58 protein-coding genes (2 of these 58 running past the window's edge) are annotated in these 55,097 nt (G+C 64.1%); 39 read left to right on the top strand and 19 right to left on the bottom strand.

Translation table 11 applies throughout. The annotated features are described in order from the left end of the window. Positions 1–126 carry the final stretch of a TRAP transporter small permease gene (locus C8N34_RS12120; RefSeq protein WP_054302933.1) on the top strand. 369 nt of this gene lie to the left of the window's left edge, so the window shows 126 of its 495 coding nt (coding positions 370–495); the start codon falls outside the window, past its left edge; it ends in the stop codon at positions 124–126. Positions 127–128: 2 nt separating this feature from the next. Then, positions 129–1,412, top strand: a complete 1,284-nt coding sequence (locus tag C8N34_RS12125; RefSeq protein ID WP_108129066.1) for a TRAP transporter large permease — start codon at positions 129–131, stop codon at positions 1,410–1,412. A gap of 259 nt (positions 1,413–1,671) precedes the next feature. Here the strand turns inward: C8N34_RS12125 and C8N34_RS12130 are convergent, their stop codons facing one another. Next, the gene (locus C8N34_RS12130) at positions 1,672–2,568 is read right to left on the bottom strand and encodes a LysR family transcriptional regulator (RefSeq protein ID WP_108129067.1); all 897 of its coding nucleotides are present in this window, start codon (positions 2,566–2,568) and stop codon (positions 1,672–1,674) included. A gap of 126 nt (positions 2,569–2,694) precedes the next feature. On the opposite strand from C8N34_RS12130, the gene C8N34_RS12135 reads away from it, so the two are divergent. Genes C8N34_RS12135 through C8N34_RS12150 form a run of 4 tightly spaced genes read left to right on the top strand, consistent with a single transcriptional unit; the run spans position 2,695 to position 5,569 of the window. After that, entirely contained in the window at positions 2,695–3,270 is a 576-nt protein-coding gene (locus C8N34_RS12135) for an NADPH-dependent F420 reductase (protein ID WP_108129068.1), read from the top strand. 6 nt (positions 3,271–3,276) lie between these two features. Next, complete coding sequence (locus C8N34_RS12140; protein ID WP_108129069.1) at positions 3,277–3,699, top strand: DoxX family protein; 423 nt, start codon at positions 3,277–3,279, stop codon at positions 3,697–3,699. 59 nt (positions 3,700–3,758) lie between these two features. After that, entirely contained in the window at positions 3,759–4,589 is an 831-nt protein-coding gene (ygiD, locus tag C8N34_RS12145) for a 4,5-DOPA-extradiol-dioxygenase (RefSeq protein ID WP_108129070.1), read from the top strand. A gap of 11 nt (positions 4,590–4,600) precedes the next feature. Next, complete coding sequence (locus C8N34_RS12150; RefSeq protein WP_108129071.1) at positions 4,601–5,569, top strand: glutathione S-transferase family protein; 969 nt, start codon at positions 4,601–4,603, stop codon at positions 5,567–5,569. Positions 5,570–5,642: 73 nt separating this feature from the next. Here the strand turns inward: C8N34_RS12150 and C8N34_RS12155 are convergent, their stop codons facing one another. The 3 genes from C8N34_RS12155 to C8N34_RS12165 are packed head-to-tail and all read right to left on the bottom strand — an operon-like array spanning position 5,643 to position 7,250. Next, positions 5,643–6,383 (bottom strand): SDR family oxidoreductase, encoded by a 741-nt coding sequence (locus C8N34_RS12155; RefSeq protein ID WP_108129072.1) that lies wholly within the window; start codon positions 6,381–6,383, stop codon positions 5,643–5,645. A gap of 26 nt (positions 6,384–6,409) precedes the next feature. Beyond that, entirely contained in the window at positions 6,410–6,874 is a 465-nt protein-coding gene (locus C8N34_RS12160) for a cyclophilin-like fold protein (protein WP_242013795.1), read from the bottom strand. After that, on the bottom strand, positions 6,855–7,250 hold the full coding sequence (locus C8N34_RS12165) for a (R)-mandelonitrile lyase (RefSeq protein WP_108129073.1): 396 nt from the start codon (positions 7,248–7,250) through the stop codon (positions 6,855–6,857). The genes C8N34_RS12160 and C8N34_RS12165 overlap by 20 nt, the downstream gene beginning before the upstream one ends. Before the next feature lie 110 nt (positions 7,251–7,360). Between C8N34_RS12165 and C8N34_RS12170 the strand changes: the two genes are divergently transcribed. Beyond that, positions 7,361–8,248 carry a LysR family transcriptional regulator gene (locus C8N34_RS12170; protein WP_108129074.1) on the top strand — a complete coding sequence of 296 codons (888 nt, stop codon included), beginning with the start codon at positions 7,361–7,363 and terminating at the stop codon, positions 8,246–8,248. Between the two features lie 103 nt (positions 8,249–8,351). Here C8N34_RS12170 and C8N34_RS12175 read toward each other — a convergent pair whose 3' ends face one another. Then, on the bottom strand, positions 8,352–8,549 hold the full coding sequence (locus C8N34_RS12175; protein WP_108129075.1) for an ATP-binding cassette domain-containing protein: 198 nt from the start codon (positions 8,547–8,549) through the stop codon (positions 8,352–8,354). A gap of 32 nt (positions 8,550–8,581) precedes the next feature. On the opposite strand from C8N34_RS12175, the gene C8N34_RS12180 reads away from it, so the two are divergent. Then, positions 8,582–8,986, top strand: a complete 405-nt coding sequence (locus tag C8N34_RS12180) for a helix-turn-helix domain-containing protein (protein WP_158640688.1) — start codon at positions 8,582–8,584, stop codon at positions 8,984–8,986. Between the two features lie 4 nt (positions 8,987–8,990). On the opposite strand, the gene hpaR is transcribed toward C8N34_RS12180, so the two are convergent. Then, entirely contained in the window at positions 8,991–9,392 is a 402-nt protein-coding gene (hpaR, locus tag C8N34_RS12185) for a homoprotocatechuate degradation operon regulator HpaR (protein ID WP_242013794.1), read from the bottom strand. Positions 9,393–9,551: 159 nt separating this feature from the next. Here hpaR and C8N34_RS12190 point away from each other — a divergent pair, with 159 nt between their 5' ends. The 8 genes from C8N34_RS12190 to hpaD (C8N34_RS12225) are packed head-to-tail and all read left to right on the top strand — an operon-like array spanning position 9,552 to position 17,298. Then, a complete protein-coding gene (locus C8N34_RS12190) occupies positions 9,552–9,941 on the top strand; it encodes a 5-carboxymethyl-2-hydroxymuconate Delta-isomerase (RefSeq protein WP_108129078.1) in 390 nt (129 codons plus the stop codon). A 9-nt stretch (positions 9,942–9,950) separates the two neighbouring features. Then, positions 9,951–11,462, top strand: coding sequence for a 5-carboxymethyl-2-hydroxymuconate semialdehyde dehydrogenase (gene hpaE, locus C8N34_RS12195; protein WP_108129079.1), 1,512 nt, complete (start codon positions 9,951–9,953; stop codon positions 11,460–11,462). A 55-nt stretch (positions 11,463–11,517) separates the two neighbouring features. Next, positions 11,518–12,498 carry a 3,4-dihydroxyphenylacetate 2,3-dioxygenase gene (gene hpaD / locus C8N34_RS12200; protein WP_108129080.1) on the top strand — a complete coding sequence of 327 codons (981 nt, stop codon included), beginning with the start codon at positions 11,518–11,520 and terminating at the stop codon, positions 12,496–12,498. A gap of 7 nt (positions 12,499–12,505) precedes the next feature. Next, positions 12,506–13,954, top strand: coding sequence for an NAD-dependent succinate-semialdehyde dehydrogenase (locus C8N34_RS12205; RefSeq protein ID WP_108129081.1), 1,449 nt, complete (start codon positions 12,506–12,508; stop codon positions 13,952–13,954). A 9-nt stretch (positions 13,955–13,963) separates the two neighbouring features. Next, positions 13,964–14,845: a fumarylacetoacetate hydrolase family protein gene (locus tag C8N34_RS12210; protein WP_108129082.1), complete on the top strand. Its 882-nt coding sequence runs from the start codon at positions 13,964–13,966 to the stop codon at positions 14,843–14,845. Beyond that, complete coding sequence (hpaH, locus tag C8N34_RS12215; protein WP_108129083.1) at positions 14,839–15,639, top strand: 2-oxo-hept-4-ene-1,7-dioate hydratase; 801 nt, start codon at positions 14,839–14,841, stop codon at positions 15,637–15,639. Before C8N34_RS12210 ends, hpaH begins: the two co-directional genes overlap by 7 nt. 10 nt (positions 15,640–15,649) lie before the next feature. After that, positions 15,650–16,408, top strand: a complete 759-nt coding sequence (locus C8N34_RS12220) for an aldolase/citrate lyase family protein (RefSeq protein WP_108129084.1) — start codon at positions 15,650–15,652, stop codon at positions 16,406–16,408. Positions 16,409–16,443: 35 nt separating this feature from the next. Further along, complete coding sequence (gene hpaD, locus C8N34_RS12225) at positions 16,444–17,298, top strand: 3,4-dihydroxyphenylacetate 2,3-dioxygenase (protein ID WP_108129085.1); 855 nt, start codon at positions 16,444–16,446, stop codon at positions 17,296–17,298. A gap of 469 nt (positions 17,299–17,767) precedes the next feature. Here hpaD (C8N34_RS12225) and C8N34_RS12230 read toward each other — a convergent pair whose 3' ends face one another. Continuing rightward, positions 17,768–19,276 carry an aldehyde dehydrogenase (NADP(+)) gene (locus C8N34_RS12230; protein ID WP_108129086.1) on the bottom strand — a complete coding sequence of 503 codons (1,509 nt, stop codon included), beginning with the start codon at positions 19,274–19,276 and terminating at the stop codon, positions 17,768–17,770. Between the two features lie 248 nt (positions 19,277–19,524). Between C8N34_RS12230 and C8N34_RS12235 the strand changes: the two genes are divergently transcribed. The 4 genes from C8N34_RS12235 to C8N34_RS12250 all read left to right on the top strand — a co-directional run bounded on the left by C8N34_RS12235 (position 19,525) and on the right by C8N34_RS12250 (position 22,447). Further along, positions 19,525–20,331 (top strand): ABC transporter substrate-binding protein, encoded by an 807-nt coding sequence (locus C8N34_RS12235; RefSeq protein ID WP_054302954.1) that lies wholly within the window; start codon positions 19,525–19,527, stop codon positions 20,329–20,331. Positions 20,332–20,401: 70 nt separating this feature from the next. After that, complete coding sequence (locus tag C8N34_RS12240; RefSeq protein WP_054302955.1) at positions 20,402–21,067, top strand: amino acid ABC transporter permease; 666 nt, start codon at positions 20,402–20,404, stop codon at positions 21,065–21,067. An 11-nt stretch (positions 21,068–21,078) separates the two neighbouring features. Further along, entirely contained in the window at positions 21,079–21,732 is a 654-nt protein-coding gene (locus C8N34_RS12245; RefSeq protein ID WP_054302956.1) for an amino acid ABC transporter permease, read from the top strand. Continuing rightward, the gene (locus C8N34_RS12250; protein WP_108129087.1) at positions 21,725–22,447 is read left to right on the top strand and encodes an amino acid ABC transporter ATP-binding protein; all 723 of its coding nucleotides are present in this window, start codon (positions 21,725–21,727) and stop codon (positions 22,445–22,447) included. Before C8N34_RS12245 ends, C8N34_RS12250 begins: the two co-directional genes overlap by 8 nt. A gap of 70 nt (positions 22,448–22,517) precedes the next feature. Here C8N34_RS12250 and C8N34_RS12255 read toward each other — a convergent pair whose 3' ends face one another. Both C8N34_RS12255 and C8N34_RS12260 read right to left on the bottom strand, forming a co-directional pair. After that, a complete protein-coding gene (locus C8N34_RS12255) occupies positions 22,518–23,555 on the bottom strand; it encodes an Ldh family oxidoreductase (protein WP_108129088.1) in 1,038 nt (345 codons plus the stop codon). Positions 23,556–23,610: 55 nt separating this feature from the next. Continuing rightward, on the bottom strand, positions 23,611–24,261 hold the full coding sequence (locus tag C8N34_RS12260) for a helix-turn-helix domain-containing protein (protein ID WP_054302959.1): 651 nt from the start codon (positions 24,259–24,261) through the stop codon (positions 23,611–23,613). Between the two features lie 164 nt (positions 24,262–24,425). Here C8N34_RS12260 and lhpI point away from each other — a divergent pair, with 164 nt between their 5' ends. Genes lhpI through C8N34_RS12280 form a run of 4 tightly spaced genes read left to right on the top strand, consistent with a single transcriptional unit; the run spans position 24,426 to position 29,348 of the window. Beyond that, positions 24,426–26,114: a cis-3-hydroxy-L-proline dehydratase gene (gene lhpI / locus C8N34_RS12265; protein WP_108129089.1), complete on the top strand. Its 1,689-nt coding sequence runs from the start codon at positions 24,426–24,428 to the stop codon at positions 26,112–26,114. 45 nt (positions 26,115–26,159) lie between these two features. Next, positions 26,160–27,119 carry a dihydrodipicolinate synthase family protein gene (locus C8N34_RS12270; RefSeq protein ID WP_108129090.1) on the top strand — a complete coding sequence of 320 codons (960 nt, stop codon included), beginning with the start codon at positions 26,160–26,162 and terminating at the stop codon, positions 27,117–27,119. Beyond that, positions 27,110–28,042: a 4-hydroxyproline epimerase gene (locus C8N34_RS12275; RefSeq protein WP_108129091.1), complete on the top strand. Its 933-nt coding sequence runs from the start codon at positions 27,110–27,112 to the stop codon at positions 28,040–28,042. Before C8N34_RS12270 ends, C8N34_RS12275 begins: the two co-directional genes overlap by 10 nt. 55 nt (positions 28,043–28,097) lie before the next feature. Continuing rightward, positions 28,098–29,348 carry an NAD(P)/FAD-dependent oxidoreductase gene (locus C8N34_RS12280; RefSeq protein ID WP_108129092.1) on the top strand — a complete coding sequence of 417 codons (1,251 nt, stop codon included), beginning with the start codon at positions 28,098–28,100 and terminating at the stop codon, positions 29,346–29,348. Positions 29,349–29,362: 14 nt separating this feature from the next. Here C8N34_RS12280 and C8N34_RS12285 read toward each other — a convergent pair whose 3' ends face one another. Continuing rightward, a complete protein-coding gene (locus C8N34_RS12285) occupies positions 29,363–30,397 on the bottom strand; it encodes a trans-3-hydroxy-L-proline dehydratase (protein ID WP_108129093.1) in 1,035 nt (344 codons plus the stop codon). Between the two features lie 113 nt (positions 30,398–30,510). Here C8N34_RS12285 and C8N34_RS12290 point away from each other — a divergent pair, with 113 nt between their 5' ends. From C8N34_RS12290 to C8N34_RS12300, 3 genes are all read left to right on the top strand, one after another. Beyond that, positions 30,511–31,167: a GntR family transcriptional regulator gene (locus C8N34_RS12290; RefSeq protein WP_108129094.1), complete on the top strand. Its 657-nt coding sequence runs from the start codon at positions 30,511–30,513 to the stop codon at positions 31,165–31,167. Between the two features lie 140 nt (positions 31,168–31,307). After that, entirely contained in the window at positions 31,308–32,234 is a 927-nt protein-coding gene (locus C8N34_RS12295) for a LysR family transcriptional regulator (RefSeq protein WP_108129095.1), read from the top strand. A gap of 265 nt (positions 32,235–32,499) precedes the next feature. Continuing rightward, positions 32,500–33,510 (top strand): zinc-binding alcohol dehydrogenase family protein, encoded by a 1,011-nt coding sequence (locus C8N34_RS12300; RefSeq protein WP_108129096.1) that lies wholly within the window; start codon positions 32,500–32,502, stop codon positions 33,508–33,510. Positions 33,511–33,621: 111 nt separating this feature from the next. On the opposite strand, the gene C8N34_RS12305 is transcribed toward C8N34_RS12300, so the two are convergent. The 6 genes from C8N34_RS12305 to C8N34_RS12330 are packed head-to-tail and all read right to left on the bottom strand — an operon-like array spanning position 33,622 to position 40,811. Beyond that, the gene (locus C8N34_RS12305) at positions 33,622–35,301 is read right to left on the bottom strand and encodes a Na/Pi cotransporter family protein (protein ID WP_108129097.1); all 1,680 of its coding nucleotides are present in this window, start codon (positions 35,299–35,301) and stop codon (positions 33,622–33,624) included. A 12-nt stretch (positions 35,302–35,313) separates the two neighbouring features. Next, the gene (locus C8N34_RS12310) at positions 35,314–35,922 is read right to left on the bottom strand and encodes a histidine phosphatase family protein (protein WP_199750674.1); all 609 of its coding nucleotides are present in this window, start codon (positions 35,920–35,922) and stop codon (positions 35,314–35,316) included. After that, on the bottom strand, positions 35,919–37,016 hold the full coding sequence (locus C8N34_RS12315) for an ABC transporter ATP-binding protein (RefSeq protein WP_108129099.1): 1,098 nt from the start codon (positions 37,014–37,016) through the stop codon (positions 35,919–35,921). Before C8N34_RS12315 ends, C8N34_RS12310 begins: the two co-directional genes overlap by 4 nt. Before the next feature lie 5 nt (positions 37,017–37,021). After that, positions 37,022–38,764, bottom strand: a complete 1,743-nt coding sequence (locus tag C8N34_RS12320) for an ABC transporter permease (RefSeq protein ID WP_199750673.1) — start codon at positions 38,762–38,764, stop codon at positions 37,022–37,024. Positions 38,765–38,821: 57 nt separating this feature from the next. Next, a complete protein-coding gene (locus tag C8N34_RS12325; protein WP_108129101.1) occupies positions 38,822–39,940 on the bottom strand; it encodes an ABC transporter substrate-binding protein in 1,119 nt (372 codons plus the stop codon). A gap of 34 nt (positions 39,941–39,974) precedes the next feature. Next, complete coding sequence (locus tag C8N34_RS12330) at positions 39,975–40,811, bottom strand: MurR/RpiR family transcriptional regulator (protein WP_108129212.1); 837 nt, start codon at positions 40,809–40,811, stop codon at positions 39,975–39,977. 319 nt (positions 40,812–41,130) lie between these two features. Between C8N34_RS12330 and C8N34_RS12335 the strand changes: the two genes are divergently transcribed. The 8 genes from C8N34_RS12335 to C8N34_RS12370 are packed head-to-tail and all read left to right on the top strand — an operon-like array spanning position 41,131 to position 49,353. Further along, positions 41,131–41,820: a GntR family transcriptional regulator gene (locus C8N34_RS12335; RefSeq protein ID WP_054302972.1), complete on the top strand. Its 690-nt coding sequence runs from the start codon at positions 41,131–41,133 to the stop codon at positions 41,818–41,820. A gap of 43 nt (positions 41,821–41,863) precedes the next feature. Further along, on the top strand, positions 41,864–42,838 hold the full coding sequence (locus C8N34_RS12340; protein WP_054303046.1) for a TRAP transporter substrate-binding protein: 975 nt from the start codon (positions 41,864–41,866) through the stop codon (positions 42,836–42,838). A 52-nt stretch (positions 42,839–42,890) separates the two neighbouring features. Next, complete coding sequence (locus C8N34_RS12345; RefSeq protein WP_054302973.1) at positions 42,891–43,391, top strand: TRAP transporter small permease; 501 nt, start codon at positions 42,891–42,893, stop codon at positions 43,389–43,391. Further along, a complete protein-coding gene (locus C8N34_RS12350) occupies positions 43,391–44,668 on the top strand; it encodes a TRAP transporter large permease (protein ID WP_054302974.1) in 1,278 nt (425 codons plus the stop codon). Before C8N34_RS12345 ends, C8N34_RS12350 begins: the two co-directional genes overlap by 1 nt. An 8-nt stretch (positions 44,669–44,676) precedes the next feature. Continuing rightward, positions 44,677–45,744, top strand: coding sequence for an L-idonate 5-dehydrogenase (locus C8N34_RS12355; RefSeq protein ID WP_108129102.1), 1,068 nt, complete (start codon positions 44,677–44,679; stop codon positions 45,742–45,744). Positions 45,745–45,776: 32 nt separating this feature from the next. After that, positions 45,777–47,009, top strand: a complete 1,233-nt coding sequence (gene uxuA / locus C8N34_RS12360) for a mannonate dehydratase (protein WP_108129103.1) — start codon at positions 45,777–45,779, stop codon at positions 47,007–47,009. After that, a complete protein-coding gene (locus C8N34_RS12365; RefSeq protein ID WP_108129104.1) occupies positions 47,006–48,472 on the top strand; it encodes a mannitol dehydrogenase family protein in 1,467 nt (488 codons plus the stop codon). The genes uxuA and C8N34_RS12365 overlap by 4 nt, the downstream gene beginning before the upstream one ends. A 2-nt stretch (positions 48,473–48,474) precedes the next feature. Then, entirely contained in the window at positions 48,475–49,353 is an 879-nt protein-coding gene (locus C8N34_RS12370; protein WP_229825385.1) for a sugar kinase, read from the top strand. A 119-nt stretch (positions 49,354–49,472) separates the two neighbouring features. On the opposite strand, the gene C8N34_RS12375 is transcribed toward C8N34_RS12370, so the two are convergent. Further along, positions 49,473–50,294, bottom strand: coding sequence for a LysE family translocator (locus C8N34_RS12375; protein WP_425320669.1), 822 nt, complete (start codon positions 50,292–50,294; stop codon positions 49,473–49,475). On the opposite strand from C8N34_RS12375, the gene C8N34_RS12380 reads away from it, so the two are divergent. Then, positions 50,193–51,089 carry a LysR family transcriptional regulator gene (locus tag C8N34_RS12380; RefSeq protein WP_108129107.1) on the top strand — a complete coding sequence of 299 codons (897 nt, stop codon included), beginning with the start codon at positions 50,193–50,195 and terminating at the stop codon, positions 51,087–51,089. The two genes, C8N34_RS12375 and C8N34_RS12380, sit on opposite strands and share 102 nt — an antisense overlap. Positions 51,090–51,195: 106 nt before the next feature. On the opposite strand, the gene C8N34_RS12385 is transcribed toward C8N34_RS12380, so the two are convergent. Together C8N34_RS12385 and C8N34_RS12390 are read right to left on the bottom strand one after the other, a co-directional pair. Continuing rightward, the gene (locus tag C8N34_RS12385; RefSeq protein WP_108129108.1) at positions 51,196–51,906 is read right to left on the bottom strand and encodes an aspartate/glutamate racemase family protein; all 711 of its coding nucleotides are present in this window, start codon (positions 51,904–51,906) and stop codon (positions 51,196–51,198) included. Positions 51,907–52,038: 132 nt separating this feature from the next. Beyond that, on the bottom strand, positions 52,039–52,980 hold the full coding sequence (locus C8N34_RS12390; RefSeq protein WP_054302981.1) for a LysR family transcriptional regulator: 942 nt from the start codon (positions 52,978–52,980) through the stop codon (positions 52,039–52,041). A 304-nt stretch (positions 52,981–53,284) separates the two neighbouring features. On the opposite strand from C8N34_RS12390, the gene C8N34_RS12395 reads away from it, so the two are divergent. From C8N34_RS12395 to C8N34_RS12405, 3 genes are all read left to right on the top strand, one after another. Further along, positions 53,285–53,680: a RidA family protein gene (locus tag C8N34_RS12395; RefSeq protein ID WP_108129213.1), complete on the top strand. Its 396-nt coding sequence runs from the start codon at positions 53,285–53,287 to the stop codon at positions 53,678–53,680. 10 nt (positions 53,681–53,690) lie between these two features. Next, complete coding sequence (locus C8N34_RS12400) at positions 53,691–54,167, top strand: VOC family protein (protein WP_108129110.1); 477 nt, start codon at positions 53,691–53,693, stop codon at positions 54,165–54,167. A gap of 108 nt (positions 54,168–54,275) precedes the next feature. After that, positions 54,276–55,097 carry the 5' portion of a Na+/H+ antiporter NhaC family protein gene (locus tag C8N34_RS12405; protein ID WP_054302983.1) on the top strand. The gene runs 636 nt beyond the window's last position, so 822 of the gene's 1,458 nt are visible here — the first part of the coding sequence; the start codon lies at positions 54,276–54,278; its stop codon lies off the right edge, out of view.

Genomic DNA, 55,097 nt, shown 5'->3' on the forward strand with positions numbered 1-55,097 from the left:
TCGTTCGGCATCCCGATGTGGGTGCCACAGATGTCGCTCGTCGTCGGCTCGGTCGGCTGTCTGATCTACGCGCTGCGCGATGTGATCCACAGCCTGAAGGCCCTTCGCCGCGCAAAAGGAGTTTGACGATGACCGGCCTGCTTGCCGTGCCGTTGCTTGTGGTCCTGCTGGCCGTCGGCGTGCCGGTCGCCTTCAGCTTTGCGCTGGTGACAGGCTTTCTGGCATGGATCTATGACGCCAATCTGAACACGCTGATGTTGCAGGGCTACAGGTCGCTCGACTCGGTCGTGCTGCTCGCACTGCCGCTGTTCATCTTCACCGGCTATCTGATGGACCGGGGCGGCATCGCCCGCCGGATCATCGAATTTGTCGGCCGCATCGCCACAGGCCGGTCCGGCATGGGCAGTGTGATCGTGCTGTCCTCGGCGATCTTCGGCGCTATTGCCGGAACGGCCTCTGCGGCGGTGGCCTCGATGGGCACCATCATGTCCAGACCGATGGAAGAGCGTGGCTATCCCCGCGGCTATACGGCTGCGCTTCTGGGGGTCTCGTCGCTGCTGGGCATCCTCATCCCGCCCTCGATCACCATGATCCTGTTTGCCGTGGTCACCCGGCAATCGGTTGCCGCCTGCTTTGCCGCCTCGATCCTGCCCGCGATCCTGCTGATTGCCGGGCTGCTGGTTTTCAACCGCGTCACCGTTGCCCGGAACCCTGATATTCTTCCGCCCCCGCGCGACAACGCCCAAAGCTTTGGGCAGGTGGCGCTGTCGGCGCTGCCCGCCTTGTCGCTTCCGGTGATCATCCTCGGGGGGATCTACGGCGGGTTCGTCACCCCGACCGAAGCTGCCGCTGTCGCCGCTGTCGCATCCATCCTGATCGGGGTTTTCATCTATCGCGAGTTGAAGCTGCGCAACCTGGCAGAGGCGCTGGTCCGCACGGCAGAGACGACCGGCTCCATCATCCTGATCCTGCTGTTTTCCTTCCTGATCTCGCGGATCATGGCATCCGAACGCATCCCGCAAGACCTGTCGGACGCGGTTCAGGGCATCGCAACTTCGCCCATCGGCGCCATCCTTCTGGTCAATCTGGTACTGGTGGTCGCAGGCGCATTGATGGATGACGTGTCCTGCACCGTCGTGGTCGCGCCGCTGTTCCTGCCGCTGATGGAAGCATCGGGGGTCAGCCCGGTGCAATTCGCCTCCATCGTGGCCTGTTCGGTGGTCATCGGCGCCAACAGCCCGCCGATGGCGCCGATCCTCTACATGTCCTGCCGGGTCTGCCGGGCGTCGGTGCTGGATGCGGTGCGGCCTGCCTTGCTGATCCTGCTGTTCGTGGCCTTGCCGGTGATGCTGGTCACAAGCTTCTGGCCCGACCTTTCGCTGGCCCTGCCACGCTGGCTTGACTTGTTGTGACCCTGGCGCCGCCGCCTGCCATCTGGCGAGCGGCGGCACCGGGCTGATATTATAAATACATAACCCTGATTATCCGATTCAAGAACCGTTCACGGGCACATTCTATTTTTGGTTGCGACAAACGAGTAACGTCAGAGCGTTACATAGAGATTTCCATGCCCCGCTCATACGTCGAGCCGACCATCGAAGAGCACCGGAAAAATGACCCGACCACATCAGTCAGGTGGGCCTTGGCTGAACACTCGGCATGAAGGGCAGCTCAAAGGATTCCGGCGGTACGGATGTCGTCATGGGCAAAGTCGATCAGCGCCCGCACCTTGCGCGGCAGGGCGCGGCCCTCCAGATAGACCGCGCTCAGCGTCGTGGCGGTGCCCTCAAAGCCCGTCATCACCGGGATCAGCACGCCATTATGCAGCGCCTCGGCGATGGCAAAGCGCGGCACATAGGCCAGTCCCAGCCCGGCGGCGGCCAGTGCCCCCGCCGCGCGCCCCGAATTGACCTGAAACCGCCCCTCGACATGCACGACATGTTCGGCCCCGCCTCGCAGAAAGACCCAACGGCGCGGCGACTGGCGATTGCTGTCGAGGATGCAGACGTGCCGCGCCAGCGCCTCGGGGCTTTCGGGGGCGCCCGCGGTGGCGACATGGGCGGGGCTGGCCACCAGCACCGACCGCACCACCCCCAGCTTGCGCACCCGCAGCGACTGCATCTGCGTCGCGCCGATGCGGAAGGCCAGATCGACGCCGGTCGCCGCGAGATCGGTATAGCCGTCATCCAGCCGCAGATCGAACGTCAGCCCCGGATGCAGCGCCGCGAACCGCCCCAGCATCGGCCCGACATAGACCTCGCCAAAGGTCACGGGCGCCGCGATGCGGATGGTGCCGGTCAACCCGCGCGAACCCTCGGCAATGCTGGCCAGCAGGGTCTCCATCTCTTCCAGCAACGCGGGCGCACGGGCCAGCAGATCCTCGCCCGCTGGCGTCAGCCCGACCTTGCGCGTGGTGCGCTGGAACAGCCGCACGCCCAGCCGGGCCTCCAGCTCGGCCACATATTTCGAACTCAGCCGGTTCGACACGCCGATCTGACCGGCACCGGCGGTAAAGGAACCGGCCTGCGCCACGGCGACAAAGGCGCGGAGTTGGTCAAGTGTATCCATCGGTCAATTCAGAATATAATGGTTATAGTCAATCCATAACATCGCCATTTTGTTCGTTATTGCCAAGCCGTAAATATCTGTCATCGAAACACGGCGCCCGGACGGGGCGGCAGAAAGGAAAAGCAGATGAATATCGCGGTCATCGGGAATGGAAATATCGGCTCCGGGCTTGCCGGGGCGCTGGCGAAGGCCGGGCATGCGGCCGTGGCCCATGGCCGCGACGCTGATCTGAAGGCGGCCGTGGCCGGGGCGGATGTGGTGATCCTCGCCACGCCCTATGGCGCGGCGGCGGATGTGGCCAAGGCCGCCGATTTCAGCGGCAAGCTGGTCATCGACCTGTCGAACCCGGTCAATGCCGAATTCTCTGGCCTCGTCGTCGGGCATGACAGTTCCGCCGCCGAGGAAATCGCGCGGCTTCTGCCCGGCGCCACCGTGGTGAAGGCGTTCAACACCATCTTCGCGCAGCATTACGCCACGGGCCTTTCGATCAAGGACCAGCCACTTCAGACCTTCGTCGCCTCCGACGATGCGGCGGCGCGCGACCGGGTGAGCCAACTGGCCCGCGACATCGGTCTGGTGCCGGTCGATGCCGGTCCGCTGAAGAACGCGCGGTATCTGGAGCCGCTGGGCTTTCTGAACATCCAGTTCGGCTATGTGCTGGGCCTTGGCACCGCCATCGCGCCGCAATGGCAAATCGCCTGAAAGGACATGGCCATGGATCGCAACGTCAATCTCGCCGCCACGCTGCTTCGGGTTTCAAGCGGTGTCATGTTCCTGGCGCATGGGCTCTTGAAGGTGAATGTGTTCACCATCGCCGGGACCGTGGGCTATTTCGAAAGCCTCGGCCTGCCCGGCGCGCTGGCCTATCTGACCATTCTGGCCGAGCTGGCGGGCGGTGCGGCGCTGATCCTCGGCGTTGCGACCCGGCTGGTGGCGCTGACGCTGATCCCGGTGCTTCTGGGCGCGGTCTGGGTGCATTCGGGCAATGGCTGGCTGTTTTCCGGTGAAGGCGGCGGCTGGGAATTCCCGCTGTTCTGGGCGATGGTTCAGGGGGTGATCGCCCTGCTGGGCCGGGGCGCCCTGGCGCTGCGCCTGCCCTTCCTTGACCGGCTGCTGGGCCAGTTTGCCTGACCATCGGGGGCGCCCATGTGGCGCCCTCCCCTTCCCTTCCGGCGACAGGAGATGCGACGATGAACACGACCCGGACCCTTGCCTCGCTGCGCGACGGGCTGGCCCCCAGTGACCGGATGCCGCTGGTCTTTCTGGGCCATGGCAGCCCGATGAACGCCATCGAGGATACGAGATACAGCCGCGCCTGGACCGAACTGGGCCGCGACCTGCCGCGCCCCCGCGCGATCCTTGTCGTTTCGGCGCATTGGATGACGCGGGGCACGACGCTGGTCGATGTCTCGGCCATGCCGAAGACCATCCATGATTTCTACGGCTTCCCCGAGGCGCTGTTCCAGCAACGCTATCCCGCCCCGGGTGACCCGACACTGGCGCGCGAAGTGGTCAGCCTGCTGGCCAGCCATCACGCAGAGGAGGACGACACCTGGGGCCTGGATCACGGCGCCTGGACGGTGCTGAAATTCCTCTATCCCGATGCCGATGTGCCGGTGTTCCAGATCTCCATCGACATGTCGAAGGGGCTGGACTACCAGCTGGAAATCGGGCGCGAGCTGGCGCAGCTGCGCGATCGCGGCGTGCTGATCCTGGGGTCGGGCAATGTGGTGCATAACCTGCGCGCGGCGCAATGGGGGCCGAACAGCCGGCCGCTCGATTTCGCGCAGGAATTCGACAGCCTGTTCGCCGACCGCCTGACCGACCGCGATTTCGCGACGCTTGCCAATCGCGGCAAGCTGGGGGCGCTGCTGCAAATGGCGCATCCCTCGGTCGATCACTACCTGCCCGCGCTGACCATCGCGGGCGCCTCGGATGGCGGGGACGATCTGACCTACATGACCGATGTGATCGACCTCGGCTCGATCTCGATGCGGTCCTTTGTGTTCCACGCCCGGTAAGGAGCCTGCACATGCTTGTCGATGGAAAATGGGTGGAAAACTGGCAGCCGGTGCAGAAGGCCGATGAAAAGGGCCGGTTCGTGCGGCAGGTATCCAGCTTTCGCAACTGGATCACCGCCGACGGCCGCCCCGGCCCGACCGGCACCGGCGGCTTTGCGGCCGAGGCGGGGCGCTACCGGCTCTATGTCGCGCTGATCTGCCCCTGGGCCTCGCGCACGCTGATCGCGCGCAAGCTCAAGGGGCTGGATGCGATGATCCCGGTGACGGTGGTCAACCCGGTGATGAGCGATCAGGGCTGGCGCTTTGGCGGCTATCCGGGGGCAGAGGAAGACCCGCTGTTCGGAGCCGAATTCATGCACCAGATCTATACCCGTGCTGACCCGCATTTCACCGGCCGGGCCACGGTGCCGGTGCTGTGGGACATGCAGCAGGGCGTCATGGTCAGCAACGAAAGCGCTGACATCCTGCGCATGTTCGACACCGCCTTTGACCATCTGGTGCCCTCGGACCTGCGGCTTTACCCCACCGATCTGGCCGGGGAAATCGAGGCGCTGAACCCGGTGATCTATGACCGGCTGAACAATGGCGTCTACAAGGCAGGCTTCGCGAGCACGCAGGCCGCCTATGACGAGGCGGTGGCGGGCGTGTTCGAAACGCTCGACCTGCTGGAGGCGCGGCTGACCGGCGACTACCTGTTCGGCGACCGCCTGACCGAAACCGACATCCGCACCTTCGTCACCCTGATCCGCTTTGACGCGGCCTATCACGGGCTGTTCAAGACCAACCTGCGCCAGATCGCGGATTACCCGCGCCTCTCGGCCTATATGACGCGGATCCTGAACCTGCCGGGGGTGCGCGAGACGGTGAACATGGATCACATCACGCGCGGTTACTATTCGATCAAGGCGCTCAACCCGCTGGGCATCCGCCCGGTCGGCCCGCGCCATGTGCAGGCGCTGCTTGATAACGGGCGGGCATGAACTGGGGCGCAAATATGCCGTCGCCGGCTGAATCAGGGTATCCGGCGGCGGGCTCCCCAGCCGCCGCAAGCGCTTACCAGGCCTGCACCGTGGGGCCGACGGTCAGTTCGCTGACATTCGTGTCGGCGGGTTGTTCAATGGCAAAGGCCACGACATTGGCGATCCGGTCGGACGTGATGCCGACCTGTTCATAAAGTGCTGCCATGCCCGCCGCGGTGCCAATGTCACTGATGGTGCCCAGCAATTCGGTGTTGACTGCGGCCGGAAAGATGGTGGCGGTGCGGATATTGGTGCCCTCCATCGCGGATTCCATACGCAGGATTTCCATGAAATCGCGGACAAAGAACTTGGTTCCGCCATAGACCGCCGCCGCCGGATAGGCCTTGAGCCCCGCCACCGAGGACGTCGCAATCACATGGCCGGATTTTTGCGCGATGAATACGGGCAACACCGCCGCCACGCCGTTCAGCACGCCCTTGATGTTGATATCCACCATGTCATGCCAGTCGTCGGTTCTCAGTGCCGAAAGCGGCGAACTGGGCATGATCCCGGCATTGAGGAAGATCACGTCTACCCGGCCATAGGTATCTTTGGCCAGTTTGACGATGGCGTCATTGTCGGCCTGTTTGGTGACATCCAGCACCTGCCAGACCGCCTCGCCGCCCGCTGCGGTGATTTCGGCGGCCAGCGCCTTCAGTCGGTCCTCGCGGCGCGCGCCCAGAACCACTTTCGCCCCCTTCGCGGCCAGCAGCCGCGCGGTCGCCTCGCCGATCCCGGAGGAGGCGCCGGTGATGATGATGACCTTGTCTTTCATGGTGATGTCCTTTGCGGAGAAAAGGCTCAGCCGATCCGTGTCAGGCCAAGCGGATAGGTGCCGCGCAGCGGAAGCGGCGCGATGCCGCCCTCGATCCGGCCCAGCCGGATCAGCCCGCGGGAATAGCGGTAGGGCGCGTGGAAGAACACGAGGTTGCCCCAGGGCGCATAGGTGCAGACATGGCCTGCCGCCTCATCACCAAACGGGCCTGCACCCTCCTCGGTCAGCTTGCGCGGCAGATAGGCGATCTTCTCGTTATGGGCGTAGTCCTCGATCCGCAGATCGAGCGGCAGCAACGCGAACAGGTCACGCGCTGCCGGGCTGTCGTTCAGCCGGACGGTGAATGCCTGACCGGCAAACCGGCATGTCATTCGCATGGGGGTCTCTCTGGCCATGGCCGGCGCGGTGAAGGCATAGGATGCGGCCCAGGTCAGGCCGATCAGGAACCCGCGCCGCGACAGGGTTGCGGGATCAGCCGAGGTAATCGGCATCGCTGACCTGTTCCAGCCAGGTGACCGCGATGCCATCCACGGCCTCCTGAATGGCGATATGCGTCATCGCCACCTCCGGCGCCGCGCCGTGCCAGTGCTTTTCGCCCGCGGGAAACCAGACCACATCGCCGGGCCGGATTTCCTCGATCGGGCCGCCTTCGCGCTGCACGCGGCCGCGTCCTGCGGTCACGATCAACGTTTGCCCCGCCGGATGGGTGTGCCAGGCGGTGCGGGCGCCGGGTTCAAAGGTGACCGCCGCGCCCGCGCCCCGTGCGGGGGCTTCGGTCTGAAACAGCGGGTCGATGCGCACGCTGCCGGTGAACCAGTCGCCCGGCCCCCTGACCGAGGCTGTGCTGCCCGCCCTCGTGATCTTCATGCTGGCCTCCGCCTTTCAGGTTGCATGGGCCTTATATGGCGTGACACGATCTATGGATTAGATGCAAAATATCGCTTGAACTCATCGAAGCAGACCATGAATGAACCCCGATGGCACAGACCGATTTCAATGACCTGATGTGGTTTCTCGCCGTGGCGGAAGAAGGCAATTTCACCCGCGCCGCCGCACGGCTTGGCGTCGTGCAATCGACGCTGAGCCACCGGATCAAGAAGCTGGAAACCCGCATGGGAATCCGGCTTCTGGCGCGCACGACCCGTTCCGTTTCCACCACCGAGGCGGGCGAAAGGTTACGCCGGTCCTTGGCCCCCAGGGTGCGCGAGATCGAGAGCGAGATCGCCGCGCTGATGGTATTGCGCACCAGACCCGCGGGTCTGGTGCGTCTCACGCTGTCGCATCACGCGCTGACCCGTCTGATCTGGCCCAAGCTGCGGCCGGTGCTGCGCGACTACCCCGAGATCCGGCTTGACCTGAGTGTGGATGGCGGGTTCCGGGATATTGTCGAGGATGGGTTCGATGCCGGAATCCGGCTTGGGGAGAGCGTCGAACATGACATGATCGCGCTGCGCGTCGGCCCCGACTGGCGGCTGGTCGCGGTGGCCGCGCCGGCCTATGTTGCCGCGCGGGGCCGTCCCGGCCATCCGCAAGAGTTGCTGAAACATGATTGCATCAACCGGCGGCTGGCGATGGCGAATGCGCTTTATGCCTGGGAGTTCGAGAAGGACGGTAAGGAATTGCGCGTGCGTGTCGACGGGCGGCTGACGCTGAATGACGAGGCGACGATGGTAGCCGCCGCGCTTGATGGCGTCGGCATCGCCTATGCGCCCGAGGATATGGTGGCAGGGCATCTTGCCGACGGCGCGCTGGAACTGCTGCTGGACGACTGGTCACCCCGGTTTTCCGGTTATCACATCTACTATCCCAGCCGGCACCAGAACCTGCCCGCCTTCAAGGTGGTGGTGCAGGCCCTGCGTCAATAGCGGTCGGGGCTGGAAATAGGCTCTGTCCAGTGCCTCCGGCTCGCTCCTGAGCGTCAGGGTGGGGCCGTTGTAGCGCACCTCGCCCCGCCGCATCACCACGGCGTCATCGGCCAGCGACCTCGGTGAGCTGCTCCACCAGTATGACACCCGCACCGCGCGAGACCAGTTCACCGATGGCCGCGACCAGCCGCTTGACGATCAGCGGCGCAAGACCCAGCGACATTTCGTCGTTCACCAGATAGCGGGGCCAGCACATCAGCGCCTGACCGATGGCAAGCATCTGCTGCTGCCCGCCCGACATGGTGCCGGCCAGCTGAAGAAGCGATCTATGGCGTGCTGCGCGCGCTGCTTTACGAACGCCATGACAGCCTTGCCCGATCAAGGATCGAGGCCGAGGTGTCGCGCGCGCAAATCCCTGAACGCGGCATCGCCTCCATCGACCGCTGCCTGACCGACAGCGATTTGCCCACACAGACCGACGCCGAGGCGGTCGGGGTGTCGGTGCGGCAATTGCAGCGCGCCTTTGCGTTGGCGGGCACGACGCCCACCGATTACCTGCTGGAGAAACGCTTTGAAAAAGCCTGCCAGATGCTGAGCGGCCGCGAAAAGGATGCTGAGCCGATGCTGGTCTCGTCCATCGCCTATGTCTGCGGCTTCAACGACGTGTCCTATTTCAACCGACAGTTCCGGCGGTTCTTCGGCTGCGCGCCGGGGCAATTTGACACCCGGACGGGCTGACGGGTCAGGCGCGTTCCAGCGCGGTCATCAGCGCCTCGAGGTCATCCAGCAGGGCGTCGATGCGCGCGCGGCCAAGGCGCGCCTCGAGCTCGGCATAGATCGCGGCGCTTTCCGGGGCGATCTGGCGGATGAAGGCGTGCCCCTCTGCTGTCAGGCGGATCAGCGCGCGCCGGCCGTCCTGAGGATCCTTGCGGGTCGCGATGAAGGCGCGGGTCTCCAGCGTCCTGAGGATGCGCGACAGCGAGGGCGCGAGGATGCTGGCCGCATCGGCCAGATCCGAGGCGTCGGTCTCCTCGGCCTCTTTCAGAACGCGCAGCACCCGCCATTGCTGTTCGGTCACCCCATGGGCCAGCAGCAGCGGGCGGAACCGCTCCATGACCGCCTCACGGGCACGGAGCAGTGCCATGGGCAAGGTCCGGCGGGTCTTCGAAAGCTCGAACCCATCCTTGACGGGGGAATGCGGCATGGCGGTCGGGATCCTCTGAACTGCCCCTAAGATGCTTCGCAGGTTAAGCATTGACAAGATGCGTTTTGCTTAACATGTTAATCTAATGGAGGACGAATCTTGCCACATCTGAGCATCGAATATTCGCCGGGGCTGGAGGTGCGGGCCGATGTGTCGGGCCTGTGTCGCGCGCTGCATGCGGCCATGGCGGCGGCGGGCATCTTCCCGCTGGCAGGTATCCGGGTGCGGGCCTATCGCGCGGATCATTGCATCGTCGCCGACGGCCTGCCCCAGAACGACTTTTTCGCCATGACGCTCAGCGTCGGGGCCGGGCGGACGAAGGCAGAGCTGAAGGCGGTCGGTGATGGTATCTTCAGGGCGGCGCAGGCCGCATTGGCAGGCCCGCTTTCCACACCGCATTTCGCCCTTTCGCTGGAAATCCGCGTCATCGACCCGGAGCTGAGCTGGAAGGACACGCCGATCCACGCCCGTCTCGCGGGCAAGCAATGAGGGCCGCAGATGAGCGTTCTTGAAACCAATATCGCCCGCGCCACAGAATACATGGCGAAGTTCCGTCAGCATGGTGTGATGAACCACATCAATGGCGAGTCCGTGCCCGCGCACTCAGGGCAGACATTCGAGAGCATATCGCCGGTGGATCTGTCGGTGCTGGCGCAGGTCGCCAAAGGAGACGAGGCGGATATCGACGCCGCCGTCGCCGCGGCCAAGGCCGCCTTCCCCGCCTGGTCGAGGATGCCGGGGGCGGAACGCCGCAAGATCCTGATCAGGGTGGCCGAGGCGATTGAGGCCCGGGCCGAGGAAATTGCCTTTACCGAATGTATGGATACCGGCCAGGCCCTGCGCTTCATGTCCAAGGCCGCGATCCGGGGCGCTGCGAATTTCCGCTTCTTCGCCGATCAGGCGCCGACAGCCGAAGACGGCAAGACCCTGCGCACGCCAACCCAGATGAACGTGACCTCACGCCGCCCCATCGGCCCGGTGGGGGTGATCACGCCGTGGAACACGCCTTTCATGCTGTCCACCTGGAAGATCGCGCCTGCGCTGGCCTCGGGCTGCACGGTGGTCCACAAACCAGCCGAGTTCAGCCCGATGACGGCCAAACTGCTGGTGGAAATCGCTGAAAGCGCGGGTCTGCCGAAGGGCGTGCTGAACGTGGTCAACGGCTTTGGCGAGGATGCCGGCCGCCGCCTGACCGAGCATCCCGATATCAGGGCCATCGCCTTTGTTGGCGAAAGCCGCACTGGCAGCCTGATCATGGCGCAGGGTGCAAAGACGCTGAAGCGCGTGCATTTCGAACTCGGCGGCAAGAACCCTGTGATCGTGTTCGAAGATGCCGATCTGGATCGCGCCGTCGATGCCGCGACCTTCATGATCTATTCGCTGAACGGCGAGCGCTGCACCTCGTCTTCGCGGTTGTTGGTGCAGGCGTCGATTTACGACAGCTTCACCGCCCGCGTGGCCGAGGTAGCGAAACTCATCAGGGTGGGCCATCCGCTTGACCCTGAAACCGTGGTCGGACCGCTGATCCACCCGGAGCACGAGGCAAAGGTGCTGTCCTATTTCGATAAGGCGCGTGCAGAGGGCGCGACCATCGTGGCGGGTGGCGCCAAGGTGGGTGACAAGGGCTGCTATGTCGCGCCGACATTGTTCACCAATGCGACCAATGACATGGCCGTGGCGCAGGAAGAAATCTTCGGCCCGGTGCTGACCGCGATCCCGTTCAGGGACGACGAGGACGCACTGCGCCTTGCCAATGACGTGCAATACGGCCTGGCGGCTTATCTTTGGACCAACGACCTCAATCGCGCGATGTGGATGACCGACAATCTCGAAGCCGGGATGATGTGGGTGAATTCGGAAAACATCCGCCACCTTCCGACGCCCTTCGGCGGGGTGAAGGCCAGCGGCATCGGCCGTGACGGCGGCGACTGGTCGTTCGATTTCTACATGGAAACGGTGAACGTCTCGTTCCCGCGCGCCTTGCACAAGATCCCGAAGCTGGGCGGCTGACGCCGTTCAGCGGGCGGCCGGAAATGCCGCCCCATCACCTTCAAGGGAGAGAGACATGCCCATTCCGGCCCCGAACCTTTATCCGCCCTTCAACATCATCCGCCTGAGCCATGTCGATTTCGGCGTGACGGACCTGACCGCCAGCAAAGCATTCTATGTCGATACGCTGGGCCTTCAGATCACCGATGAGGATGCGAACACGGTCTACCTGCGCGCGATGGAGGAACGCGGGCATCACTGCATGGTGCTGCACAAATCACCCGAGGCGCATGTGAAGGCCCTGTCCTTCAAGGTCTATGACGAGGCGGAGCTTGATAAGGCCCATGCCTGGTTCGCGGCACAGGGCCATGCCGTCGCCTGGGTCACCCGCCCCTATCAGGGCCGCACGCTGGCCACGACCGATTGTTTCGGCATGCCGGTCGAGTTCTATTTCCAGATGAAGCGGCTGGAGCCTATCCATCAGAAGTATGCGCTTTACAAGGGTGTGAAGCCGCTGCGGATCGACCATTTCAACTGCTTCTCGCCCGATGTGGACAAGGCGGTCGGTTTCTACAACCAGATCGGTTTCCGCGTCACGGAATATACCGAGGACGAGGACAGCAAGCGCCTCTGGGCCGCCTGGACGCATCGTAAGGGCGGCGTGCATGACCTCGCCTTTACCAATGGCACCGGCCCGCGCCTGCACCATACCGCCTTCTGGGTGCCGACGCCGCTGAACATCATCGACCTGTGCGACCTGATGGCGACCACGGGCTATGTCTCGAATATCGAACGCGGTCCGGGGCGGCACGGCATCTCCAACGCCTTCTTCCTCTATATCCTCGACCCTGATGGCCATCGGATCGAGATTTATTGCTCCGACTACCAGACCGTTGACCCGGATCTGGAAGCGATCAAATGGGATCTGAAAGACCCGCAACGCCAGACATTGTGGGGCGCCCCCGCGCCGCGCTCCTGGTTCGAGCATGGCTCTCTGTTCGCAGGTGTCGAACCCGTTGCCTCCACCCTGGGCGCATCGCCCATCATCGCACCGTGAGGCCCCGATGCTGAAGGACGCAACGCTGCTCAGGCAGGCCGCGCTGATCGGCGCGGAGTGGATCGAGGCCGCAGGAGCCGGCATCGCCGTCACCAACCCGGCGACCGGCGCCCTGATCGGCCATGTGCCGGACCTGGGCGCCACCGAAACCGAAGCCGCCATCGCGGCGGCCGAGGCGGCGCAGGGCGTTTGGGCCGCGCGCACCGCGAAAGAGCGCAGCGCGATCCTCCGTCGCTGGTATGACCTTATCGTCGCCAATGCCGACGATCTGGCCCGCATCCTGACCATGGAACAGGGCAAGCCGCTGGCCGAGGCGAAGGGCGAGATCCTCTATGGCGCGTCCTTCATCGAGTGGTTCGCGGAAGAAGCCCGCCGCATCTATGGCGACGTGATCCCCGGCCATGCGCCCGACAAGCGCATCATCGTCATCAAACAGCCCATCGGCGTGGTGGCGGCGATCACGCCCTGGAACTTTCCCAATGCGATGATCACCCGCAAGGCTGGCCCGGCGCTGGCAGCGGGTTGTGCCATGGTGCTGAAACCTGCCTCGCAGACGCCGTTTTCAGCCCTCGCGCTGGCGGTTCTGGCCGAACGCGCCGGGCTGCCCGCAGGGCTGTTCTCGGTCATCACGGGCTCGGCCCGTGCCATTGGCGGCGTGATGACAGCCAGCGACAAGGTGCGCAAGCTGACCTTCACCGGCTCCACCGAGGTCGGGATCGAACTGATGCGCCAGTCGGCGCCAACGGTGAAGAAGCTTGCGCTGGAGCTGGGCGGCAATGCGCCCTTCATCGTCTTCGACGACGCCGATCTGGATGCGGCGGTGGAAGGCGCCATCGTCTCGAAATTCCGCAATAACGGTCAGACCTGTGTCTGCGCCAACCGGATTTATGTGCAGGCCGGGGTCTATGACGTCTTTGCCGAAAAGCTGGCGGCGCGGCTTGCCACGCTGAAAGTGGGCAACGGGCTGGACGAAGACACCGTCTTCGGCCCGCTGATCGACGTCCATGCCGTCGCCAAGGTCGAGGAACATATCGCGGATGCCACCGCGAAAGGTGCGAAAGTGGCGATGGGCGGCAAGCGCCATGCGCTTGGCGGCACTTTCTTCCAGCCAACGGTGCTGACCGGCGTCACGCAGGATATGGCCATCGCGCGCGAGGAAACCTTTGGTCCGGTCGCGCCGCTGTTCAGGTTTGACACCGATGCCGGGGTGGTGGCGATGGCGAATGACACCGAATTCGGTCTGGCCAGTTATTTCTACACCCGCGATCTGGCGCGGGCATGGAAGGTGGGCGAACAGCTTGAATATGGCATGGTCGGCATCAATACGGGCCTGATCTCGACCGCCGAGGCGCCTTTCGGCGGCATCAAATCCTCGGGTCTGGGGCGTGAAGGCTCGCGCTATGGGATCGAGGAATTCACCGAAATCAAGTATCTCTGCTTCGGCGGCATCGCGTAAGGAGGCACCATGAAATCCATCCCCGCCCGTATCGCCGCCTTCCGCACCCATGGCGCCGACCGCTATGGCGTCGTCACCGACAAGGGTATCGTCGATCTGACGCCCGAATATGGCGCCCGGTTCAAGGGCCTGAAAGAGGTGATCGAGGCTGGTGCGCTGGAAGAGGTGATCGCCGCCGCAAATGGCCGCGCCGCCACCTTCAACGCGGCTGATGTCACGTTCCTGATCCCCGTCGCCAACCCGGAAAAGCTGATCTGCATCGGGGTGAATTTTCCCGACCGCAACGCCGAGTACAAGGACGGCACCACCGACGCGAAATCCTATCCGTCGATGTTCATCCGCTTTCCGCGCAGCTTCACCGGGCACGGCCTGCCGCTGATCCGCCCGCCGGAAAGCCCGCAGCTGGATTACGAGGGCGAGGTGGCCATCGTAATCGGCAAGGCGGGCCGCCGCATCGCGCGCGAGAATGCCTATGACCACATCGCCGCGCTGACCCTGTGCAATGAGGGCACCATCCGCGACTGGGTGCGCCACGCCAAGTTCAACGTGACGCAGGGCAAGAACTGGGATCGCTCGGGGTCCATCGGCCCGTGGCTGGTGCCGTTCCGGTCCGCCGATCAACTGGATGACATCGAACTGACCACGCGCGTCAATGGCGAGGTGCGCCAGCAGGATCGCACCAGCCGGATGATGTATGACTTCCGCTATATCGTGAGCTACCTCTCGACCTTCTGCACGCTGGTGCCGGGCGATGTGATCGTCTGCGGCACCCCCACCGGCGCGGGGGCGCGGTTCGATCCGCCGATCTGGCTGAAGCCTGGCGACGTGGTCGAGGTGGAGGCCGAGGGCATCGGCACCTTGCGCAACGGCGTCGAGGACGAGGCATGCTGAGCGCCTCCGAAATCGAGCAGGCCGCCGCCGATCTTCTGGCGGCCGAAGCCACCGGCAAGCAATGCGGCCTTCTGAGCCTGCGCCATCCGGGCATCACACTGGATGACGCCTATGCAATTCAGTCCGCCCAGATGGCGCAAAAGCTCGCACAGGGGCGGCGGATCATCGGCTGGAAGATCGGCCTGACCTCGAAGGTCATGCAAGAGGCGCTTGGCATCGACACGCCCGACAGCGGCGTGATCTATGACGACATGGATTTTGCCGATGGTGCTGCGGTGCCTGCGGGCCGCTTCATCCAGCCACGCATCGAAACGGAGATCGCCTTCGTGATGAAGGCACCGCTGGAGGGTGATGTGACGCGCGAGGATGTGCTGGCGGCGACCGACTATGTCGTCCCGGCCATCGAGATCCTCGATACCCGCATCCTGCGCACCGATCCGGTGACGAAACAGCCGCGCAAGATCTTTGATACCGTGTCGGACAATGCCGCCAATGGCGGGATCGTGCTGGGCCCGCAGCGTCACGCGCCGGGGGCGTTCGATCTGCGTTGGGTCGGGGCCATCGTCAGGAAAAACGACGAGGTGGTGGCAACCGGCCTTGGTGCCGCCGTGCTGGACGATCCGGTCATGGGCATCGTCTGGCTCGCCCGCCGCATGGGTCAGTACGGCCAACGGATCGAGGCGGGACAGGTGGTGCTGGCAGGGTCGTTCATCGGCCCGGTCGAATGCCCCGCCGGCACCCGCATCGCCGCCGATTACGGCCCGTTCGGCGCCGTTTCCGTATCGTTCAGCTAAGGTTCCGCCCATGCCCGCCCCCACCAACCACTTCAAGGCCCGGCTGAAATCCGGGGAAACGCAGATCGGCCTCTGGGTCTCGATGGGCGACGCGTCTGTCGCTGAACTGGCCGCTCATTGCGGCTTTGACTGGCTGGTGATCGACGGCGAACACGGGCCGAACGGGCTGCGCGACATCCTTGCGCAACTGCGCGCCGTGGGAGATCGCAGCCACCCCGTCGTGCGGGTGCGCGATGACAACCGTGCCGAGATCAAGCAGATGCTCGACATCGGGGCGCAGACGTTGCTGGTGCCGATGATCGAAAGCGCCGCACAGGCGCGCGAGGCGATACGGTCGATGTTCTACGCGCCGCAGGGCGTGCGGGGTGTCGGGGCGGCGCTGGCGCGGGCCTCAGGCTATGGGGCGGCGGGCGATTATCTGGCCACCGCCAACGATCAGGTCTGCCTGCTGTTGCAGGTGGAAAGTCGTGCGGGGCTCGGGGCACTGGACGAGATCCTGACGCTTGAGGGCGTCGATGGCATCTTCATCGGCCCTGCCGATCTGGCGGCCGACATGGGCCATCGCGGCAACCCCGGCGCGGCCGAGGTTCAAGCGGCCGTCACCGACGCGCTGACCCGTATCCGGGCTGCGGGCCGCGCCGCGGGCATCCTGACATCTGACCGGGCACTCGCCCGATCCTACGCCGCGATGGGGGTCGAGTTCCTCGCCGTTGGATCGGATGTCGGCACCTTGCGCGCCGGTCTCACCGCGCTGCGCAAGGAATTCTGAACTACGGGAAACGCGCAACTTCCCCGGAGGAACAGATGGGAAAACTCGTTCTGGCCGCCAAGGTCACACATGTGCCGACCATGCTGATGTCGGAGCAGGAAGGGCCGCTCAAGGGTTGCCGTCAGGCCGCCATTGACGGTCACCGCGAGATCGGGCGCCGCGCGCGGGAGGCCGGAGCGGATACGTTCGTGGTGCTGGACACGCATTGGCTGGTCAATGCGGCCTATCACATCAATGCCAATCACCGCTTCAAGGGCATCTTCACCAGCCATGAATTCCCGCAATTCATCAAGGACATGCCTTATGATTACGAGGGTAACGCGGCACTTGGCGACCTGATCGCCGAAACCGCCCGCGCAAACGAGATCTATACGCTCAGCCATCAGGTCGACAGTCTGGACCTGGAATATGGCACGCTGGTTCCGATGCGTTACATGAATGCCGATGCAGGCCTGAAGGTGGTGTCGGTCGCGGCCATGTGCACCGTCCACAGCTTTGAAAGCTCACGCAGACTGGGCCAGTCGATCCGTGAAGCGATTGAAGCCTCGGACAGCGATGTCGCGCTGATCGCCTCCGGCTCGCTCAGCCACCACATCTGGCCGAATGATGACTACGCCGCCAACAACGGCACCTTTACCATCTCTTCCAAGTTCAATGAGGTGGTGGACCGCCGCGTGCTGGAGATGTGGCAGGGCGGCGAGACAGAGCTGTTCCTGCAAATGCTGCCCGATTACGCGAAATACTGCGACGGCGAGGGTGACATGCACGATACCGTCATGCTGTTCGGCGCGCTTGGCTGGGACAAATACAAGGGCCGGGGCGAGGTCGTCACCGAATATTTCCCCTCCTCGGGCACGGGTCAGACAAACGTGGTCTTCTCGCTGGACTGAGCTACCGGGATTTTGCGGACAGGGGGCGCGGCAAGGCGCCCCCTGTTTTCGTTTTCGCTCCCGCCCGAAAGACCTGTTATGTCGAAGTGAAATTCGCAAACAACGGGAATGCGCTGAGAAACCTGCGCCAACCCGAATGTCGAAGTACGGCCGCTGCACAAGATCTTTCTCGAGGACAGGTGCGAGGACGGCCCTCAGCCGGAGAGGCCCGCTTCGCACTAACGGTGAATCAGGGCCGACGCTCATGCCCCGGCTTCGGAATCCCAAGAACCGGAAACAGGGCTTGATCCCCGATCTGCCGCCCGTCAGGCAGACACGTTTGGATTTCTGCGGGATGCCGAAGCTTTCACAGATACCTGTGATCACCTCCACGAGACGTGCGGGCCGGGCGCAGAACCCTGTATCTGCGCATTGCTACCGTGACGGGCGATCCTGGTCCTTGCATCAGAACCACCCGGCACAGGTCTGATCAGGCGACCGGGAGCAGGCTTTCAGGGATGTTCTGATAGCAGACCGGCCGCAGGAAACGGCGGATCGACAGCGTGCCGACCGAGGTTGCCCCGAAATTCGTCGACGCGGGATAGGGGCCGCCATGCACCATGCTGTCGCAGACCTCGACCCCGGTGGGAAAGCCGTTGGCGAGGATGCGCCCGGCCTTGCGATCCAGCACCGGCATCAGGCGGCGGGCCAGATCTGCGTCGGCTTCATCCATATGCAGCGTCGCGGTCAACTGGCCCTGAAAGCTCTCGGCCACCTGCACCATCTCTGCCGCATCGCGCACCGTTACCACCAGACCCAGCGGGCCGAACACCTCTTCTGACAGCGTATGGTTACCCAGCCAGTCGGCAGCAGCGACGCGGAACAGGAAAGGTTTCGCATTGCGCTGGTCACACACCGGGGTCAGCAGATCCTGCACCCCGGCCTGACCGGCCATGGTCGCGGCACCACTAGCATAGGCAGCCGCAATACCTTCGGTCAGCATCATCTGCGCGCCGGTTTCAGCCAGTGCCGCGCGGGTTGCCTCAACCAGCGCCTCCGCTTCCCGCCCCTCCATGACAACGGCGATGCCCGGATTGGTGCAGAATTGCCCGGCGCCCATGGTCAGCGAGGCGGCCCAGCCCCGGCCAATCTCAACTCCGCGACGGGCCACCGCCTCGGGCAGCAGGAACATGGGATTCACCGATCCCAGTTCGCCAAAGAACGGGATTGGTTCAGGGCGCTGCGCGCAAAGGTCGAACAATGCCCGCCCCCCGGCCAGCGAGCCGGTGAAGCCCACAGCCCTGATCAGGGGATGCTGCACAAGCGCCTGCCCCACATCGCGCCGCCCGCCCTGTACCAGCGAGAACACGCCCGCAGGCATGCCGCAGCGCCGGATGGCGGCGTGGATGGCCTGCGCGACGATCTCGCCGGTGCCGGGATGGGCGCCATGGCCCTTGACCACGACCGGGCAGCCTGCCGCCAGCGCCGCCGCCGTGTCGCCCCCGGCGGTCGAGAAGGCCAGCGGGAAGTTCGAGGCGCCGAATACCGCGACCGGGCCGATCGGGCGCTGCATCATGCGCAGATCCGGGCGCGGCAGCGGCTGGCGGTCCGGCAGGGCGGGATCATGGCGCAGGTCCAGATAATCGCCCGCGCGGATATGCTGCGCGAACAGGCGCAACTGCCCGGTGGTGCGACCGCGTTCGCCGTTCAGGCGGGCCTCGGGAAGGCCGGTTTCCTGCGTGCCGATGGTCGTGATCGCCTCGGCGCAGGCCTCGATCTCATCGGCGATGGCATCGAGGAAGTCCGCACGCGCCGCGCGCGGGACATGGGCATAAAGGCCAAAGGCTTGTTCGGCCGCCTGCACGGCCTGATCGACCAGTCCGGGGGTGCCGACGGAAAATTCATGCGCCGGACCATGCGCCGGCTCCGACAGGAAGGTGTGTTCGCTCCCGATCCATGCGCCGGCGATCAGGTGTTTGCCACTGGGTGCGAAAGTCATGGGAGGCCCCTTCTGCATGTGTCGACAGCCGGTTTTTTCCGACCACACGGCGTTTCATTGACGCAGCCCGCCTGAGCCGGGTGCTTCCGGCGGCTGCATATAATGGCGCAAAACCAGCGCGTTAAATCATGGATGCGGCATAGCAGGAATTTTCCATCTGCACCATAGTTTTTCATAAAAGAAAAATTCTTGCTATAAAAAATAAATCCAGTCATCTTCGCGCAAGAATCAACAGAGAGGAACAACAAATGAAAAAGCTGACTTTGACCACCGCCCTGCTGGCCGCGACCGGCCTTGCGGGCATGGCCCAGGCTGACAAGCTGGACGATATCATCGCTTCGGGCACGCTGCGCTGCGCGGTCGTGCTGGACTTCCCGCCGATGGGGATGCGCGACGCCAATAACGCGCCGGAGGGCTTTGACGTCGACTATTGCAACGACCTGGCAAAGGCGCTTGGCGTCACCGCAGAGATCGTCGAAACCCCCTTCCCCGAACGTATTCCCGCGCTGATGTCGGGGCGCGTGGATGTCGGCGTCGCCTCGACCTCGGACACGCTGGAACGTGCCAAGACGGTCGGCTTTTCCATCCCCTATTTCGCCTTCGAAATGGCGGTGACCGCGAATGACGCGACGGGCATCAAATCCTATGACGACATGAAGGGTCACACGGTCGGCGCCGTCGCGGGCACCTACGAGGCCATCGCACTGGAACAGCAGGTCACCGCCTGGGGAGAGGGCGAGTTCCGCCCCTACCAAACGCAGGCCGATGTGTTCCTCGCGCTCAGCCAGGGACAGCTGGATGCGACAGTTTCCACCTCGACCGTTGCCATGGCCAATGTCAAGACCGGCAACTTTGCGGGCATCTCGGTGGTCGGCAAGGCGCCCTTCGACACCGACTATGTCGCGCTGTTCACCAACCGCGATGAATACGGCCTGATCAACTATCTGAACCTGTTCGTGAACCAGCAGATCCGCACCGGCCGTTACGCGGAACTGTATGAGAAATGGGTTGGTGGCGAGCTGCCCGCGCTGACCGTGCCGAACGCCTATCGCTAACCGGATGGCGGAAGGACAGGGGGGTAGTCCGCCCCGCCTGTCCTTCCGCGTCCCCAGGCCGGAGACAGCAATGTTCGGTTACACCTTCCAATGGAACCAGGCGCTGGCCCGGCTTCCGAAGATGCTGGATGGTGCGCTGGTGACGATGGAGGTGGCAATGCTGTCAATGCTGATCGGCATTGCGCTTGCCATCCTGTTGACCCTGCTGCGCCTGTCCGGCGCGCGCCCGTTGCGCGCCATCGCAACCGGCTGGGTCGAGATCGCGCGCAACACCCCAGCCCTGTTCCAGATCTACATGGCACATTTCGGCGTTGCCAGTTTCGGCATCCACTTCAGCCCTTTCGTCTCGCTGCTCATCGGCATCACCTTCAACAATGCGGGCTATCTGGCCGAGAATTTCCGCGGCGCGCTGAAGGCCATCCCCGAGACACAGACGCGGGCCGGGCGGTCGCTGGGCATGTCGCAGTTGCAAGCCTTCCGCTACATCATCCTGCCGCAGATGCTGCGCATTTCCTTCCTGCCGATGACGAACCAGATGGTCTGGGCTGTGCTGATGACCTCGCTGGGTGTGACGGTGGGCATGAATGCCGATCTTTACGGCGTCACGCAGGATCTGAACGCGCTGACCTTCCGCACCTTCGAGCTGTTCGCCATTGCCGGAGTGCTGTTCTACGCCATCACGAAGATCATCACACTGGGCGCGCGCGTCATCGCCGCACGCCTGTTCCGGTATTGAGAGGGGCCACCATGTTCGATACCGCACTCTCCGCCGCCGATCTGGTCTTTCTGGCCAAGGGCGCGGGCATGACAATCCTTGTCACCGCGATTTCCGTGGCCATCGGCACCCTGCTTGGCATCCTGTTCGGCGTGATCCGGGTGCAGCTTGGTGCGACGCTGTCGCTGCCGCTGACCTTCTTTCTGGATATCTTCCGCTCTGTCCCGCTGCTGATCCAGCTTGTCCTAGCCAATGCCTTCATGGGCATGGTGCTGCGCCTTCAGATTTCGGGCTTCACCGTGGCCTGCGGGGTGCTGTCGCTTTACACTGCCGCCTATTGCGCCGAGATCGTGCGCGGCGGCATTGACGCTGTGCCTGCCACCACCCGCCGCGCGGCGCGCTCGCTGGGCATGAGCTGGATGCAGGACATGCGCTATATCGTGGCCCCGCTGGCGACGCGCATCGCGCTGCCCTCGTGGATCGGGCTGGCACTTGGCGTAATGAAGGATTCCGCGCTGGTCTATGTGGTGCAGGTGACCGAATTGCTGAAATCCACCCAGATCCTGATCACCCGCCTGCAAGAGCCGTTATTCCTGCTGCTGATCTGCGGCGCCTTCTACTTCCTCATCAGCTTCCCGCTGGCCCGTTTCGGCGGGTATCTTGAAAAAAGGTGGTCCCATGATTAAGATCCAGAACGTCCACAAATCCTTTGGTCCGCTCAAGGTTCTCAAGGGCATTGACCTGACGGTGGAAAAGGGCGAGGTCGTCACCGTGATCGGCGGCTCGGGGTCGGGGAAATCCACGCTGCTGACCTGCATCAACGGGCTGGAGCCCATTGATACCGGCCGCATCCTCGTCGATGGCACCGAGGTTCACGCCCGCACGACCGACCTGAACAGGCTGCGCCAGAACATTGGGATCGTGTTCCAGCAATGGAATGCTTTTCCACATCTGACCGTGCTGGAAAACGTGACGCTCGCGCCGCGCAAGGTGCTGGGGATCGGCAAGGCGGAGGCCGAGGCGATTGCGGAAAAACAGCTTCGGCATGTGGGCCTGGGCGAGAAGCTGTCGACCTTCCCGTCGCGTCTGTCGGGCGGTCAGCAGCAGCGCATGGCGATTGCCCGCGCGCTGGCCATGTCGCCCGACTACATGCTGTTCGACGAAGTGACTTCGGCGCTGGACCCGCAGTTGGTGGGTGAGGTACTGGAGACGCTCAAGATGCTGGCCGAGGAAGGCATGACCATGATCTGCGTGACGCATGAAATGGCCTTTGCCCGCGACGTGTCGGACCGCGTGGCCTATTTCCATAAGGGGATCATGGCCGAAATCGGTGCGCCGGAACAGATTTTCGGCGATCCGCAACACCCGGAAACGCGGGCCTTTCTGGCCAGTGTGCGCTGACCGCTTTCATGGCCGGAACAAAAAAGGCGCGGGGGCAACCCCGCGCATTTCGCCTTTCCGGCGCGAAAGATCAGGCGACGACAGCCGCAAGGCCCATGGCCTCGAAACGATCAAGCTGCGCCAGTTCGATATCGCTCAGCGCGATGCCGTCACGCAGCGCCCTGTCGCGTGCGGCAAAGCGGCGCTCGGACGGCAGGCGCGCGCCCTGCGCCCCGATGGCGGTCAGCAGCTTCTCGCCCTCGGCAATCGGGTCACGGCCACTGCGGGCGGCAAAGACCTGCGGGTCCAGTGCGATCACCAGCGCGCCGTGACGCGGCAGCAGGTCGGTTCCGCCCATGAAATCCAGCGCCTCCTTGCTCATGAATTCGCCCAGCATCGCGCCCGACAGCAATTCAACCATCGTCGATATGGCCGAGCCTTTGTGCCCCCCGAAGGTCAGCATCGCACCGTCCAGCGCGGCCTCGGGGTCGGTCGTCGGCTTGCCGTCGCGGTCAACGGCCCAGCCTTCCGGGATCGGCTTGCCCGCGCGGCGGTGCAATTCGATCTCGCCCCGCGCGGCAACGCTGGTCGCAAAGTCGAAGACATAGGGATGCGCGCCCTCGCGCGGCCAGCCGAAGGCCAGCGGGTTGGTGCCCAGAAGCGGTTCCTTCCCACCGGCAGGCGCCACGAAGGAATAGCTCGGGCACATCGACAGCGAGGCAAGCCCGTCCTCGGCCAGCGCCTCGACATCATGCCACAGCGCCGAGAAATGCAGACAATCGCGGATCACCAGCGCGGCAAGGCCGGTTTCGCGGGCACGGGCCGCCAGCGCGGCGCGGGCGGTGTAAAATGCGGGGTTGGAAAACCCACCCTTTGCATCCACCTCGATTACGGATTTCCCGGCATCATGCAGTTCCGGCACCGCATCGGGCACGACCTTGCCCGCCGCCAGAACCCGCAGGCAGCCCTCGATCCGGTAAATGCCGTGGGACTTGCAGTTGTCGCGCTCGCCCACAACGATCACACGGGCCACCGCCCCGGCGCTTTCGGGGCGCACACCGGCACGGGTGAAGATGGTTTCGACACGCGTCAGCAGCGCATCGCAGGACAGGATATTGGGCTCGGCCATGCTTGGGCAGTCTCCTTCAGGAAGGCGGTGGGTGGGCAGGCCGGGCGTCGCGCGCCTACCTGTCCACGTCGATATAAGTGCAGGCCCAGAACACGCGGGCCTCGTCATCGTCGAGGGCGCGCAAGCCGTGCTTCAGCGTGCTGTCGAAATAGGCGCAGTCGCCCGGTTCCAGCACGACAGGCTGGTAATGCTCCACCACCAGCTCGATCCGGCCGGACAGCACATACAGCGTTTCCTCGCCGTCATGCGCCTCAAGCTCGGACGGCTTCAGCGGCGCGCGTTTTTCGACACGGGTCACCAGCGGGATGATCTTCTTCTCGGCCAGCGCGTTGCAAAGCACCTCGTATTCGAAGTTCTTCGAACGCACCTTGCGGCCCTGACCCGCCTTGGTCACCGTCATGCGCGTGGTCTGATGCGCCTCGTGATCTGACGAGAACAGCCGCTCCATCCCGATGTCATAGGCCCGCGCGATGCGGACAAGGTTTTCGTAGCTTGGCGAGACGCGACCGTTTTCGATCTTGTGGATCGTCGACACGGCAAGACCCGTCCGCTGCGCCGCCGCCTCCAGGGTCAGGCCGCAGGCCTGACGCACGGATTTCATCCGGTTCCCCAGGTCCGACCGCAGCTGCAGGCGTTCGGCCTCCCAGTCGTCCCCGGTCTGATCGGAGTCGACGGCGCCGTCCAAGGATTTTTCCGTTTGCGTCATATTTTTCTTTTCTTACCAGTTGTGATCGTTTAAGCATATTTCCATGGCGACTGCAAGATTAGCAATCTGCCAGCAGAAAAGAGAATCCCAAAGTCGGCCCTTTCGGTGCCGTTGCGCGTGAAATCCGCGAAACGGCAGGTCTTCGACGGGCAACGAGGTCAACCATGGCAACCATGATCGTTTCCGCATCGGTTCAGGGGCCGCTCCTCGTCTGCGACGAAGGGCTGAGTGTCTGGGGCGGCGTGAACCCGTCCACGGGCGAGATCATCGACGCGCTGCACCCGCAACGCGGGCATTCGCTTGCCGGTCAGATCGTGATGATGCCGACCAGCCGGGGGTCTTGCACCGGCAGCGGTGTGCTTTTGGGTCTGGCCTTCGCAGGGAATGCCCCGCGCGCCCTGATCTTCCGCGAGGGCGAGGACATCCTGACGCTGGGCGCACTGGTCGCCGGGCGGCTGTTCGGGCATGGCATCGCCGTGCTGCGTCTCAGCCCCGCCGAATATGATGCGCTGGCCCGCGAAACTGCCGCCAGCATCACCCCCGACGCGCTGACCGCCGGAGCGCTGACCCTGCTGCTTGCCCCCGCCGGAGACCGGGATCTGGAGCTGACGGCAGCCGACCGGGCCTTCCTTGACGGGCAGCATGGCGAGGCGGCGCGGCTGGCCATGGAGATCATCGTCACCATGGCGCGTGCGCAGAGCGCCCCGCGCCTGACCGATGTCAGCCGCGTGCATATCGACGGCTGCATCTACGCCAGCCCGGCCTTCCTGACCTTTGCCCGCGGCATGGCCGACAAGGGCGCACGGGTGCGCGTTCCGACCACAATGAACGCCATTTCGGTGGATCACGCCAACTGGCGCGTGCAGGGCGTCGCTCCTGCCTTCGGCACTCCGGCTGCGGGGCTGGCCGATGCCTATGTCGAGATGGGCGCGAAGCCCAGCTTCACCTGCGCCCCCTATCTGCTGGAGGATCGCCCCGGCACGGGCGAAGACATAGCATGGGCCGAAAGCAATGCGGTGATCTATGCCAACAGCGTGCTGGGCGCGCGCACGGTGAAACACGCTGATTTCATGGATCTCTGCATCGCGCTGACCGGACGCACCGCGCTTGCCGGGGTCTACCTGCCGGAAAACCGCGCGCCGCGCCGGATCATCGATGTGGCCCTGCCGGACGGGGCCGACGATGCCTTCTGGCCCATGCTCGGCTGGCTGGTGGGTCGCGCCGCACCGGACCGTATTCCGCGGATCCGGGGGCTGGAACAGGCGCAGCCTTCGCAGGATGATCTGAAGGCGCTTTGCGCCGCCTTCGGCACGACCTCAGCCGCGCCAATGCTGCATGTCGCGGGCCTCACGCCCGAGGCAGGCCTGCCCCCCGCGCCCGAGGCAGACACCGTGACGCTTGGCCCTGCCGATTTCGCCCGGCTCTGGCAGGACTTCAATCGCGGTCCGGCGCAGGTCGATCTGGTTGCGCTTGGCAGCCCGCATTTCTCGGCGGACGAATGCGCGCTTTTCGCAGATCTGATGGCGGGAAGCCGCGTGCATCCCGAAGTCACCACGATCATCACGCTTGGCCGCGACACACTTGCAGTGATCGGGCGGAACGGGGTGCAGGCCCGGCTGGAAGCCGCGGGCGTCAGGATCATTCCCGATCTGTGCTGGTGCTCGATCTCGGAGCCGGTCTTTCCGCCACAGGCAAAGGTGCTGATGACCAATTCCGGCAAATACGCCCATTACGCGCCGGGGCTGAGCAACCGCAGCATCCGCTTCGGCGCGCTTGCCCAATGCGCCGAAACGGCGCGCAGCGGGCTGGCACCTGCCCAGCCCCCCGGCTGGGTGACGCAAGCCACAATCTGACGCGGGGGTTCCCCCTGCCCTTCCCACGAACCAACGGAGCCTCCGATGAAGAAAGACGTATTTCTGGGCACGATCCCTGCATTGCTGACGCCCTGCACCGCAGACCGTCAGCCCGATTTCGACGCCCTTGTGCGCAAGGGACAAGAGATGATGGCGGCCGGCATGTCCGGCGTGGTCTATTGCGGGTCATGCGGCGACTGGCCGCTGCTGACCGACGAACAGCGGATGGAAGGCGTGGAACGTCTGACGAAGGCCGGGGTGCCGGTCGTCGTCGGCACCGGCGCCATCAACACCAGATCCGCCGTGGCCCATGCCGCCCATGCCCAGAAGATCGGCGCCGCCGGTCTGATGGTCATTCCGCGGGTGCTGTCGCGCGGGCTTTCGGTCGCGGCACAGCGCAACCATTTCAAGGCCATCCTCGACGCGGCGCCGGATGTGCCGGCCATCATCTACAACAGCCCCTATTACGGCTATTCAACCAAGGCCGACCTGTTCTTCGCTCTGCGCGCCGAGCACAGAAATCTGATCGGTTTCAAGGAATTCGGCGGCAAGGCGGATCTGAGCTATGCGGCGGAACACATCACCTCGCAGGATGACGAGGTGATCCTGATGGTGGGCGTGGATACCGAGGTCTACCACGGTTTCGTCAAATGCGGCGCGGTGGGCGCGATCACCGGAATCGGCACGATCTTCCCGAAGGAATCGCTGCTTCAGGTCGCGCTGTCACGTCGCGCCGCCGAGGGCTGCCCCGAAGCCGACCTCCGCGCGCGCGAGTTTGCCGAGGCATTCTCGGTGCTGGCCAAATTCGACGAGGGTGTCGATCTCGTACTTTACTTCAAGCATCTCATGGTGCTGAAGGGCGAAAGCGAGTATGCGCTCAACATCAATGAAACCGATGCGCTGTCGCCCTCGCAGGCCAAATTCTGTGAAGCGCAGTTCCATCAGTTCAACAAGTGGTTCGCCGCATGGTCGCGTCAGGGCGGGGTGATCGCTGAATGCATGTGATCGACAGCCATACCGGCGGGGAGCCGACACGGGTGATCCTCGACGGCGGTCCCGATCTCGGGGCCGGGCCTCTGGCCGAACGGGCAATGCGGCTTGCCACGGAATACCGGGATTTCTACCGCTCGGTCATTCTTGAACCGCGCGGGCAGCCCGCCATGGTCTGTGCCCTGCTGGTTCCGCCGGTCGATCCGACCTGCGTGACCGGGGTGATCTACTTCGACGCCGAGGCGGTTCTGGGCATGTGCGGCCATGGCACCATCGGGCTGGCGGTGACGCTGGCCCATCTGGGCCGCATCGGCATCGGCCAGCACCGGATCGAAACGCCGGTCGGGGTGGTGACGGTCGATCTGCTGGACCCGACCACGGTTCGGGTGACGAATGTCGAAAGTCGCCGCACCCGCAGCGGCGTTTCGGTCGAGGTCGCGGGCGTCGGCACTGTCACCGGCGATCTGGCCTATGGCGGCAACGGCTTCTTCATTGTCGATCCCAGCCCGATCCCTGTCACCGCCCCGAACATCCGTCAGCTGACCGAGGTTACCATTGCGGTGCGCGAGGCGCTTCAGACGGCGGGAATCACCTGCGCGCCAGGCATGCCGGTCGATCATGTGATCTTCTACGGCCCCCCTGAAACGCCGGAAGGTCACAGCCGCAACTTCGTGCTGTGCCCCGATGACGCCTATGACCGCTCGCCCTGCGGCACCGGCAGTTCGGCCCGGCTGGCCTGTCTTGCTGCCGCCGGACGCCTGGCAGAAGGCGCCGAGATCGTGCAGGAAAGCATCATCGGCAGCACCTATCGGCTGTCCTGGCGCAAGGGGGCGAATGGCGGGGTCATCCCCTCGATCACCGGCCGCGCCTATGTGATGGCGGAAAGCCGGCTGATCTTTCAGGCGGAAGATCCGTTCCGGCTGGGCATCGTGCTCTGACCCCAGCCCCGGCCGTCAGGGCCGGGGTTTTCCTTTGCTTTCATGGCTGAACGGAATGCCACATCCCACCCAAACGGAAATCATCGTCATCGGCGCCGGGATCATCGGCGTGACCGCCGCGCTGGCGCTTCAGGCCGAGGGGCACCGCGTGCGCCTGCTGGATCGCAAGGGCGTGGCCGCCGAAACCTCGCGCGGAAACGCCGGGGCCTTCGCCTTTGCCGAGCTGGAACCGCTGGCCACCCCCGGCATTCTGCGCAAGGCACCGAAATGGCTGCTGGACCCGCTGGGGCCGCTGTCGCTGCGCCTGGCCTATGCGGCGCAGATCCTGCCGTGGATGTGGCATTTCTGGCGCGCGACGGCGCCTTCACGCTACGAGGCGGCGGTGCAGGCGCAATCAGGGCTGATGCGGCTGTCACAACAGGCGCTGGAGCGGCTGATCACGCGCGTTGACGGGGAACCCCTGATGCGGCGCGAAGGCCAGCTTCAGGTCTATGAGGGGCAGGCGCAGTTCGCCGCCTCGCTGCCCGCATGGGAATTGCGCCGCCGCCATGGCATCGCCTTCGACCTGCTGGAAAGCCCGGCGGCGATTGCGGAGATCCAGCCGGGGCTGAACCCGCGCTTTACCCATGCAGGCTTTACCCCAGGCTGGATGAATACCGTCGATCCCGCGCGCTGGACCGAACACCTCGCCGCTGCCTTCGTAAATGCAGGCGGGATGATCGAGGTGGCAGATGTTCGTGCGATCAGGCCGCGCGAGGCGGGCGCGGATGTCATCACCGCCACCGGCCCCCGCGCCGCCGCGCAGGTGGTCGTTGCCGCCGGGGCGTGGTCGCATCATCTTGCCCGGACGCTGGGCCACCGCATCCCGCTCGACACCGAACGCGGCTACAACACCACCTTCCCCACGGCCAGTTTCGATCTGCGTACCCATCTGACCTTCAGCAATCACGGCTTCGTCGTCAGCCGCATTGGCGAGGGCCTGCGCGTCGGCGGCGCGGTAGAGCTGGGCGGCCTGAACCTTCCGCCGAACTACAGGCGCGCCGAAATCCTTGTGCGCAAGACAGCCGAGTTTCTGCCCGGTTTCGATCCGAATGGCGGCACGCAATGGATGGGTTTCCGCCCTTCGCTGCCTGACAGCCTGCCGGTCATCGCCCGCGCACCGGGGGCTGACCGGGTGATCTATGCTTTTGGCCACGGCCATCTGGGTTTGACCCAATCCGCCGGAACCGCCGAACTGGTCGCAGCGCTTGTCGCGGGCCGGGCGCCTGCGCTGTCGCTCGCCCCCTTCGACCCGCGCCGGTTCTGAACCGGCCCCTGGCCTCAGCCGAACAGCCGGGGCCAGGTATCGGAAATGCGATAGCCCTCGGGCCAGGGGTCTGCCGGGTCCAGCATGTGCTGATGCGTGCCCGTGATCCATGCCCGGCCACTGATCTCGGGCCGGATGGCAGGAATTTCCCCGACGCGGGTTTCGCCAAGAATGCGGCCATGAAACTCTGACCCGATGATCGACACGCCGGTAAAGCGGTCCTCCGGACCCATCTGGTTGCGCGCATGCAGGATGGCCATGCGGGCGGAAACGGCGGTTCCGGTCGGCGAGCGATCCAGCTTGCCCGGCTGGATCGCCACCACCGATTGCGCCCGCAACTGGTTGCCCTGCCGCGACACCGGACCGGCGAACAGACAGAAGGAATGATGCGTCCAGTCGGGCTGCCCCGGATGCTCGAACCGATAACGCGCATTGGCAGCGTTGGTAATGCGGATGCCGGTTTCCGCGATCTCGCGCGCATTCCCGGCCACAAGGTCAATGCCCAGAGCAACCGGATCGACAACGACAAAACTGTCCCCGCCGAAGGCCGTATCAACCGTCAGGCAGCCCAACCCCGGCACTTCCAGCGGCACATCCAGCCGCGTGGCGAAAGACGGCAGGTTTTCGACATGGATGCGCTCGGCCTTGCCCTGCGCGCATTCGGCCCGCACCCGCACCAGACCGCCCGGCGCCTCCAGCACCATTTCGGTAACAGGTTCCTGCATCGGGATGATGCCGCTGTCCAGCAGCACGGTTGAGACGCAGATCGAGTTCGACCCCGACATCGGCGGTGTGTCTTCCGGCTCCATGATGATCCAGGCGGCCTGCGCCTCGGGATGCCTGGGCGGCACCAGCAGGTTCACATGCCGGAACACCCCGCCCCGCGGTTCATTCAGCATGAAATTGCGCAACACCTGATCGCGCGCAATCCAGTTGCGCTGATCCCACACTGTATTTCCCGGCGGAGGTGCGACACCGCCGACGATGACATCGCCCACCTCGCCCTCGGCATGGCATGAAACGACGTGAATGACCTTCGTGCTGCGCATGTCCTGCTCCGGCTGTAATGAATCGCTGGTATTGCATATTGTATCCAATATACAATTCAAGCTATAACCTGTTCCGCTGGCCAAAGTTTGGCGATCCGGGGCATATCGGGCCTATGAAATTCGAAAGCACCGACCTGTCACAAACCCGATCCGCCGCGGATGTCGTTTTCGCGGCGCTGCGCACGGCCATCGTGAACGGTGATCTGGAAAACGGCAGCCAGCTCCGGCAGGAGGAAATCGCCACCGCCTTCAATGTCAGCCGTATCCCGGTGCGCGAGGCCATTGCCCGGCTTGAACAACTCGGCCTGGTTGAGACACGGCGCTACAAGGGTGCTTTCGTGACCGATCTTCCGCCGCAGGAGATCGCGGAAATCTTCCGGCTGCGGGCGCTTGTCGAAAGCGATGCCATCCGGCAGGCCGCAAGGCAGATGACCGGAGCGGCCCTGTCGGACGCCGAAACCGCGCATCTGGCCTTTGCCTGCGCGGTCACGCCGACGGAATGGATGGAACAGAACCGCCGCTTCCACTGCGCGCTTTATGGCGCAGGCGGCCAACGGCACTATCTCGGCGTGATCGAAAATCTGCTTAATCTCAGCGACCGCTATCTGCGTGCCCAGCTTTCACTGACAGACGGCCAGCAGAAAGCAGTCGACGAACACGGGCTGATCCTTGACGCCTGCAGGTCCGGCGATGCCGAACGCGCGGCCCGCCTGACTGCCGCACATATCGAGGATGCCGGGCGTGCCTTGCTGACCTGCCTTGGCCACTGACCGGCGCAGGGCTCCGGCTTGCCGAAGTCTCTGATCTGTCCTGCGGTATGCAGGCGGATCGGTCGTTGCCCTTCCTGCCGTCACCGTGCGAGGCTGTTGCGCGTTCGGCGGCGCGGTGTGACGAAGGAAGCGGATCATCCATGGCATTCGATCTGAAAACCCTGGAGCTTTTCGTCCGCGTGGCCGCACTTGGGGCGCTTGGAAAGGCGGGCGAGGATATGCGCATTTCGCCGACCGCCACGACGCAGCGCATTCAGGCGCTGGAGGCAGAACTGGGCGTCCGGCTGCTGCATCGCACCACACGCGCGGTTTCGCTGACCCCCGAAGGCGAAACCTTCCTGCTGCACGCCCGGCAGATCCTCGATAGCGCGGAAGAAGCCCGCGCGGCCATGTCATCAAGCCGCAGCCGGGTCTTTGGCGACTTGCGGGTCACCGCGTCGGCAGCCTTCGGGCGCAGCCAGATCGTGCCGCATATCGGGGAGTTTCTGCGGCTCTACCCCGAGGTTTCGCTCAGGCTCGACCTGAGCGACAGCATGGTGGACATCATCGAACACGGCTATGATCTGGCAATCCGTATCGGTGCGCTGGCTTCGTCTTCACTGGTGGCGCGGAAACTGGCGCAGAACCCGAGGCTGCTTGTTGCGGCCCCGGCCTATCTTGAACGGGCAGGCCAGCCCGCCTCGCCCGCCGATCTCAGGTCACATAGCTGTATCGTTCTGGGTGAAACCCGGAACTGGCTGCTGCGCGATGCCATGGGAACCGAGGTGGAAACACGCGTCTCGGGCCGGTTTACCACCAATTTCGGCGAGGCCGTGACGGAGGCTTTGCTGCAAGGCCTTGGCATCGGCCTGAAATCGCTCTGGGATGTCGCGGATCATCTGCAAGCCGGGCGTCTGGTGCGGGTGCTGCCCGACTATTCCGTCGGTCCCGACTGGTACGTCTGGGCCGTGCGCCCTCCGAACCGGGTGCTTCCGTCACGGGTGCAGGCATTCATTGAATTCTTTGAAAAAAGGTTTCAGACCGCAGTGCAGCAAGGCACAGCCCTGCCGCATGCCCCCGGCACCTGAATTTTGAAATTCCAAATTATCATTGCCTGAATGCGGTGATTATCATGAAATCCTCGCGGGGTAATGTTCCCCATGCGGCATTCCCGCCGTGACACCGAGGACAATTCCATGAAGCTCGCCCGTTTCCTTGCCCTGTTCACCAGGACGCAATGCCGCCCGCAAAGCCCTTATGTGCGGGCGATGCTGGGCGCCGTCATCGACGCCCGCAATGGATGACACGGCACCGGCCCTGCCCGACCGCCGCCCGAAGGAAAGGATTACTGCCATGAAAGCCGTCGCCCTGCTGCGCTATCTGCCGGTTGATGACCCCCAATGCCTTGTCGATGTGGAGCTGCCGATGCCCCGCGCCGAAGGCCACGATCTGCTGGTCGAGGTGAAGGCCGTTTCGGTCAACCCGGTGGATGCCAAAGTGCGTGCGCCCAAGGACAAGGCCGAGACCACGCCAAGGGTGATCGGCTATGACGCGGCCGGGATCGTCTCGGCGGTGGGGCCGGATGTGACCCTTTTCAAACCGGGCGACGAGGTCTGGTATGCGGGCGACATCACCCGCACAGGAACCAACCAGCAGTATCACCTTGTGGACGCGCGGATCGCCGGGCGCAAACCGGCCTCACTGACCTTCGCCGAAGCCGCCGCAATGCCGCTGACGACGATTACCGCGTGGGAGGCAATGTTCGACCGGCTGGGCATTGACCCCGATGGTGCGGACAAGGGCCAGTCGATCCTCTTGATCGGCGGCGCGGGCGGCGTTGGTTCCATCGCCATCCAGCTTGCCAGACGGGCGGGTTTGACGGTGATCGCCACCGCCTCGCGCCCCGATACGATATCCTGGGTCCGGGATCTGGGCGCCAGCCATGTTGTCAATCACCGCGAGGATCTGGTTGCGCAGGTGCGCGGGCTGGGTTTCCGGCACGTCGACCATATCGCGATTTTCAACGACATGCGGCACTGGGCTGCCTGCGTGGAACTGATCCGCCCGCAAGGCGGCATCGTGGCGATCGACGATACCGACCTGCCGATGCCAATGGGAGGCATGAAAACCAAGGCGGCCAGCCTGCACTGGGAATTCATGTTCGCCCGGCCCATGCACCAGACCCCCGACATGATCGAACAGCACCGGCTTCTGAATCGGGTGGCCGGGCTTGTCGATGCAGGCGAGATCCGCACGACACTGACCAGAACCCTGTCGCCCATCAACGCAGCAACGATGCGCGAGGCCCATGCCGCCGTAGAATCCGGCCGGATGATCGGCAAGATTGTCGTCGAAGGATTCTGAACTTTCCTGTGCAGGAATGGCCCGGCAGCTCGAAGCTGCCGGACCAGCCACGGGTGCGGCACGGGTCCGGGCCTACAATCTCTTGAGATCGCAGATGCTTACATCCGGCGCCTATTCGGAGATCCCGGCTTCGTCGACACGCTCCATCTCCCGCAGGCGACTGCCATGCATGAGGCCAGCGGCGGCCAGTCTGGGATAGGCCGCAGCGGCCAGCACAGAATTGACACGGTGGAGATCACGCAAGATGTCGAAGAACAGCTTTGCCGAAGCACTGTCCGAAGATCCCTGCGAAAGATCCGCCGCGATGATCCTGTCTTCCCGGCTGCGAAAAACATCCTTGCGACTGGCCAGTTCCTTGGCCACCTCCAGATCGTCAGAGCAAAGTGCTGCGGGCAGCACCTGAAGCGTACCCGTCAGAACAGCCCGCAGATCGCTCAGACTGTCTTGCTGCATGGTGTCGAAGACGCTGTTTCGGCGCACCTTCTGGCGGGCGCGGTCGCTCAGGGTGCGGCGGATGATGTCGCCCGCATGTTCCAGGCTGCCTGCGTAATGCAGGATCATCCGGGCACGCCGCGCTTCGTCTCCTGTCTGGCCTTCGGCTGTCAGCCCGGACAGATAACGTCCAAGCGCCTTGAGATGCGCTGAGAGTTGGTCCCCCAGTGGCGACAGATCGCGCAGGCCTTCCAGTTTGCCGCTTTTCAGAACATCCAGAGGCAGTTCGATCATCCGGGCCACCATCTCGGCCATGCGCGTGGTTTCCAGCCCTGCATTGATCAGCGCCATCTGCGGCGTGGTTGCCGCCGAAACCGTCAGGTATCGCGGCGCGGCGAGCCCCTGATCCGGGGGCGGATCACCCGGCACCAGCCGCGCCACCACCCCCGGCACCTTGTGCGACAGCGGCAGGAAGATGATCGCGGCAGCCAGGTTGAAATCCAGATGCATCTGCGCCACCGCCGTAGCTGGCGTCAGATGCATCCCTGCCAGCCCGCGCAGCAGCGGCGCCATGCCCAGCAGGGCAAGCACCGCCAACCCGCCCCGGCACAACAGGTTTGCAACCGGCAACTGCCGTGCGGCGGCAGGCTGCCCCATCGTCGCGGTCAGCGCGGGAAGGCCGCCTCCGAAGTTCAGCCCCAGCACGAAAGGCAGCGCCTGATCCGGTGCGAGGCTGCCGTTCATCACGAAGGTCGTCAGCAACAGAACGACTGCCAGCGACGAATGGCAGATCCATGTGAGAAGGGCCCCGGCCAGAAAGGCAAGCACCGGCTCGGCCGACAGGGCATTGAGGAGATCGTGAAACAGCGTTGCCTCGCGCAGCGGCGCGGTTGCGCCGACCACCAGCTTCAGCGCGAACAACATCAGGCCAAGCCCGATCAGCATGCGCCCCATGTTGCGTGGGCGGAACTCGGCGGATCGGCCAAAGGTCACATAACCCGCAAAGATCAGCACTGGCGCCAGCATCGCAGCCACCGAAGATCCAGAGGCCAGCACCGCAGCCGTGGCCGCCGACCCGACATCCGCCCCCAGCAATACCGCCAGCCCGGCGGCAGGCGCCAGAACACCGCCAGCCGCAAGACTGGCCACGATCAGCGTGGTCGCGGTGGCACTGCCCAGAATGGCCGTGACACCCAAGCCGCCACCGAAGGCTGCGATCCGGCTCGACAGCCTTCGTTCCAGCCAGGCGCGCAGCCGGTCACCCCAGCCACGCTCCATCCCGGTGCGGACCATGCGCACACCCCAGAGCAACAGGGCAACGCCCCCGAGCAGATCGAGGATGACAAACGTGCCGGTCATGGCAGGGCCCTTTCAGTCTGCGACGGAAAGATCCGGCACCACTGCGCCGATATTGTAGCCCTCCAGCTGGGCGGTTTCCCAGACGCCGGGCGTGAAGCTGAGGATGGTGCCGGTGCCGGGCGTCACCGGGATCACCCGCGCGGGAGGCATCTGTAAAAAGGCGTCCAGCGCGGCGCGGATCACGCCACCATGCACCACCGCCAGCAGGTCGCCGGAACCCGCGGCGAGCCAGTGGCGCAGGCCCCCTGCCACCCGGTCACGAAACACGGCCCAGGGCTCGCTGCCTTCGGGGGTGTACGTGCCCGCGCGCCAGGCGTGATACAGTTCGGCGTCGGCGGCGATCAGATCAGGCTTCGTACGCCCGGTCCAGCTGCCCATGTCCCACTCGCGCAGGCGCGCGTCGCTGGGACAGTCGCCATGGCCGATCAGTTCAGCGGTCTGCCGGGTGCGTCCCAGATCCGACGACACCACCCGCGCCGGTTTCAGCGCCCGCACGAAGGCGCTGAAACGGCGGGCCTGTTCGATCCCGCGTTCGGACAGGTCGGAGTTGTCCTGTCCCTGCAGCCGGGATTGGGCATTCCATGTGGTTTCGCCATGGCGCATCAGGATAAGGCGCATCATTCGATCCTTTCGCCGGTTGCGGCAAAGACGGCGTCCGGCGCGCCGGTAAGTGCAAGTTCGATCAGATCCCCCGGACGGGCATCGGGAAAATCATCAACAATCGCCGACAGTCGCAGCGCGCCCGTCGCTGCGGTCACCATGACCTTGCCCGCCATGGGGGCCGCCTCGGAAAATTCTGCCGTCAAGATGGGCCGCCCGGGCGCGCGACCGATGGTGATTTGCTCTGCCCGATAGAACAGCTGCACCGCGTCATGGCTTCCGGCCAGCGCTGCCGGCGCCAGCGGCACCCCGGCATGTACAAGCATGTCGCCCTCACGGGTGGCAGGCAGCAGATTTCCGGGGGGTGTCCCGAGGAAGGTGGCGACAAAGGTGGTGGCCGGTCGTGCCAGCAGGTCACGCGGCGGGCCAAACTGTTCGACCCGGCCCTGGTTCATCACCGCCACATGGGTGGCCATCGTCATGGCCTCCACCTGATCATGCGTCACATAGACCGAGGTGGCGCCCGTCGCCCGGTGAATCCGCATCAGCTCGCTGCGCATCTCGATCCTGAGCTTTGCATCCAGATTGGACAGCGGCTCGTCGAACAGCAGGATCGAGGGTTTCGGGGCCAGTGTGCGGGCAATGGCGACCCGTTGCTGCTGCCCGCCCGAGATTTCCGCCGGATAGCGGTCGCGCAGGGCGGCGATGCCCAGCAATCCCAGCACCTCGTCAATCCGTGCCTCGCGCGCGGCCCTGTCCCAGCCGGCCACCTTCAGAGGCCAGCCGATATTGCCCGCCACCGTCATATGCGGCCAGAGCGCATAGGACTGGAACACCAGCCCCGCATTCCGCATCCTGGGATCGGCAACCACACCGCCCGTTCCCGAAGAAACGACCTGCCCCATGAAGGCAATCTCGCCGCCGGTCGGTTCATCCAGCCCGGCCAGCATGCGCAGAAGGGTGGATTTTCCGCAGCCTGACGGGCCAACCAGCACAAGGAAAGACCCCGGCGGGACCGAAAGCGAAAGATCGGGAATGGCCGTAAAGTCGCCGAAGCGTTTCACGAGATTGGTGATGCGGATCGCATCCTTTGCTTCGTTCGGGACAGAAGCCATGAAAGTCACTCCTTCCATTTCTGCACGCGCGCCTGAAGGGCCTGCGCGACAAGCGAGGCCGTCAGACAGATCACGAGGATCAGAACGGTGATGGCATTGGCAAATTGCATGAACCCTTCGGCGGCATAGCGGTAGGCGACCATCGAAAGGACAGGAGAGGTGGCGCTGAACAGCAGGACGACCAGCGACAGGTCGCGCACCATCTTGACGAAGACGAGAATGGCGCCCGCCAGAAGCCCCCGGATTGCCAGCGGCACGACGATGGCCCACATCCGCCGCAAGGGACCGGCGCCGGTGAGCCGGGCACTTTCCTCAAGATCGGTGGAAATCTGACCCAGCACAGATCGCCCGGACTGCACCGCATAGGGCAGGTTATGCGCGGCGGCAGCCATGACCAGCAGCGTAAAGCTGCCGTAAAGCGAAGGCAGCGGCCCGATAGGTGCGCCAAACAGGGCGATATAGGCTGCGGCGAAGGCAATCGAGGGGATCAGCAGCGGCAGAAAGGCCAGCTGCGACAGGATATTGGCCAGCACGGTCCCCTTGTTGCGGGTAATCGTATGGGCCAGCGCCAACCCCAGAAGCATCGTGATCAGTGCCACCACCACGCCCAGCTTCAGCGTGTTCAGCAGTGCGCCGATCAGCACAGGATTGCGAAAGATGCCCGCCGTACCCTGTGCGATCTGGCCGCCCCCCTCGCCAAGCCAGAAATGCAGCGTCCAGTTTGAAAACAGCGCCCCGGTCTGCGTCGCAAGGCTGGAGGCGACCAGAACCACCACCGGCACGATCGTGGTCAGCATGGCAAGCCCGAAGCCCGCCACAAACAGCGGCCAGCGCCATTTTCCCAGAGGAAAGCGCCGGGTGCGCCCGCCCTTCCCGGTCACGGTCACAAAGGCACGCCGCCCTGAAACCAGCCGGTCCGACAGAAACAGGAAGATGCCGGAAACAGCAATCAGCAAGAGCGCCAGCACGAAGCCGCGCTCCGCCTGACCAATCTCGATCATGCCGAAAAGCCGGGTTGAAAGTGTCTGCATCCGCACCGGCAGGCCCAGCAGCGCAGGCGCGGCGAAGTTCGCCACCGCACCCGCGAGTGTCAGCGAGGCCGCCGAAACCAGCGCCGGCGTCACCACCGGAAGCACGATGCCGAAGAAGATGCGCGGACGGCGGGCGCCGGTCATCTGCGCAGCCTCGACCAGGTCTGCGCCGACCGAAGACAGCGCGGCGGCGATGATGGTGAAGGCCAGCGAATAGTAATGCGCGATCAGCACGATCAGCACCGGCACGATGCCCCAGGCCAGCCAGTCGGGAATGATGAAGCCGTTCGCCTCGAAAAAGCCCGGTGATCCGCCCATACGCCCGTTGCGAAACAATGTGCCCCAGGCCAGCGCCGCCGCAAAGCTCGGGATCATGAAGGGCAATGTGTGCAGCACTCCCAGAATGCGACGGCCCGGCACATCGGTCATCACCACCAGCCAGGCGGTGAAGCCCCCCAGCAGCAGACAGCCCGCCGAAACGCCCAAACCCAGGATCAGGGTGTTCATCAACGGGCGCCACCACAGGTTCGGCGACATCGGGCTGGCAAGTATCGCCCCCCAGGCTTCGATCCCGGCGGGGCTCAGGGTGGCCAGAAGGATGCGCAGCAGCGGGGCAAGCACCAGAACGCCGACGATCAGGATCATCAGCAGCGGTGCGAGTCTGCGCGCGGTCAGAAACCGGCGCCAACCGGGCGCGGCAAGCTCGGGCATTGACATGGGGAAAATCTCCGGCGGACGGCGGGCGCAGCCTGTCGCGGCTGCGCCACACCCGTATCATTGCAGGGTGATGATCAGATCGGCGATGCGGGCGCGGTGTTCCGCCACGGCCTCGGTATTGATGGTCCATGCCTTCAGATCTTCCAGCGGCACGGAATCCGGGTCATCGGCAATGGTCGTGCGGGTCGCATAGTCGCCCGGAACGTTGAAGGGCGCAAAGGCCGGGCCCCCGTCTGCCGTGTCATCGCCAAACATGAAGTCGATCAGCAGCCGCGCCGCGGCCGGACTGGGCGCCTTGTCCGCCACCGCCAGCACCGCCGGGAACAGGATGCCATTTGCAGGTTCAACATCGTTGGCAACCTGCAATGCCCAGCCTTCCTCTTCATTGTCGCGGCGGTCGGAATAGGTGCCAAAGGCGACCGGCGGGTCCTTGGCATCCCGCGTCCCGACGGCCTTGTTCAGATCGTCACTGTTCGAGACCAGAACCAGATCGTTGAGAAAGAGATTGCGGATGAATTGCTCTCCCGCGCCCGACAGATCATCGTCGATCACGATATCGCTGCCGAACTGGGCCTTGTACGCCGCCGCCATCTCGTCGGGATGGAGCGCAATCTCGGTCAGAAGGTCCAGCAATTCGCCGCGCTGCGTCGGATCGACCATCATCACCTTCCCTGACCATTCGGGCAGGGTCAGTTGCCAGAGATTGGTGACCGGGCTTCCGTCGGGATAGGCCTGCTCGTTATACATGAGCACCTTGGTCGACAGCCGGTGCACCAGAAGCGGCGCCTTGAAACGATTCTCGATCTGGTCCGCCAGCCTTGGCGGCACATAGGTATGGATGCGTCCGGGCGCCAGAAGGTCACGTAGCGCAACCGGCGCATCGGCGATATAAAGCACGTCCACCGCATACACCCCGGCCTGCTGTTCCGCCACAACGCGCGCAATCTGTTTGGCGGAGCTGAGATCCAGCCCGATCAGATCAACACCCGGATAGGTCGCCTCAAAGGCCTTCTCCACCCGTGCGATGCGGCTGGACAACGAAAAGACGGTCACCGTCTTTTCCTCTTTGGCCCGATCATAAAGTTCTGCGGTCGACATCGCATCCAGATCCTGCGCCGCAGCCAAAGCAGGGACGCAGGCCGCCGCGAGAAGCGCTGCCTTCAGGCTCTTCCACATTGTGTCTTCTCTCCTCCCAGAGATGGCAACGCCGTCAGGCGAAGCGGTCGAACAGATCGGCCAGTTCCTCGAGTTTGGTGACGATCTGCGGCTCATGCCGACCGGCAATGGTCAGCAGAATGGCGTTGACGATGGTCATGGGGACGATCGGGGTCTGGAACTCCGTGCCCGACCGCCCCCTCGGCGCCGCCAGCAGATGTTCGGCAGGCGGGGTCATGGTTGGACCCGCCAGATCCGAAATCAGCAAGGTGCGCGCTCCCACCTGCGCGGCGTGGCCCATGATCGCCGCGTAGTCTGTCGGTTGCTTGCGAAACGCCAGAACCAGAACCAGATCATCCTGCCCAAGGCTGGTCAGCCGTTCCGCAATGTCGCGGCCGCGGCCGGTCAGCATCACCGTCGTCATGGCGAAACGATCCAGCCGCCGTTGCAAGAAGGCGGATACGGCGGTTGCATGGCCCTGTGCGAAGATGAACACCCGCCGCGCCGCAAAGATCATGTCCGATGCGGTATCGACATCGCGCTGGTCGATGCTGCGGGCAAGCTGTTCCAGCGCGGAGATTTCGCTTTGCACCAGATCAGCCAGATAGCTGCCATCGGCCACTTTCGACACCGACCGGCGCATCCGCGCCGCCGCATCCTGCCCTTCCATCACTTCGCGCTGCAATTGCGCGCGCAGTTCCGGGTAGCCGCTGAAGCCCAGCTTCTGCGCCAGCCGCGTCGCCGTCGTTTCATGCACCTGCGCCCGCTCGGCCAGCTGGGCCGCTGACAGGAACACCGCCTCCGCCTGCTGACCCAGCAAGACCTCGATGACCTTCCGGTCCGCTGCGGTCAGTTTCTGGGACGTGTGCTGAATACGGCTGAGCAGGGTCATCGGCGGCATATCCTGTTGGTGATCCACCCAGCATCATGCAGGATATCCTGCGAGTCAACAATTTTATGCAGGATATCCAGAACTCCTCTCAGCAGCCATCGGCGCAGTCCCTTACCTGTCAGCGCCAAGAACCTGACCAGCGTCAGCTTCCGATACGACGAGGCCGGCTGCCGCCAGTGAAGCCGTTTGCAACCACCAAATGCCTTGGTCGGAAACCACAAAGGATTTCCTCGCCCGTTTGAGGATTTGCTTCCAGAACCAAGCCGGGCATTTACTTGTATGGTAGTATGGTGTATCGAATCCCCAAGGGGGAACTGTCATGTCTGACCGGAAACGCGAAATCGTCGCCCTTCAGCCAGTCCGCATCAGTGTGGTGGACCAGCTTCACGCCGCCCTGCGCATGGCGATCATCGGCAACGACTTGTCGCCCGGCACCCGGATTTCCGAATCCGAGGTCGCGCAGCAATACGGCATCAGTCGCCAACCCGTGCGCGAGGCCTTCATCACGCTCGCGAATGAAGGGCTGCTGGATATCCGCCCGCAGCGCGGCTCTTTCGTAGCGAAGATCTCGCTCGCGGCGGTGCTGGATGCCCGCTTCGTGCGCGAGGCCGTCGAGGCCGATATCGTGAAGCTTCTGGCGGACACACCCGATCCCGCGCTGATCGCGGATCTGCGGGGCCAGCTGGCCCGGCAGCAGGAGCTGATTGGCGGCTCCGCACGCGACTTCATGGAGGCGGATGAAATCTTCCACCGCACCCTGGCCGAAGGGGCGGACAAGGGTAATGCCTGGCGCGTGCTGGTCGAGATGAAGGCGCAGATGGACCGCGTCCGCTTTCTGTCCAGCATGCATTTTTCCGTTGCGCGCCTGATCGAGCAGCACCGCGCCATTGTCGATGCCATAGCGGGCGGTGACAGGCCCGCCGCCGAGACGCAGATGCGCCAGCACCTGCAAGGCATCCTGTCCGACCTGCCGGTGATCAAGCAGGAACGCCCCGAATATTTTCTTTGATCACGGCATCTGCCGCGATCACATCATCCTGGAGGAGGAAATGATGTTTGTCACAAAGCTGACCCGCCTGGCCGCGGGCTGTGCGCTGGCCGTACTGATGGGCACTTCGGCAATGGCCGCCGAAGTCACGCTCAAACTGGGACACCTCGCCAACGAGGAGAACATTTGGCACAAGGCCGCGCTGAAATTCGCCGAAGAGGTTGCCGCCCTGACCGAGGGCCGCGTCGAGGTTGTCGTCTACCCGAACGAGACGCTGGGCAAGGAAATCGACGTCATCAACGGTATGCAGCTTGGCACTGCCGACATGACGATCACCGGCGAAAGCCTTCAGAACTGGGCACCGAAAGCCGCGCTTCTGGCGCTGCCCTATGCCTACAAATCGCTTGAACACATGGACCGTGTCGCGTCGGGCGAGATCGGTGATGCGATCGAGGCCGAGATCATCGCGAATGCCGGCATCCGCCCGCTGACCTACTTCGCTCGTGGTCCGCGCAACCTGTCGGCCAACCGCGAGATTACCTCGCCCGATCAGCTGAACGGGTTCAAGCTGCGCGTGCCGAACGTGCCGATTTTCGTGGCCGCCTGGCAGGCGCTTGGCGCAAATCCGACGCCGATGGCCTTCTCCGAGGTCTTCACCTCGCTTCAGAACGGCACCATCGAAGGGCAGGAAAACCCGCTGGCGCTGTTCAAGTCGGGTGGCTTCTACGAGGTGCAGAAGGTCGTCAACAAGACCGAGCATGTGCGTTCGTGGATCTACCTGACCATCGCGGAAAGCAGCTGGGACAAGCTGTCGGAAGCCGATCAGGCCGCCGTTCAGGAGGCGGCAAACCGCACCCAGGCCTTCGAGCGCGAACTGTTCCTTGCGGATGAACAGGCGCTGGTCACGGATCTGGAATCGAAGGGCGTCAAGTTCGTCGAGGTCGATCAGGCCGCCTTTGCCGCCAGGGCCAAAGATGCCGTCATCGCGGCGGTTCCCGAAGATATCCGCCCTCTGGCCGAGCAGATCTTCAACAACTGACAATGCGACGGGATCTGCCGTTTCACGCGGCAGATCCCTTGCGGAGGCATCCATGACACATGCTTTCAAATGGCTGGAGGGGCTGTGCCGCCTCCTGATCCTCGCGGCGTTCCTGGTCCTTTCGGGTTCGGTTCTGTTGCAGGTCTTTGCGCGCACCTTCCTTTCGACAGCGCCGGTCTGGACCGAAGAGTTGACGCGGTTCTGCCTGATCTACATTGGCGCCCTTGGGGCGGGACTGGCGCTGCGCAGCGGTGACATGGTGAACGTGGACCTGCTGTGCGAAAATCTGCCCGGTCACGGCCCGCGCCTGCTGCGGCTGCTGTCGGCCGTTCTCACGGCAGGTTTTGCGCTGACACTGTTGCCCGCGGCCTGGGCCTATACGGTTGTCGGACAACGCCAGACCGCCCCGTCGCTTGGCTGGCGCATGGATTTCATCCACATCTCGATGCTTGTGCTGTTCCTGACGCTCGCGCTTTGGGCGCTGGTGCGCGTGTTCGAGATGCTGACCGGCCGGCATGACGGCCGCCCGATCCCGAATTCGGAGGAACTGTGATGGGTCTGACCCTGCTGCTGGGCGTCTTTGTGCTGGGCCTTGCCATCGGCCTGCCCGTTGCGGTGACGCTGGGGCTGTCCTCGATGGCCTATCTGCTGTTCGCCGACATCCCGCTCGTGGTCATTCCGCAGAAGATGTATGCGGGAATGGACAGTTTCGTTCTGCTGTGCATTCCGGGCTTCATCCTCGCCGGGAATCTGATGAATTCCGGCGGGATCACTGAACGGATCATCCGCTTCGCCAATGCGCTGGTTGGCTGGATGCGCGGCGGGCTGGCGCAGGCCAATATCGCCGCTTCGATGCTGTTCGGCGGCATTTCCGGCACGGCGGTGGCCGATGTGGCCTCGGTCGGCGGCATGATGATCCCCGGCATGAAGAAAGCAGGCTATCCCGGCGATTTCTCGGCGGCGGTCACGGCGGCTTCGTCCACCGTGGGGCCGATGATCCCGCCCAGCGTTCCGATGATCATTGTCGGATCGCTGTCCGGCCTGTCGGTCGGCAAGCTGTTTCTTGCCGGGGCCGTTCCCGGCCTGCTGATGGGCTTTGCGATGATGATCACCACCTATTTCATCGCGAAGAAAAAGAACTTCCCGCGTGAACCCTGGCAGGGCCTGCGGGAGCTGTTCACCTCGTTCACCGGCGCGATATGGGCCATTGCGATGACCGGGCTCATCGTTGGCGGGCTGCTGATCGGCGTGACCACACCCACCGAAACTGCCGTGGTCGCCTGCCTTTATGCGGCGCTCGTCGGGCTGTTCATCTACCGGGAATTGCCGGTGGCCCGCATCCCGAAGATCATCATCGACAGCGCGGTCAGCTCGGCGGGTATTCTGGTTCTGGTCGGCACGGCGAATGTCTTCGGCTGGATTCTGGTATCAGAGCGGATTCCGCAGATGCTTGCAGATGCCGTTCTTTCGGTCACCGATAACAAATTCCTCGTGATCCTGCTGATCAACCTGCTGCTGCTGTTCGTCGGCATGTTCATGGAAACCATCGCCGCGCTGATCATCCTGTTCGTGCCGCTTCAGGCTCTGGCCATGGCCGTGGGGATCGACCCGCTGCATTTCGCCTGCTTTGCGGTGCTGAACCTGATGATCGGGCTGACCACGCCGCCCGTCGGGGTCTGCCTCTTCGTTGCCTCGAACATCGCACGGCTGCCGCTGTCGCCGGTGATCCGCGCCATCACCCCCTATATCGTGACCAACATCGCAGTGCTGCTGCTGGTCAGCTACTGGGCGCCGCTGGCGACCTGGCTTCCGAAACTGCTGATGCCCTGAGGCAAGACATGACCCAGACAGAAAACCGCATCGTGCGTCTTTACGGTCAGGATGACCTGCGCGTTGAAACCGAGCCGACCGCCCAGCCCGGACCGGGCCAAGTGCGCGTCTCGGTGCTGGCCGGGGGTATCTGCGGCTCGGACCTGCATTACTGGCTGGAGGGCGGGATCGGCACCATCCGCGTGCGCGAGCCGATCATCCTCGGCCATGAGGCCGCCGGGCGGATCGAGGCTCTGGGCGCCAGTGTCACCGGGCTGGAGGTCGGGCAACTGGTTGCGATGAACCCTTCGCATCCCTGCGGTGTATGCGACTTCTGCCAGCAGGGGCTGACGATCCATTGCACCGCGATGAAGTTCAAGGGTTCGGCCATGTATCTGCCGCATCAGCAGGGCATGTTCCGCGACCTGATGGTGATCGACGCCGCGCAATGCCATGTGCTGCCCGATGGCACCGATCCGGGGGCAGCCGCCTGTGCAGAACCGCTCGCCGTCTGTCTGCATGCCGCGAACCGCGGCGAGAGTGTGGCGGGCAGTCTGGCGGGCAAGGTTGTGCTGGTTACCGGGGCCGGGCCGATCGGCGCGCTGTGTGTTGCGGTTGCGCGGGCGCGCGGCGCGGCCGAAATCGTGGTGACCGACATTCAGGATACCACGCTTGCGGTGGCCCTGCGGATGGGGGCCGATCATGCGGTCAACACCCTGAAAACTCCGGACGGCCTGGCCCCCTGGCAGGCGGGCAAGGGCCGGGCCGATCTGGTCTTTGAATGTTCGGCTGCGGCCCCGGCGATCCGAGATGCGATCACCTGCCTGCGCCCGCGTGGCACCATGGTGCAGGTCGGTGTGGCCGGGCCGACCCCGATGCCGCTGAATGTGATGGTGGGCAAGGAAATCCTGTTCATCGGCTCGCAGCGGTTTGATGCCGAGTTCGCGGATGCCGTGGCGCTGATCGGCTCTGGCCGGATCGACCCGCGCCCGATGATCACCGGCACCTATCCGGTGACAGAAGCACTTGACGCCTTCGATGCCGCCCGTGACCGCGCCCGTGCGGTCAAGGTCCAGATCTCGTTCGCCGGCGCCTGAGCGCGCGGCTTTTCCAGACAGAAAGACACCCCATGAGACAGACCTGGCGCTGGTTCGGCCCGAAAGATCTGGTTTCCATCGACGACATGTTGCAGGCCGGTGTGGAAGGCGTTGTCACCGCGCTGCACCACATTCCGACCGGCGCGGTCTGGTCGCCCGGTGAAATCGCGGCCCGGCAGGACATGCTGGCGGTGATGCAGGATGGCGGCCCCTCGGGCCTGAAATGGGAGGTGGTCGAAAGCCTGCCCGTTTCCGAGGATATCAAGCGCCAGTCCGGCGGCTGGAAAACCCATATCGCCAACTGGAAAACCTCGATGCGGAACCTGCGCGCCGCAGGGATCGAGGTGATCTGCTACAACTTCATGCCGATCCTCGACTGGACGCGCACCGATCTGGCCCATCGCCTGTCGAATGGCGCGACCTGCATGCGGTTCGACGCCATCGACTTTGCTGCCTTCGATCTGTTCCTGTTGCAGCGCAGGGGCGCCGCAGACAGCTATACGCCCGAGGTGACCGAAGCCGCGCGGGCGCGCTTTGCCGACATGACCGAGGCGCGCAAGACCGGGTTGGCCGGAAATGTGGTATTCGGCCTGCCCGGTGCAGCCGAGCGCATGTCGATGGAGGATGTGAAATCCCATCTGGCCCGCTACGACAGCATTCCCGCAGACCGGCTGCGCGGGCATCTGGTCGATTTCCTTGCCGAAGTCGCGCCGCTGGCCGAAGAGATCGGGATGCGGCTGTGCTGCCATCCTGACGATCCGCCTTTCCCGCTGCTCGGCCTGCCCCGCATCATGTCCACCGAAGCCGATTACCGCGCGGTGATGGAAGCGGTGGACATTCCGGCAAATGGCATAACGCTCTGCACCGGATCGCTGGGCGCGCGGGCCGACAATGACCTGCCCGGCATGATGCAGCGTCTGGGCGACCGCGTGCATTTCCTGCATCTGCGTAACGTGGCACTGGAAGAACGCCACCTGGGCGGGTCGTTCCACGAGGCGGCGCATCTGGAGGGCAATACCGATATGGTGGCCATGATCGCCGCCGTTCTGGCCGAGGAGGCCCGCCGCAAGGCCGCTGGTCGCGCCGACTGGCAGATCCCGATGCGGCCCGATCACGGGCAGGATATTCTGGACGATCTGAAGCGCAAGGCACAGCCCGGCTATCCCGCGATCGGTCGGCTGAAGGGTCTGGCAGAACTGCGCGGCATCATGACCGCCCTAGCCCATCCCATGCTGTCTAAGCCCGCCACGAGTACCCTGGCATGACCCGGCTTTCGGCGCGATCCGAGCCACAGGGGGCTGCGGCATGGCCGGAATACCGGCCAGAGGATCATGCCCCCGGCATCGTGCATCTTGGCCTTGGCAATTTCGCCCGTGCCCACCTTCTCGCCTATACCGACCGGGCACTGGCCTTGCAGGGTGGCGACTGGCGCGTCACCGGGGTCTCGCTGCGCGGCACCTCGGTCGCGGAGGGTCTGATGCCGCAGGATGGCCGCTATACGCTGATCACCCGCGGAGCCGAAGTATCGGCCCGCGTGATCGGAGCGCTGGCGACGGTGCTGTCCGGGCCGGATGTCGGGGCGCAGGCCCTGGCCGCCATGGCTGCGCCGGGCTGCCGGATTGTCAGCCTCACCGTAACCGAAAAGGGCTATGGCATCACCAGCGCCGGGGGGCTTGATCCTGATCATCCCGTAGTGCGGGCAGATCTGGCCCGCCCGGATGCGCCGACGGGGGTCATCGGGCTGATCACCGCCGCGCTGGCCGCGCGGCGCGCGGCGTCGGTGCCGCCCTTCACCGTGCTCTCCTGTGATAACCTTTCGCATAATGGTGCAAAGCTGCGTGGGGCAGTGCTGGATTTCGCCCGCCGCGCCCACGGTTCAGATCTTGCCGACTGGATCGCCGCCGGGGCGCGCTTTCCCTCTACGATGGTCGACCGCATCACCCCTGCGCCAACCCCGGAAACCACAGAAACCGCCCTGCGCCTGACCGGCTGCCAGGATCTGGCGGCGGTCGAGACGGAGCCCTTCTCGCAATGGGTGATCGAGGATGATTTCAGCGCGGGCCGCCCCGCATGGGAACAGACCGGAGTCCTGTTCGTGCAGGATGTCGCCCCCTATGAACAGATGAAACTGCGCATGCTGAACGGGGCGCATTCGATGCTGGCCTACAGTGGTCAGCTGGCCGGTCGGGCCTATGTGCGCGATGTGATGGCCGATCCCACCCATGCCACACTGGTGCGCGCGCATCTGGCAGCAGCAGCCACCGTGCAGGGGCTTTCGCTGGATCTCGCAGCCTATGCCACGGCGCTGGCGGAGCGGTTCAGCAACCCGGCCATCGCCCATGCGACCGCACAGATCGCCATGGACGGCACGCAGAAACTGCCGCAGCGCGTGACCGCCCCCGCAATCGAAGCGCTGGAGGCAGGTACGCCTGTCCGTCCCTTCGCCTTCGCGCTGGCATCCTGGCTGGCCTGGCTCGCCCGTCGCGATGCTGCGGGCAAGCTGGTGCCCGTGGACGATCCGAAGGCCGGGGCACTGGCGGCCGCAATCGGACGCCATACCGCCGCTTCAGACATCCTTTCGGCCGTTGCCGGGGTCTGCCCCGATATCCTGCCCCCGAAGCTGAGCAGCGGCCCCTTCGGCATGGCGCTGCGCGAATTGCTGGGCATGATCCTGACCGAAGGAATGCAGGCGTTGATCGCCCGCGAAGCCCTGGCGCAGGAGGGTTGACCATGCGATTTCTGGCAATTGGCGAGGCCATGCTGGAACTGTCCGAGCAATCCCCGCTCTGGGCGCTGAATGTTGCCGGAGACACGTTCAATACGGCCTGGCATGTGAAACGCCTGCTGGGCGATACGGCCGAGGTCGAATATCTGAGCGTGCTCGGCACAGATCCTTTCTCGGACCGGATTGCACGCTTCATGGCGGCTTCGGGTATCGGAACGCGCTTTCTGCGCCGGGACGCGGGGCGTGGACCGGGGCTTTACGCGATCTCGCTGCAAGATGGCGAACGCAATTTCACATATTGGCGCGACCGCTCCGCAGCCCGGCTGCTGGCTGATGATCCTGAGCACCTCGCTGCGGCGTTGGACTGGGCCGGGACCATCTATTTCAGCGGCATCACCCTTGCCATCCTGACACCGGAGGCGCGCGCGCGCCTGCTGAGCGCACTTGAAACCGCGCATGCCGCCGGGCGGCGGCTGATCTTCGATCCGAACCTGCGCCCCCGGCTGTGGGAAGATGCACCAACCATGCGCGCGACGATTACCCGCGCCGCCGGGCTGGCCGATGTACTTTTGCCCAGCTTCGAGGATGAAGCCCAGCATTTCGGCGATGCTGACCTTGCCGCCTGCGCCCGTCGCTACGGCGCGGATGCCGGGCGCGACGTGGTGGTGAAGAACGGCGGTCAGGACGTATTGCTGGCGGTCGACGGGGCCCGGACGCTCTGGCCGCTGGACACCGTGACCCCGGTCGACACTACTGGCGCCGGGGATGCCTTCAACGCAGGCTGGATCGCCGCCCGACATCGCGGTCTCGACGCAGACGCCAGCCTTGCCGCCGCACATGATCTGGCCCGGCATGTAGTGTCGATTCAGGGGGCTCTTGGCTGAGCCATGGCCGCCTGCCCCTGACAACGAATGGGGCATACGCGCGCGGTCCCCCGGAACCTGCATCCTGCCGGCGCCACCGCTGGTGGGCTGCGCCTGCCGGCGTTGCAGCCGCTGGCCAGTCACACAGCTGTTCTGGCCAGATCAGTCGCGGCCAGCGCGATGGCAAAGCCGATCAGCAATACACCGAAAATCCGGTCAATCCAGGGGCGCAGACGCAGGATGCGCTGTTGAACGGATGGCGCGCCGAAGAACAGGCTGACAGTCGAAAACCACACCACATGGGCGAAAGAGATGAACAGCCCGTAGCCGATCCGCGTTGCCAGCGGAGTTTCCGCCTGAATGACCTGCATGAACAGGCTGACAATGAAGATTGTCGTCTTGGGGTTCAGAGCATTCGTCAGAAAGCCGATCCGAAAGGCCGCAAGATCAGAGAGGGCTGTTTCGCTTGCTGAAACTGCCCCCTCTGTCTTATGGCTGAGCAGCATCTGCCATCCCAGCCACGCGAGATAGGCCGCTCCGGCCAGCTTCAGAACATCGAAGAGGGTCGGTGTTTCCCGAATGAGCACGCCGATGCCGAGCAGCGTGTAGCTGACATGCACCAGCACCCCCGCACCAATTCCAAGCGCCGTCACGAGGCCCGCCCGGCGGGAAAGCGTCAGGGAATTCCGCGACACCATGGCAAAATCCGGCCCCGGACTGATAACAGCAAAGAGGGTTATGGTGATCACGGCGAGCCATTCGGCCATATGCGTATCCTTTCGGTTTTCCGGTTGGGTAACGCGGCCGCGGCCATCTGAAAAACGATGACTTCTGACAATATCTGTGAAGATAAATGACATATGAGACAGTCCGTCACTTCGCTCCCCGCCCTCGCCTGCTTCCGGGTCGCCGCCGAACTGGAAAGCTTCAGTAAGGCTGCAGACCGGCTTAATCTTACGCATGGCGCGGTCAGCCGCGCAGTGCGATTGCTTGAGGATGACCTGGGCGTCCCGTTGTTCGATCGTCGCAATCGTGCTGTTTTTCTGACCGATACCGGGCGCAGGCTGGCAGAGGTGGTGACGCGGGGCCTGGCGGACATCGAGAACGAGGTGCAGCGCATCAGGACCAGACACGCCGATGCCCCCGTCACAGTGTCCTGCGAACCGACGCTGATGATGCGCTGGCTTATCCCGCGAATGCCCCGGTTTCATGCGGCACATCCGTCATCAGAGATTCGCCTGCTGGCCGGTGGCGGGCCGGTATTGCTTGGATCAGGCATCGACCTAGCGATCCGCCGCAATGATTTCACATGGCCGGAAAACCATTTCGCACAACATCTGTTCAACGAACGGATTGGCCCGGTCTGCCGCCCTGACAAGGCGGCAATCTACTTTGATCATGGCCGGCTCCGGGCGGATGCGAAGGTGCTGCATACGCGCACGCGGTCGTCGGCCTGGCAGACATGGGCGGAAGTTTTCGACCAGCCCTGCCCCACCGGCGCAGGACAGGACTTTGAGCATTTCTATTTCAGCCTGCAAGCTGCCGTCGCAGGCATCGGCGTGGCCATCGGGCCCTGGCATCTGGTAGAAAACGACATCAGGGATGGGCTTCTCGTGGCGCCGCAAGGGTTTCGCGAGGACGGGAGCGCCTATTTCCTGCTATCGGCCCATGCGCCGAAAAGCGGCTCTGTCTCCGGGGCGTTCACGGACTGGTTGCAACTGCAGGCGTGTGACAGAGGCGAGATGCCGATTCCATGATCTGACGCGCGAATGGCCGGAAGATCTGCGCGCCCGCGAAGCACCCCGCTCTGACAGGATACAGAGGAAAAGGGGCAGACGCAGCAGTGCGCGTCGCAACGCGCCGTCAGGAAATTCGCGCGCCGGTCTCTTGCCGGATATCCGCGAGGGAAATCCTGCCCGTCGCCAGATCGGCCAGCATTGCGACATGCACTTCAAGAGCATCAATAACCGGAAAGCCCGGATCACGGCCATCGAACGCGAGCAGGAGGTCGGTTCCCGCCAAAGCCACGGCTTCGGCCCCTTGCTCCATCATTTCCCGGCCTGCATCGAAAAGCAACTTGCGGGTGGCCTCGTCGCACCGGCCTCCGACGGCCATGTCCTGATAAGCCTTGCCCACGGGTTCGAGGTTCTCAGGCAGCAGAACTCCGGTGCGCGCCATCTGATCGAAAAGCTTCGTGCGCATGGCTCTTGCGGTTCCCAGAAGCCCGACCTGCGAGTATCCTTTCCCGGCACAGTAAAGATCCAATGGCGTCACGGCCGAAAGCAGAGGCAAAGGGCTGAGGGCGCGTGTTTCTTCCCAGCAGAAAAGCGGGCCGATGGCGGTGATGCTTGCAAAATCAGCACCTGCCGCCCTGAGCCGGTGCAGCAGCGCGGCAAATATCTCTGCCTGTTCCTGTGCCCGACCGGCAAGGTTGTTCGCCAGAACCTCACGGATATTCGCTTCAACCATCGTCAGTTCCAGCCGGCACCCGCGATCAGCCGCGATCTGGTTCAAACGTTGATAGTAAACCACCGTCGCGGCAGGCCCCAGCCCGGTAATCAAGCCGACATGCATGGCGCGCTCCCCCAGGACCACCTGACGCCGCTATATACACTGCAACACCCTGCCGCACCACTGCGCTGCACTGATCGCGCCGACAGAGGCCGGACGGCCCCCGCCAGAATCATTCGCGAGGCCAGCGCTGGGTCAGGAAGCCGCCGGCTCCTTACCATCCGTCGGCGCATAGAGTGCCGTCGGCGCCAGCCGTTTGCGCATCTGTTCGGTCAGGGCCATCACCTGCGGCGAAAGAATCCGGTTTCTGCGTGTTATCAGGTGCACATAGACCGATTGCATGGCGGACGACACGATCCTTACGGCGACCAGCTGACCGTTCGAAAGCTCCGACCTGACGCTGAATTCAGGCAGGACCGTCACCGCCCGGCGGGCGCAGGCGCTGCGGATCAGGACCGGGATCGAGTTGGAGACCAGCACCGGCGAAACAAGCTGACCACTATCCGCTGCCGCCAGATCGATCATCTGGCGGATACGGAACGCCTGCCCCATCAGGGCCAGCGGCTCGGCGCAAAGCTCGGCGATAGAAATGCTGGAGCGATCCGCAAGTGGATGCGCGGCATGCATGATTGCCTTCAGCGGAACCGCCGCACGAAACCGCGACACGACCTGTGGATGCGACAGCGGGTGGAAACCAAGCCCGAAATGCACCTCATCCTCCAGCAGAAGTCGCACCATTTCGGTCGTGTCGGTGACGCTGAGAGACAGGGTAAAGCCCGGATAACCATCCATGAACTCGTCCAGCGTGCGATAGAGCGCTTCACCCAGAAAGCCTTCGCCGATGGCGAATTTGACATGCCCGGTCCGCGCCGCCGACAGGTCACGCAACTGGGCATTCAGCATCTCAAGGCTGCTGTGCCGGTTCCGGTAGTATTCAAGCACAGCATGGCCTGCTTCGGTCAGAACGATTTCGCGGCGTCCGTGCTCGATCAGGGTGCTGCCGATCTCTCGTTCAAGCTGGGCGATCTGGCGGCTGATCGAGGACGGCGCCATCTCAAGGATTTCGCTGGCCTGACGCATCGAACCGCTGCGCCACGCCTCGTAAAGGAAGTGAATCCGCCGGTCATTGATCTGCATGCCGCCTCCTGCTGCGCAGGTCTTCGCCCCGCGCAAACAGGCGCGCGCCACCATCCGCAAAGCGCAGGACAGGCCGGGTGAAGATCATGAGTCACCGATATTTGCGGTATCCATTTGTCATCAATGCAAATTTGTTGCGTTTATTGCAATCTAAAACAGATAAACGTCGCATTGACTGCAACATGTTTTGAGCATGAAATGTATCAAGTCGCTGAATTTTCTGATCCTGCGGGCAAAGTTGCCCCGCAAGATCGGCAAACACCGCGGCCAAGAACAGCAAGAACATTCCAACAGCGAGGACGACATGGAAACGCGAGAAATCAATCCCTGGTCTTGGCAAGAAGGCTTCGGCTTTGCCCATGGCCGCGAGGTCAGCGGGGCGACCCGCATCCTGACCCTCTCGGGCCAGTGTGCCACCGACGCCACCGGCGCACCGCAGCACAAGGGCGACATGGCGGCACAACTGGCCCTTTGCGTGGCCAATCTCGGTGAGGTCCTGGCAGCTGCCGGGATGACCTATGCCAATGTCACGGGCATCCGGGTGCTGACGACCGACATGGATGCAACACTGGCCAACTGGGGCACGCTGATCGGGCCTTTCGCCGCGCTGGGGCACCGCCCGGCCAGCACGCTCGCCGGTGTGACCCGGCTGTTTTCGCCCGACCTTCTGGTCGAGGTCGAAGCCACCGCCTGCGCCTGAGAAGCCCGACATGATCCGTGGCATTCACCACCCCGGCATCACCACCGGCGATCTGGACCGGTCTCTGGCCTTCTATTGCGGTCTTCTGGGCTTCCGGGAGGTATCGGGTTTCGGCTGGGAGGCCGGAACCGAGATGTCCGCCTTCGCAGGCCGGATCATCGGCATTCCCGAGTCCACGGCAAGGTCGGTCCTGCTGCACGCAGGCAACGCCTTTCTGGAGGTCTTCGAATACCGGACCCCGGTCTCGACCCGCAGCGATGATCGGAGCCTGTCACAGCAGGGCTTCGCGCATCTGTGCTTCGACAGCGATGACGTGATTGCCGATCACGCGAGACTGAGTGCGGCGGGCGTCACCTTCAACACGCCCCCGACGGATGTCGCCCCCATGCGGCTGTGCTTCTGCCGCGATCCCGACGGCAATTTCGTGGAACTGCAACAGATCACCGATCCGGCCAGCGACATGGTGTTGCGGTCGGTTCAGGGCTGACAAACCGCCCTGCCAAACTGTTTCCGCAAGGGTTCCGCCGCTGGCATGATCGTGCCCACGGCGCGGGACCAGTCGTGCGACCATTTTCTGCAATGAAGGAGAAACTTCATGAGCGAACCGATCCTGCGTTTTCGCGGCGGGCTGGCCCTCGCCTTTCTGCCGCCCGTCATCTTTCTGGTGATGTGCGTCCTGTTTTTCATCGTGTTCAAGGCCTTCGACATGACCGCCCTTGCAATGGGCGGCTTTGTCTCGCTGCTGGTGGGGGCGGTCTTCGCCCGCGACTATGGCAAGTTCTGGGAGCAGGTGCTGAAAGGCATCGGCAGTGAAACCTCTGTTGCCATCGTGGTGATCCTGTTTCTGGTTGGGATGATCTCGGCCATGATCAAGGCGACGGGCGTCGCCAATGGCTTTGTCTGGCTGGCCCAGGATATCGGCCTGAGTGCGGGCTATTACACCTTCTTCGTATTCATCGCAGTCAGTGTGGTTGCCATGGCGACCGGATCGTCGATCGGCACGATGTTTACCGCTTTCCCGATCTTCTACGCCGCCGGGCTGGCGATCGGCGCGCCCCCCGCGCTGCTGGCGGGGGCAATTCTGTCGGCGGCCATTCTGGGTGACAATCTCGCGCCCATCTCGGATACCACCATCATTTCTTCCTCTAGCCAGCGATTCCGCAGCCGGTCTGCGGTCGCCGATATCGGTGGCGTCGTGCGGCACCGGGCGCGCTATGCCCTGACGGCCGCGCTGATTTCGGCCGCCCTGTTCCTGGTGATCGGCCAGTCGCAGACCGCCGATACCAGCATCGTCAGCCAGTTCAGCGCCACAGCTTCGGCAATGCCGCTGTTCATGCTGATCCCGGTGGCGATCATGCTGATCGTCGCAATGATCACGCGTGACATCTTCATGGCGGTGACGGTGGGTCTTGTCCTT

This window comes from Gemmobacter caeni (assembly GCF_003054195.1).
Lineage (GTDB): Bacteria > Pseudomonadota > Alphaproteobacteria > Rhodobacterales > Rhodobacteraceae > Gemmobacter > Gemmobacter caeni.

Coding starts and splice junctions, on each gene's coding strand:
- C8N34_RS12125 (WP_108129066.1), top strand. CDS start 129: ATGACCGGCCTGCTTGCCGTGCCGTTGCTTGTGGTCCTGCTGGCCGTC.
- C8N34_RS12130 (WP_108129067.1), bottom strand. CDS start 2,568: ATGGATACACTTGACCAACTCCGCGCCTTTGTCGCCGTGGCGCAGGCC.
- C8N34_RS12135 (WP_108129068.1), top strand. CDS start 2,695: ATGAATATCGCGGTCATCGGGAATGGAAATATCGGCTCCGGGCTTGCC.
- C8N34_RS12140 (WP_108129069.1), top strand. CDS start 3,277: ATGGCCATGGATCGCAACGTCAATCTCGCCGCCACGCTGCTTCGGGTT.
- ygiD (WP_108129070.1), top strand. CDS start 3,759: ATGAACACGACCCGGACCCTTGCCTCGCTGCGCGACGGGCTGGCCCCC.
- C8N34_RS12150 (WP_108129071.1), top strand. CDS start 4,601: ATGCTTGTCGATGGAAAATGGGTGGAAAACTGGCAGCCGGTGCAGAAG.
- C8N34_RS12155 (WP_108129072.1), bottom strand. CDS start 6,383: ATGAAAGACAAGGTCATCATCATCACCGGCGCCTCCTCCGGGATCGGC.
- C8N34_RS12160 (WP_242013795.1), bottom strand. CDS start 6,874: ATGCCGATTACCTCGGCTGATCCCGCAACCCTGTCGCGGCGCGGGTTC.
- C8N34_RS12165 (WP_108129073.1), bottom strand. CDS start 7,250: ATGAAGATCACGAGGGCGGGCAGCACAGCCTCGGTCAGGGGGCCGGGC.
- C8N34_RS12170 (WP_108129074.1), top strand. CDS start 7,361: ATGGCACAGACCGATTTCAATGACCTGATGTGGTTTCTCGCCGTGGCG.
- C8N34_RS12175 (WP_108129075.1), bottom strand. CDS start 8,549: ATGTCGGGCGGGCAGCAGCAGATGCTTGCCATCGGTCAGGCGCTGATG.
- hpaR (WP_242013794.1), bottom strand. CDS start 9,392: ATGGCACTGCTCCGTGCCCGTGAGGCGGTCATGGAGCGGTTCCGCCCG.
- hpaE (WP_108129079.1), top strand. CDS start 9,951: ATGAGCGTTCTTGAAACCAATATCGCCCGCGCCACAGAATACATGGCG.
- hpaD (WP_108129080.1), top strand. CDS start 11,518: ATGCCCATTCCGGCCCCGAACCTTTATCCGCCCTTCAACATCATCCGC.
- C8N34_RS12205 (WP_108129081.1), top strand. CDS start 12,506: ATGCTGAAGGACGCAACGCTGCTCAGGCAGGCCGCGCTGATCGGCGCG.
- C8N34_RS12210 (WP_108129082.1), top strand. CDS start 13,964: ATGAAATCCATCCCCGCCCGTATCGCCGCCTTCCGCACCCATGGCGCC.
- hpaH (WP_108129083.1), top strand. CDS start 14,839: ATGCTGAGCGCCTCCGAAATCGAGCAGGCCGCCGCCGATCTTCTGGCG.
- C8N34_RS12220 (WP_108129084.1), top strand. CDS start 15,650: ATGCCCGCCCCCACCAACCACTTCAAGGCCCGGCTGAAATCCGGGGAA.
- hpaD (WP_108129085.1), top strand. CDS start 16,444: ATGGGAAAACTCGTTCTGGCCGCCAAGGTCACACATGTGCCGACCATG.
- C8N34_RS12230 (WP_108129086.1), bottom strand. CDS start 19,276: ATGACTTTCGCACCCAGTGGCAAACACCTGATCGCCGGCGCATGGATC.
- C8N34_RS12235 (WP_054302954.1), top strand. CDS start 19,525: ATGAAAAAGCTGACTTTGACCACCGCCCTGCTGGCCGCGACCGGCCTT.
- C8N34_RS12240 (WP_054302955.1), top strand. CDS start 20,402: ATGTTCGGTTACACCTTCCAATGGAACCAGGCGCTGGCCCGGCTTCCG.
- C8N34_RS12245 (WP_054302956.1), top strand. CDS start 21,079: ATGTTCGATACCGCACTCTCCGCCGCCGATCTGGTCTTTCTGGCCAAG.
- C8N34_RS12250 (WP_108129087.1), top strand. CDS start 21,725: ATGATTAAGATCCAGAACGTCCACAAATCCTTTGGTCCGCTCAAGGTT.
- C8N34_RS12255 (WP_108129088.1), bottom strand. CDS start 23,555: ATGGCCGAGCCCAATATCCTGTCCTGCGATGCGCTGCTGACGCGTGTC.
- C8N34_RS12260 (WP_054302959.1), bottom strand. CDS start 24,261: ATGACGCAAACGGAAAAATCCTTGGACGGCGCCGTCGACTCCGATCAG.
- lhpI (WP_108129089.1), top strand. CDS start 24,426: ATGGCAACCATGATCGTTTCCGCATCGGTTCAGGGGCCGCTCCTCGTC.
- C8N34_RS12270 (WP_108129090.1), top strand. CDS start 26,160: ATGAAGAAAGACGTATTTCTGGGCACGATCCCTGCATTGCTGACGCCC.
- C8N34_RS12275 (WP_108129091.1), top strand. CDS start 27,110: ATGCATGTGATCGACAGCCATACCGGCGGGGAGCCGACACGGGTGATC.
- C8N34_RS12280 (WP_108129092.1), top strand. CDS start 28,098: ATGCCACATCCCACCCAAACGGAAATCATCGTCATCGGCGCCGGGATC.
- C8N34_RS12285 (WP_108129093.1), bottom strand. CDS start 30,397: ATGCGCAGCACGAAGGTCATTCACGTCGTTTCATGCCATGCCGAGGGC.
- C8N34_RS12290 (WP_108129094.1), top strand. CDS start 30,511: ATGAAATTCGAAAGCACCGACCTGTCACAAACCCGATCCGCCGCGGAT.
- C8N34_RS12295 (WP_108129095.1), top strand. CDS start 31,308: ATGGCATTCGATCTGAAAACCCTGGAGCTTTTCGTCCGCGTGGCCGCA.
- C8N34_RS12300 (WP_108129096.1), top strand. CDS start 32,500: ATGAAAGCCGTCGCCCTGCTGCGCTATCTGCCGGTTGATGACCCCCAA.
- C8N34_RS12305 (WP_108129097.1), bottom strand. CDS start 35,301: ATGACCGGCACGTTTGTCATCCTCGATCTGCTCGGGGGCGTTGCCCTG.
- C8N34_RS12310 (WP_199750674.1), bottom strand. CDS start 35,922: ATGATGCGCCTTATCCTGATGCGCCATGGCGAAACCACATGGAATGCC.
- C8N34_RS12315 (WP_108129099.1), bottom strand. CDS start 37,016: ATGGCTTCTGTCCCGAACGAAGCAAAGGATGCGATCCGCATCACCAAT.
- C8N34_RS12320 (WP_199750673.1), bottom strand. CDS start 38,764: ATGTCAATGCCCGAGCTTGCCGCGCCCGGTTGGCGCCGGTTTCTGACC.
- C8N34_RS12325 (WP_108129101.1), bottom strand. CDS start 39,940: ATGTGGAAGAGCCTGAAGGCAGCGCTTCTCGCGGCGGCCTGCGTCCCT.
- C8N34_RS12330 (WP_108129212.1), bottom strand. CDS start 40,811: ATGACCCTGCTCAGCCGTATTCAGCACACGTCCCAGAAACTGACCGCA.
- C8N34_RS12335 (WP_054302972.1), top strand. CDS start 41,131: ATGTCTGACCGGAAACGCGAAATCGTCGCCCTTCAGCCAGTCCGCATC.
- C8N34_RS12340 (WP_054303046.1), top strand. CDS start 41,864: ATGTTTGTCACAAAGCTGACCCGCCTGGCCGCGGGCTGTGCGCTGGCC.
- C8N34_RS12345 (WP_054302973.1), top strand. CDS start 42,891: ATGACACATGCTTTCAAATGGCTGGAGGGGCTGTGCCGCCTCCTGATC.
- C8N34_RS12350 (WP_054302974.1), top strand. CDS start 43,391: ATGGGTCTGACCCTGCTGCTGGGCGTCTTTGTGCTGGGCCTTGCCATC.
- C8N34_RS12355 (WP_108129102.1), top strand. CDS start 44,677: ATGACCCAGACAGAAAACCGCATCGTGCGTCTTTACGGTCAGGATGAC.
- uxuA (WP_108129103.1), top strand. CDS start 45,777: ATGAGACAGACCTGGCGCTGGTTCGGCCCGAAAGATCTGGTTTCCATC.
- C8N34_RS12365 (WP_108129104.1), top strand. CDS start 47,006: ATGACCCGGCTTTCGGCGCGATCCGAGCCACAGGGGGCTGCGGCATGG.
- C8N34_RS12370 (WP_229825385.1), top strand. CDS start 48,475: ATGCGATTTCTGGCAATTGGCGAGGCCATGCTGGAACTGTCCGAGCAA.
- C8N34_RS12380 (WP_108129107.1), top strand. CDS start 50,193: ATGAGACAGTCCGTCACTTCGCTCCCCGCCCTCGCCTGCTTCCGGGTC.
- C8N34_RS12375 (WP_425320669.1), bottom strand. CDS start 50,294: ATGCGTAAGATTAAGCCGGTCTGCAGCCTTACTGAAGCTTTCCAGTTC.
- C8N34_RS12385 (WP_108129108.1), bottom strand. CDS start 51,906: ATGCATGTCGGCTTGATTACCGGGCTGGGGCCTGCCGCGACGGTGGTT.
- C8N34_RS12390 (WP_054302981.1), bottom strand. CDS start 52,980: ATGCAGATCAATGACCGGCGGATTCACTTCCTTTACGAGGCGTGGCGC.
- C8N34_RS12395 (WP_108129213.1), top strand. CDS start 53,285: ATGGAAACGCGAGAAATCAATCCCTGGTCTTGGCAAGAAGGCTTCGGC.
- C8N34_RS12400 (WP_108129110.1), top strand. CDS start 53,691: ATGATCCGTGGCATTCACCACCCCGGCATCACCACCGGCGATCTGGAC.